Below are 57,671 nucleotides of genomic sequence, written 5' to 3'. Positions count from 1 at the left end.
TTTTGCACGGGAAGTTGTCATATAGCTTGTGTGGCTCGGAGAAGCAATCCCGATATGCCCGCCGTATCCGCAGCAGCGCGCCTTTTTCCCGTCATACGGCAGATTTTCCCACGTAATCCCTGCTGCATCCGCCAGATGCCGCACACTCTCCTGCAATTCCGGGTAATAGCGGCTGGCGCAGGGATCAAACAAGGCATACGGCTCTCCAGCCGTTCCAGCCGTCTCCACGCCCCACTCTTCCATCACTTCCGCCAGAAAGACAACCGGAAGCTCCGGCAGGTATTCTTCAAACATCTTCCGGCAGTTCGGGCATGCTAAAACCACTGTCGGTTCGCCAAGCTCTCTCCACTGCCGCCGCATTTCCTCCAGATGTGCCGCGTGGATGTCCACTTCGCCTGCCCACTCGGCAGGCGCACCGCAGCAGGTCATCCAGATCGCCGCATCCGGCTTTTTGGAACGCAACCACTCATACGTCCGCGTCACATAGCGCGGATCCGAACCGGCGAGCTGGCATCCCGGAAAGAATGCATAGGAACTCTTCTTAACATTCTCCGGTTTCCGCGTAAGTCCCGCTTTTCCGGAGGCATATGCCATGTCGCGCAGCCAGAAATCGTGGAATGGCCACGGCATCGCGCCTTTTTTTTGCATTGCCCGCATACTGTCAAGCAGAAACTGGCTGAAATCGATATGCTGCGGACAGACTTCCTTGCAAAGCCCGCAGTGGTCGCAGGTGCTGATCAGTCTGGTCGCCCACGTACCATCGCGCGATAACGTACCGGGATGGATTGTTATGTAAACCTCTTCATACAAACGGCGCGGTGTTTTCTCATGCAGGCGCATCAGATCACAGGCACGCATACAGGCATCACACGAACACTTCTGGCAGCGCGCGATCTCCTGCATCGCCTCTTCCTCCGTATACGATTCCCCGTTTGCCGGAACCACCCGATCGGCACGCTCGATCCCATTCGTTTGAAGATTTAAAAGTGTCCCTTCCTTTCGAAATGGCTCATTCATGCCGCCCGTTTTCAGATACCGTTCGATCGCAAGCGAAACCGCCAGCCCATCTGCCAGCGCCTTCATGCTGTCGCCGCCTGTCAGGGAACCTCCAATGAAAACGCCCGGTGTCCGGGTTGCAAATGCGCCGTTCGGGTCCATTTCCAGACCAAAGTCCGCGCCATCTGCCCCAGTTGCCACATACACAGCATCATAGTCCGCCCGGAGTGCCTCCAGATCCGTTACCGTTTCACCGAGATGGCGTGAAAATTCCTCAAATTGGAACTGCGCCTCGATCTCTGCATCAAATTCCGCCGGATCCATCTGGTTTCTCGCCTGACCGCCCAGAACCATTTCCCGCTCATAAACCGTTACCTCGTACTTTTTATTGCAGAGACGCAGTGCACAGCCAAGCCCCGAAAGACCGCCTCCGACGATCGCGATCTTTTTTCCTTTCGACGGCAGGTTATACGCATTCGGTGCCTTCCGCTTCGCGTACTCGACCGTCGCCCGCTCTAAAAGCCCGATCGCGATTCCCCCGTCCAGCTTCGCACGCAGACATGCCTTCTCGCACGGATGGCTGCACAGCTTCGACACAATATCCGGAAATCCCACCGTATTCTGATAGGTCCGGTACGCCGCGTTGAAACGTCCCTTTTTCCACTTTTCTTCCAGCCCCTTGATATCCAGCCGGAACGGACAGGCTGCCTGACAGAACGGCGGCTCGTTCTGATGGCATTTCTCCGCCAGCGTCTTCTCAAAATCTTCCAAATAGCTCACAGGGCGGACCTCCTTTCTTTTCTCCTGCATTTATCGTTACTGTTCACGCATACGTGCCCAGTAACGGAATTTGCCGTGGCTTCGCATTTAAATACGGCAAATTCCTGCTGCCACCACGTTTTCTTACGGCACTTTCGGTTCCAAAAGTGCCTACCCGTGAACAGTAACCATTTATCCTCTCCCAGAATCATTTATCCCGTCCTCAATCGATAAGTAAAAATTCCAGGAGCCCATTTTAATACTTTTTATTATACACCATAACCAAAGAATATGTCTTGGCACATTCTCGCGTCGAACGCGGTCGCTTGCGCATCATTGTTCCAAGGAATTTCCTATTATAAAAAAGAATGTGCCTTGGCACATTCTCGCGCCGAGCGCGGTCGCTTGCGACAACCTACATCTTCGCGCGAGTGCGCATCATTGGCACGTTAGTGCCTTTGTGCGTAATAGGGAATTCCAAGGAATTTCCTATTACACAAAAAAGCCGCTGCAAAACCTACCTCTCTAAACATAGATTCTGCAGGTTCGCAGCAGCTTTTATTTAATTCTTATTTACAATCACGCGATACGCCTTGCCGCAGCTGCCCGCTTCATGTGCAGCCACGCATTCCTCTTCCGATTCGGATTAGAACGGACGCTCTGCCGTCGGATCATCCAGGGATACGTAGAAGCTCTGGGTTCCTACCTGTACCGGATTCTCTTTGATGTTCTCCAGTTCCTCATACATATCGGAACCAAGGAAGTATTTCTTCGGCTCGTACGGTTTCTCGCCCTTTGCGATTGCATCCAGACCAGCTTTTACCTTCTCCGGAAGTGCCGGGATCTCGTGGATACGTACGCCGCAGGCATTGTAGATACCATTCAGAACTGCACAGTGGCCAGATGCCTGGAATGCCTCAGAAGCACCTGAAGAGCCGAACGGACCATCAGAGATAGCGCCATCGATATGAATCAGGTCGATATCATCCGGAACATCCTTGATGTAGGAAGTACCAGCGCCAAACATGTTCGCATGTTTCTTAACGTCTGCGTAGTCCTCTTTCAGGGCGAAGCCGATACCATGCATGATACCGCTGTATGCCTGACCGTTAACAGCATCGATATTACCGATACGTCCAACGAAGTCAACACAGGTGAATTTCAGAACGGTAGTCTTACCGGTCTTCGTATCAACCTCAACCTCTGCCAGGTTCAGGCAGTATGTGAATGCCGGAGTCGGGTCGCCGATACCGGTATTCGGATCCAGACGGCACAGACCCGGAGTTGTGTTGGTCTCGTAACGGCCAAGATACTTGGTCTCGATGCCTTCTGCCTTCATCTCATCATAGGTACGAAGTGTACCATCTTCTTTTCTCATAGCTGCCAGAAGCTTGTTAGCCGCGATGATGGTTGCATTACCATCCATGTACAGGGAACGGCTGGCACCAGCCATACCGGTATCCGGACAGGTCTTGGTATCATTCTGAATCAGCTGGATATCTTCTGGTGTCAGATGCATTTCTTTCAGAGCTTCCAGTGTTACTACCAGAGAACCGGTTGTAGCACCCTGGCCCATTGCATGCCATGTGTCGTATTTGCGGATCTTGTTGCCCGGCATAAGCTCAAGAGCAACCTCTGCGCTGTCGCCGCCGCCCTCAGTAACGTTGAAGCCGCCCCATGCGATACCAACGCCTCTTCTCTTCTCCGGTGTGTCAGCTGCTTTCGCATCAGCCACTGCCTTCTCATAGATTGGACGCATGGTATCCATGATCTTCTCCATCGGATACTGCGGATATACATAGCTGTTGATATTCTTATCGCCTTCACGGCAGATATTCTTATAACGGAACTCGAACGGATCCATGCCCAGTTCTTCTGCCATCATATCCATCAGCGGCTCGCTGAGTGTATATGCCTGCGGAGAACCGTAGCTTCTGTAAGCGGTACCAAATGCATGGTTAACGTTCGCTACACGAACCAGACCTGCTACGTTCGGTACATTGTACGGGAAGAAGGTGAAACGTGCCGGTTTGGTCATAACGTCGTCACCGCCCCAGGAGTAAGCACCGTGGTCCATACCGATATCAAATTCAGCAGCCAGGATCTTACCTTCGTTATCACATGCCAGACGGCCATTGGAGTATGCCGGGCAGCGTTTTCCGCTGAAGTGCTGATGCTCTTCATAGGACATGGACAGGGATACCGGCTCGCCGGTAACTACGGTACAAGCTGCACACAGTGCGATATCGCCTGCGTTAGTAGACCATCCAAAGCTTGCGCCGGTCGGGTTCATGATGATACGGTATTTATCCTTCGGTACACCAAGGCAGTTACCCAGACGTCCGATCGAGGAGTATACACACTGGGATTTACACTGAATGGTCAGCAGACCATCATCGCCCCAGTAAGACTGAAGTACACAACCCTCGATGGAAAGATGCGGCTCACGGGAGGAGGAGAAGCTTCCTTCTACTACATGCGGTGCTTTGTCAATTAAGTCTCTTACCTCTTCTGCATCTTCCAGACCTGCTCCCTTTAATACCGGCTGCTCGCAGAAGATGTTCGGAGTATCCTCATGAATACGGATAGCATCCGGCATAACTGCATCCAGATATGTCAGATACTCTGGCAGCTGCTCGTATTCCATCGTAACCTTAGCGGCTGCTGCACGAGCCTGACGATGTGTATGAGCTACTACCATAGCGATAACATCACCGTAACGATAGATCTTCTCATCCTGAAGAACTTTACGGGATGGTGTCATAACAGTACTTCTCTCATGGAACTGACCCTCAGCCATGATGTTGGTTCCGCCTGCTGCGATAAGGTCTTTTGCTGTGATAACCTTAACAACGCCCGGCATCTTCTCAGCTTCCTCAGTATGGATAGCCAGAATCTTTGCATGATGGGTAACCTTCGGCTGAACGATAGCTGCATATAAAACGCCCTGCGGCATCTTAAGAGCCTGATCATCGCCGTAGTCGGTCAGACCACAAACTTTACCAAGTGCATCCTGACGAACAACCGGTTTTCCGTAGTAGTTGCCATCTTCCGGATTGTGGAACTTGATATCTTCGATGCTGCACTCGCCACGCATAACCTTAGCTGCAGCCATAACTGCATCTACAATCTGTTTGTATCCGGTACAACGGCATACGTTTCTTGTCTTCTGGAACCAGTCACGAACCTCTTCACGGGTCGGATCCGGGTTCTGCTCTAACAGAGCATATGCGGAAACGATGAAGCCCGGTACACAGAAACCACACTGTACAGCACCGCAGTTCATCCATGCAACCTGTAACGGATGCAGATGCTGCGGAGTACCGATACCCTCGATGGTGGTAATCTTGGAATACTCTTCTACCTGGCTGATTTTCTTGGTACAGGAACGGATTACCTGTCCGTTCAGAATGATGGAACATGAACCGCAGACACCGGTTCCACATCCAACCTTAACACCGGTCAGACCGATCCGGCGCAGAACATCTGACAGTTTATCGTTTTCCGGATCGCACATAAACATACGATCAACACCGTTGATGTTCAACATCATTTTTCTTAATTTCATGCTGTTTCGTCCTCCTTCTTTAAAATAAATAGAGCCCTGATGCTTCCGACTATCCTTCCGCATCGTACCTAATGCTATTCCTTAGTCATCCGCGTTTTCCAGCATCTCTGCCAGATCCGCCAGATCCACGCCATAGTCTTCCAGAAGTTCTCTGGCCTTGCGGTAGGTATTCTCTACCACCTGGGGACACCGAAGTGCCTTGTTGGCCATGTTATCTCCTAAAATCGAACGGCAATCACTTCCTCCATAGATTTCACCATAGTTTTCCTGAAACCAGTCTGCCAGTTCCGGTATCATCTCGCTGTATGCCGCTTCCGGCTCAAAGAGCGCCATCATCATCGCCGCACCGGTCAAAGCTCCGCAGGTCAGCCCGCTTCTGACTCCCAGACAGAGTGCTGCAGATGCCTTCAAAAGGCTCGGGTTCTCCTCGCCCTTAAGGGTAAGTCCCAGTGATACAAGTGCCTGACTGCAGCAGCTTCCCGATAAAAGCAGCTGGTTCAGTTTTTTAATATCCGGCTCCATCCGCACCTCCTGTTCTTAGAAACACAAAAAGAAAAGCGGCACCGCCTCTGAAAAGACAGTACCGCCTAACGTATTCGAGTTTGTATATACATCTGCACCTATAGATATGGATACACCTATATCTATACCTATCTGCCAGCACATATATACCCTATCTATACAAGAAGCCTGACAGCTTCCCGTATCCATCGATGTAAAGCGAATCTCTCTTTCTTTTCAAATGCGGAAGGCACTTCCATTTCCAGATGTACCCATTGGCCTGACTGCATACGGTTTCCCGCTTAGCAATTTCGGCTCGAAAAACAGATTGTTTCTATTTTGGTTTTGATACCTCTATGGTACTCTGCTTTTCATCGAAAGTCAATCTCATTTTTCATAATTTTGAAATTTTTTACATCGACAGGACACTTGTTCGCCCCTTATTTTACCTCAATACGGGATTTTCAACATGCTATTTTACCCTTGTAATATCTGTTTACTTACAGAATTTCAGCATAACTTCCGTTCAAATGTTGTATTATTTAAAGATTTGTATTCTTCCTTCCCACTATTTGATCGAGTATTTTTTAAAAAAATAACGCTCCACACACTTTCGTGATTTTTCATTTTCGTTTGTTTGACCATGAATTTTGTTCACTTTAATTTCATTTATATGAAGTTTATATCTTTTTGATTCATAATCAAACATGAATATCTGTTATTCATCCGCTATAAATCCTCACATTTTTAAGTATCTTTTTTCATTTTCTTTTTCTGTTTTAAATTTTATTCTGCAGACCATTATTTTTTGTTTCAGATAACGCAAGCATATTTAAGAACAGAATTCATGCACATACAGCTTCCGCATCGAAGATGTGATTTGCATAAATTTTTTCTTATTTATAATCCGTACAAATTCTACTTTCTCCCCGCAAAATACGCTTGCAGGTTCTCCCCTACATGCTCCAGATGCCGCTCCATCTCCCGGCGCGCCAGTGCCCCGTCTCCGGCTTCAATCGCTGCCAGAAGGCTTTCGTGTTCATTTTTCCGGACTTCGTCAGAGCGGACTGCTGCCTGGTTGAAGCGCGCATAAGCGTCCTGGTCGGTCAGGATGAGCTTTAACATCCGCAGGATAGATGGGCTGCCTGAGAGATGCGCGATCTTCAGATGGAACGCCAGATCTTCCTCGCTTCCCGCCCTTCCATGGCGGATTGCATAGAGATAGTCTGCCTGCAGATCTTTTAATTTCTGAAGTTCCTTCGGCTCAATCCGCTCTGCACATGCCTCCGCCGCATATCCTTCCAGGAGTTTCCGCACCAAAAGAATATCCTCCAGCCCGCTTTCTGTCTCCATCGACGCCGCCTCAATAAGCTCATTCGCCGCCTTCATCTTCTCCCGGCGTGACCGTTCTTCTTCCAGAAAGCGTTCGCCCTGCGGCGTCAGGATCCGCCCCTTGTTCTGCACCTTGACAAGCAGCCCTGCTTTCTCCAGCTCCAGAAGCTCCCGCCCGATGCTGGCGGACGGAAGATGCAGGATCTGCGCCAGCTGGAGTGCTCCCGCCGGGGTGTTTAAGTCCTGCATGGCTGTCAGTATTTCAAAGCTGCTGTTTCGTTTTTTCCCTGCCATTTTTCCACCTCAATACTCTGTACTATTTCTATGATTGTATCATCATTTCCGATTCGTGTAAATCATCCCTTACTGTATCGTACGGAATTTTCAGTTCAGAAAATTCCTACCTGTGAACCGTTACAAGCAGGCTGCAGTTTGACAGCGAAAATACCATAAAATAACAAAAAAGTGAACCGCAGGGTACATTTTCTCACTCTGCGGTCCGCTTCGAATCTAAAATCATTTCAGATTTTGATCCATCTGTTTTTATTTATTACTTTTTATCTACATTGATGAACAGATAAGGAAGTCCTACGGAGTAGTACTGGATACCGCTTACATCCGGATTGGTCATAACGGCTACAGACTGTCCGTAAATCGGGAACAGAACACACTGATCTGCCAGCGTCTTCTCACAGCCAACTAAAGCTTCCCAACGAGCATCCTGGTCGAGTGCCAGATCGCCCTTCTTTGCGGACTGGATGGTTGCATCGTAGTCTGCATCGGAGAACTGGGAGTAGTTGGTGGAGCTGCCGGTTATCCACATATCCAGATCAGTCATCGGATCTGCGTAGTCCGGACCCCAGCGGGTAAGACCGATATCATATTCACCTTTCTGCATGTATTCCAGACGGGCTTTCTTCGGAAGTACCTGAAGTTCGATGGTCAGACCCGGCAGGTTGTTCTGCCACTCGCTCTGTAAGAACTGTGCAACAGCCTGTGCAGAATCAGTATCTTCGCACATTAAAGTGAAGGATAAGGAATCTTTGCCAAGCTCGCTAAGGCCTGTCTTCCACAGCTCTTTTGCTGCCTCTACATCGTAGGTCCAGCTGTCGTATGCGCTGCCTGCTGCCTCACGGAAATCTTCGCCCTTTTCGTTGGTTGCAAGACCCTGCGGTACGAAGTAATCCATCGGTGTGGAACCATCTTTCAGAACACGGGTTGTGATCGCTTCTTTGTCATACGATTTTGCCAGTGCCTTACGGATATTTACATTGTCAAGCCCCTCTTTCTTCATGTTCGGGGTCAGATACCAGTTGTAACCGTCACTTCTGGTGGAGAATCTCGGATCATCCTCATACTGCTCTACCAGGTTGCCGCTTAAGGTTACAACGTCCAGATCGCCATTCTCAAAGGAAAGGGCTGCTGTCTGGCTGTCGGTAATGATCGAGAACTCAACGCCGTCCAGTTTCACATCGGATGCACCGAAGAACTGATCATTCTTTACTAATTCTACCTTCATGGCAGACGGCTCATAGGAAGATACCTTAAACGGACCATCTGCTAACAGGGTATCTGCGGAAGTTGCAAAGTTACCGCCACAGCTCTCTACAAATTTCTGATTTAAAGGCAGGAAGCATGCGCCGGATGCCATCAGGTAATCAAAGATAGCACACGGGGAGCTTAAAGTTACGACTAATGTCTTATCGTCCGCTGCCTCTACACCCAGTTCCTCAACCGGTTTTTCACCTGTTGTTACCTCTTCTGCATTTGCGATGCAGGCGGTTGTGATAAAGAACTGGTAATCACTTGCTGTTGCCGGATCGGCTACTCGTCTCCATGCGTAAACGAAATCGTTTGCCGTTACCGGATCGCCGTTGGACCATTTTGCGTCGTCACGGATCTTGAAGGTCAGGGTCAGACCATCCTCGGACTTCTCCTCACTCTCCGCCACGCCGTAAACCGGAGCACCTGACTCATCCTTGGTCATCAGACCCATCATAAACTGGGAGATAACACCACTGGATGTGTAGTCGTTGGAAAGTGCCGGATCCAGGGAGTCTACCAGAGTGCTTGCCTGATAGCGAAGCACCTTGCCGCCCTCAGCCGAGCTGCCGCCCTCTTCGCTTCCAGATTCAGCCGCTGCTGTCTCTGTTGTCTGGGTCGAGCCGCCGCAGCCTGCCAAAAGTCCAGCAAACATGGCAGAAGCCAGCGTCCACGCCATTACTTTTCTTAGCTTCATAATACTTCCTCCTTTTTTGTTTTTTTTATAAAACCAAACCATTCCCGTTTCATGCTGCATTTCCTGGTCCCGGCTGTCTATCCTCAGTTGTCTGCTGGTTCGGCTCATCTATAAAATCACCCGCTAAACAGGTCATTTTATCACATTTATTATGGTTGATTTTGTGCCGGAATGCATCGGCTTTCTTTTAAATCTACACCCATTTTTCCAAATCTGCATCGGTTCCGCGCACAAAATGTGTGCCCTCAATCTGATGCATCGTACCTGCGCCGTAATCCAGACCGCTCGTCTTATAATCATAGTGCAGTGCAATTCGGCTGCGCTCTACCACCGGGTTCGGGTTCGGGATCGCCGAAATCAGGCTTCGGGTGTACGGATGTACCGGATGGGAGAAGATCTCCTCCGTCGTACCCGTCTCCAGAAGGTAGCCCAGATGAAGAACGCCGATGCGGTCGGAAATATATTTAACCATCGAGAGGTCGTGGGCGATGAAGAGATATGCAAGCCCCGTCTCGTCCTGGATGTCCTTCATCAGATTGACAACCTGCGCCTGAATGGACATATCGAGCGCCGAGATACACTCATCGGCAATGATCAGCTTCGGGTTCATGACAAGCGCCCGGGCGATGCCGACACGCTGCCGCTGACCACCGGAAAACTGATGCGGGTACCGGTTTGCATGTTCCGGCGCCAGACCTACCTTGTGGAGGATGTCTGCCACCATCTCGGTCCGCTCTTTCTGGGAATGGTACCGGTGATGGATATCCAGCCCCTGTGCAATGATATCCGCTACTTTCTGGCGCGGATTTAAACATGCCATCGGATCCTGGAAAATCATCTGCATATCACTTCTGAGTCTCGCCTCTGTCTGGCGGCTCATTTTTCCGGAAATATCCATCCCGTCAAAGGTAATTTGTCCTGCGGTCGGATCGTAGAGGCGGATCAGCGCCCGCCCGATCGTCGTCTTTCCCGATCCGGATTCCCCCACAAGACCATAGGTCTCGCCCGGATTGATATAAAAACTGACATCCTCAACCGCTTTTACGGTAAATTTCCGGCTGACCGGAAAGTACTGCTTGAGTCCTTTTACTTCCAGAAGGGGCTTTTTGTTTGTCTCTGTCACTGCACTCATGCGATTCCCCCCTCTTTCTTCATTCTCTCAATTCGATCCCGAAGCTCCGGCGGCATATCGACCTTCGGCGCCTTCGGATGCAGCAGCCATGTCGCGGCGCTGTGTGTCTCCGATATCTTGAACATCGGCGGCTCCAGACGACTGTCAATGTTTAACGCATATTTATTCCGCGGTGCAAACGCATCACCCGTTACCTTGTGAAGCAGGTTTGGCGGGCTGCCCGGGATTGTGTAAAGACGTTCGTCGTCCGTTCCCAGATCTGGCATCGCGGAGAGAAGTCCCCATGTGTACGGGTGGCGCGGATCGTAGAATACATCCTCGACCGTGCCGCTCTCGACGATCTTGCCTGCATACATGACGTTGACATAATCGGCAACCTTCGCAACGACGCCCAGATCGTGCGTGATATAGATAACCGACAGCTGCCGTTTTTTCTGAATCTCCTGAATCAGCTCCAGAATCTTCGACTGAATCGTAACGTCCAGCGCCGTCGTCGGCTCGTCGCAGATTAAAAGTTCCGGATCGCACGCCAGTGCGATCGCAATGACGATTCTCTGGCGCATACCACCAGAGAGCTGGTGCGGATAGTTTTTGATTCGCTTCTCCGCGTCGGTAATGCCGACCAGCTTCATCAGCTCCAGCGCCTTCTCATATGCCTCTTCCTTCGGTGTATGGTAATGCCAGATCATGCCTTCCATGATCTGTTTCCCAACCGGCATCAGCGGGTTTAAGGAGGTCATCGGATCCTGGAAGACCATCGCGATCCGTTTTCCGTTGATATGGCGGCGGATTTCCTCTTTTTTCATCTGCAGAATTTCTCTGGTGACCCGTTCCTCCGGGTTACGGTAATATGAAAATGTGATCTGTCCGCGGTCGATCGTTCCGTTCTTTGCCAGGATTCCCATGATCGCCTTCGCAGAAACCGATTTACCGGAACCGGACTCCCCAACGATTGCAACCGTCTCGCCCCGGTTTACCGTCAGGTTGACGCCCCGGACGGCATTGACCACTCCGGCTGTCGTCTCGAAGGAAATGTCCAGATTCCGCACTCGTAAAATTTCTTCTTTTTTCTCCATGCCATTTCCTCCTACATATCCTTCATCTTCGGATCCAATGCATCACGCAGACCATCCGCCAGCATGTTAAAGCACAGCATCAGAAGTCCCATGACAATTAACGGGAACACGATCATGTACGGATGGCTTGTAAAGTTCTGATATCCACTCGAAATCAGGGAACCCAGCGAAGCCATCGGCTCCGGCACACCCAGGCCAATAAAGGCTAAGAATGCCTCGGTAAAGATCGCATGCGGGATCGAGAACATCGTCTGTGTAATCAGAGGACCAAAAATATTTGGTAAAATCTCTTTGAAAATAATGCGGAAACTCTTTGCTCCCAGCGTCCGGGAAGCAAGCACATATTCCTGCTCTTTCAGCTTTAAGACCTCCGCGCGGGCGATTCGGCTCATGCCCAGCCACCCGGAAAACATCAGGGCGAACGTGATGGACATAAGCCCCGGTTTCATGACTAACAAAAGCAGGGTAACCGTGATCAGGTACGGAATACTGTTTAGTATCTCGACGATACGCTGCATGATCATATCGACTTTTCCGCCGAAATATCCGGATACAAGTCCATACGTCAGACCAAACGCAAGGTCGATGAATACCGCCAGAACCGCTACATAGAGGCTGATCCGCGTTCCGCTCCAGGTCCTGGTCCAGAGGTCGCGTCCCAGCGAATCGGAACCAAACCAGTAGTAGGTATCGGTCAGATCGTTGCTCTCATAATAGTTGATTTCTTTGCTTCCGGTGGATGTACGGATCGTCTCAGAACCATCTAAGATACCCATATTTTCCAGCCCCGGCACTCTCGGCGCCATGTTCTGGTTGGTAATAATCTGCTGATCGTAGGTAAACTGGTTCATGTGAGGTCCGACAAGCGCCATCACAATCAGAAACAGAATACAGACAAAGCTGAACATTGCGCCCTTATTTTTCTTAAACCGTGCAATTGCCTCTTTCCAGTAGCTCTGGCTTGCAAAGTTTGTATCGACATGTTCAAAGCCGTCTTTGTGCTGGAATTCAAAATCATCGTCCAGAAATTCGATCTGGCTTAAATATTCTTCGGGTGATAACACATGCTCCCGAACGGAAGCCGCATCCCCGCCTGTCATTTTCTCATCTGTCTTTTCGTCACTCCGTTTTTTCATGCCATCACCTCTCAATCCGATTTCTTCGCCAGACGGATTCTCGGGTCGATAATTCCGTACAGGACGTCAACCACCAGCATCAGGACAATGTACATGACACTGTAGATAAATGCCAGCGAAATCGTCACGTTGTAATCGTTGGACTGAATCGCTGCAATCATTAAACTTCCGATGCCCGGAATCGAGAAGATCTTCTCGATAACCAGGGAACCAATCATCAGATCGACAACCAGCGGCGCCAGTACCGTAATGATCGGGATCAGCGCGTTTCGAAGTGCATGGCGCACCAGAAGCGGGCGTCCCGTGATTCCCTTGCTCTCCGCAAGCAGCATGTAGTCGCTGTCCAGCACCTCCAGAAGGGAGGTTCTCGTAAATCGAGCCACCGTCGCTACCGTAAACATCGACAGCGCCAGCATCGGCATGATCGACGATGCGAAGAACCTCTTGCCGTCAAACAGAAGCGGCAGCCACTGTGCCTTGTAGCCGATGAAATATGCCATAACCAATGCAAAAACATAGGACGGAAGGCTGACGCCCAGAACTGAAATCACAGTACAGATGGTATCAAGCCAGCTATTTTTCTTGAGCGCTGCCAGAATACCTAAAATCAGTCCGACTACCGCACCGAAGGAAACTGCCTCCAGTCCGATTCCAAAGCTGACCGGCACACGGTTCTTTAACAGGACCGAGATGGAGGTATCCTTGGAGATAACATACGATACACCAAAATCGCCCTGCAGCAGGTTCTTCACATACGTGAAAAACTGTACGATCAACGGTTTGTCCAGTCCATATTTCTTCGACATCATCGCAATCTGATCCGCGGTCAGCTTTTCATCGTTGAACGGAGATCCCGGCATCAGCTGCAGCAGCATAAAAAGTACCAGGATGATGATCAGAAGCGTGACAAGAGAAATCATGATACGTTTTCCGATATATTTCTTCATGTCCGTACTCCCTTCTTTCTTATATAATACGTCTCTCTCCTTCTCTTATAGCCCGGATATTCTTTCAACTCCGAAGTATAAAATAAGACAAACGGTTTTATCTCTCTATTCCTGCATCCACACGCGCATATGCGTCATGCCGCGGTTGCACCATGCATAGTACGGAATTGCCTGCAGGGTTACCACCTCTTCCGGTGCCGCATCTTCTGCATAAAGCGCCAGATTAACCGCCGCTTTCTTCCGGCAGCCCGTCACGCGCAGCGCCACGATACCTTCCAGCAGATCCGCCTGATACGGAAGCACTTCAATCTTCGCCTCCCGCGGAATCCGCAGTGTCTGAAGATCCTCTCCGTTGTCCACGCCCTCAAAGGTGTAGATGATTGGTCCGCGTCTGAGTGCCACGCATCCGGCATCCGCCCGCACCATCGGGTGTGCATAGACCCGCTCCGGCTCCATCTCCATCTCGCAGGAAACAGTATCACCAGGCTGCCAGCTTCTCTGGATCATCCAGTAGCCCTTGTCTGTCTTGACTGCCCCGGAAACCGGTATGCCATTGACCTTCACCTGCATCTGATGGCACCAGCCCGGATAACGGACTGCCAAAGTAAATTCTGCTCCCGCCTGCTCCGGTTCTACCGTGTAGGTAACGGAGCCGTTCCACGGATATTTCGATGTAAGCGCTATCTTCACGCCGCCCGCTGTTTCAAAGGAAGCCGTTCCCCCGACAAACAGGTGGGAATAGATCGTATCTTCACTTGAAGACCATACATAGGAACCAAGTGAGGTCATCAGACGCGCCAGGTTCGGAGGACAGCATGCACAGTCATACCAGCCGATCCGCTCCGGTGTGTATTCTTCTTCGCCATATGCGTTGGTCGGCATGCCCGGATTGGCTTCAAGCTGATTGATATAAAAGAATTTCGTTCCGTCTAACTGCATGCCGCTGATGGTTCCGTTGTAAATCTCCCGCTCCAGAATATCTGCATACCGCGCGTCCGGATCCGTCTCCAGCATCTGTTTCGCGAAGAAGCAGACCCCCACCGCCGCACACGTTTCCGCGTAAGCGGTATCATTCGGCAAATCATAATCCACGGTAAATGCCTCGCCGTAATAGGTGGAACCGATTCCACCCGTTATGTACATCCGCCGGTCTACCATGTTGTCCCACATCTTCCGGCAGGCTGCCATCAGCGCCTCATCGTGATTCTGCGCTGCCAGGTTTGCCGCCGCCGTCAGAAGATACATACAACGGACCGCGTGTCCTTCCACCGTATCCTGCTCACGCACCGGCTTGTGGTTCTGCATGTAGGACGGCGGCTGCTTGTCCATGTAATCGGTGCGGCTCCAGCTTCTAGCCGCCGCTTCTTTATGGAAGAACTCCGGATCCCGCCCGCGCTCATCGATAAAATATGCCGCCAGCTTCCGGTATCTCTCTTCCCCGGTTGCCTGATAAAGCCGCATCAGCGCCAGCTCGATCTCCTCATGTCCCGGAATGCCGGTTACTTTGCCTGCTTCCCGTCCGAACCGCCGATCGATATGATCGCACAGCTTGCAGCAGATATCTAAAAGCTTCGTCTTTCCCGTCGCCTGATAGTACGCGACACCTGCCTCCGTCATATGTCCGGCACAGTACATCTCATGGCAGTCCGTCAGGTTCTGCCACCTATGTTCCGGCTCCGCCGCAATGAAATAAGTATCCAGGTAGCCGTCCGGCTGCTGCGCCCGCCCGATCAGGTCGATGATCGCATCGGCACGCGCCTCCAGCTCTGGATTTGCCTCGACGGTCAGTGAGTACGCCACCGCCTCCAGCCATTTCGCCAGATCGCTGTCCTGAAATACACGCCCGTAATACGTTCCTTTCTCATCTCCCGCTGCAATGCGGAAGTTTTTAATCACATGGCTCTTTCGGATTCCGGACACCTCATCGTGAAGCACCCGTTCCTGATACGGAAGCATCGTGTGAATTACCACATTCTGTACCCGCGAAAAGAACGGGTCGTCTATCTTTACCTGTTTCAAATCAATGAAACTTGTCTCCTTTTTTATCATTCACAGAAAACCTCCTGATTTATTATTCACTTATCCGTAAGCGCCTATTAATAATCTGAAAAAGACTTCTTTTTTTGTATGTTTTCTTATAAGTATACCATTCAAATAGTAGAAAAGCGATCTAACACATTTTGCATATTATAGAAAAGAATACGCGTATTTTTATAGAACAAAATCAGCCTGATTTCATTCTTTCTTTTTCTCTGATTTTTCTTTATTTTTCATTCATCCCCTCTTATTTTCCCAAGTAGAGTGTTTTATTTCTGCAAATACAAGGGATTTTCCAAACAGATTCTTGCTGTTTTTCTCTCTATTTGATATAATAAAATTGATATTTTAAATTTGTTTAACAACCTGACAAAGTTGTCCTGTTTTTCGTTTGCTTCTCTGCGGTTCAGACAGGATTCCTGTTACGTGGCTGTTTTTATTTAAACGGGAGTACATACATCATGAATTTTATTAATTTAAACTGTCCGCCCCTTCCTTATTTTATCGTCGGAGGCGGATGTGTTTACCGCCCCGGCGATATCCATGAGCGCCGGACGATCCGAAATGTCTTTGATCTTATCTATGTTCACAGCGGAACTTTATATCTCGAACAGGATCCGTTCCGCGTTGAACTGAATGCCGGGCAGTTTTTTATCATTACCCCCGATACCCCGCACCGCGGCAGCCGCGTCTGCCAGGAAAAGACCACGACGAGCTGGGTGCATTTCTATACCAACGGCAAATACAGCCTGTCCGATGAATTTTACCCGGACAACGTAACCCGGCGCGCCGCGCCGAAATTTTACTATTCGCCGCAGAATTTCATTCTCTCCCTGCCGCGCACCGGCACCGTGCCGGAAGCCAACCGGGAGAAGCTGGAAAAGTACCTGCAGCGGATGAACCTGGTTTCTTTCAGCAAATACACACAGAAAAAGAGCTTTCCGTCCTCCGTGCGGACGCCGTTTGAGCTCCAGAATGATTTCATTGAATTTCTCCAGGTTCTCTATGCGCCGTACTGCTACAGCCGCGAGAAGGAAAGCATCGCCCGGACGCTGCGCGACTATCTGGATGCCCACTACACGGAGGAGATCTCCTTAAACGATCTGGCGCGCCAGTATTCCTACAGCCCGTCCCACTTAATCCGCAGCTTCCACCAGGCATACGGTGCCAGCCCGATGCAGTACCTGAAAAAACTACGCATCGAACACGCCTCCCAGCTTCTCCTCCACTCCGACGCCACGATCCAGTCGGTCGGTGAGATGGTAGGACTGCGGATCCCATCCTATTTTATCCGCGTATTTAAGCAGGAGATCGGCATCACCCCGGCGCAGTACCGGATGTTTTACGCAGAAGAGAATGGGGGGAGTGAGGCGCCTTAGAGGCGATTCACAGCTGATGTTTTTTACTATCTATTTGTTTTCGTAAGAACTGTCATGAGCGTGGCAGTTCTTTTTTTTACACAAACCAGTGAACAGTTTTTTAATGTATCTATCAGTTTCTTTACATCAGCTATTGTTTAAGCCAGTTATCCGCACATTGAAAATCCTTTATATTTAATGTGACACTGTGTGTATACAAAGGAGGAAATTCCGAATTGAAAACTGTCACGATTAAACTTCGCATTCATAAACTTTTGGCTGAAAAGCGTCTGACGAAATACCGTTTTATCGCCATGACCGGGCTTGGCTATAAAAATGCCAGCCGAATTCTGGACAATGAAACTGAATCCATCCGCTTCAGCACCATCGCCCGCATCTGCTCCGCACTGGACTGTACGCCCGGCGATCTATTTGAAGTTCATGAGGAAGAAGATCCTTACGATGGAATGTATTAAACATTCGGAAACAAGTGATTTCATGTGCGGATCGCACGCCAAAAAAGAGCTGTCAACCGACGGTTTGCACCGGCTTTTGTGACAGCTCTTTTTGGTGATCCTATTTTTAAAAACAGAAGCGGTACCGCCTCTGAAAAGACAGTACCGCTTAACCTATCCGAATATTATATATAAGGTGTCCACCAGCAAGATACCTTACCAGTCATCCCGTCCATACTCTTCCCGCTCATCCAGGGCATCATCTACACCATCGGCATATTCTGAATCCCGGCGGTAGCGATCCCAGTCATAATCATCACCTTCCATAACATCATCATATCCTGCATCATACGCTGCATAGGGATTCTGGAGATTCTTTTGCACCGGTGGTATTCCCCTCTGCGCAGGTGTGTTTTTACGACTCCGTTGTTTCAGTTCCCACAAGGGATCCTCTTCTATCCGTTTAAGATATTCCTCATGGCTTCTGGATTCCTCTTCTTCTTTTTTCTTCTGTAATTCTATCAGCTCAGCCCGTTCTCTTTTTTTACGTTCCTCTTCTTCCCGTTTACTTTCTTCTATCTTCTCTGCCCTGTGCTGTTCACAGTATATGCCATCAAAGGCCAGATTGTAACATCCTTCCTCCCAGCACTTATACGGATATAGCAGAACCACGAGAAGTCCACAGCCCATCGCACAGATAAGCAGCGTACAGAGAGTCTGGCGATGCTTTCCAAACCAGTTTTTCATTCCTGCTGCCAGACGGTTTTCTTTTTTCTCTGTTTCCTTCTCAGATTCAGGACTCTCTTCTTTCTTTTTCTTCCGGGACTCCATCCACCAGGTCAGTTCGGCATCCAGCAAAAACAACGGTATCAGACATGTAAAGGTGCCAACAAACAGCATCAAAGCATTGCCCGAATCTCCATGCACGCTTCTCGCATACTGGTAATGGCACTCTTCGTCATACCAACTATACAGACTCCAGGCATATGCCCCCAGAATGCCGATCAGAACTATCCATTTTATCTGCTTTTCTTTCCGCAGGATTCTCATGACGAGAAGTGCTCCTGCCATCGCAAACAGGAAACCTATCTTTAGATACACCGGTGCCGCCACCAGAGAAATCCAGGCTGTATATACCGGATAAAAGACACCAATAACCACTATCACAATCATCAGAATTCCAGACTCCATAGCTATACCCCCTATTAAGTCCATCTTACCACAAATGCGGATGCTTAGGTGGGTTATTTATGCCCTTTGAAGAAAATATCCACTTATGATAGCCTGCCCCGGATTACAAAGGCACGTATATGCTTGCTGTATCTCCCTTGTAATGCAAAAAGCTGCCGCAGATCAGAAAGTTTTTTCCGATCTGCAGCAGCTTTTTATCTCATTCTTATTATTTTCTTCCTATTCTCTTAAGCTCCAGAATCCTCTGGTTCCGGCTTCCGCGAAACTGCAGGGTCAGATCCTTCTCCGCTTCCACGAACTCTCCGTCCACCAGCACATCCACATAGGACAGCATCTCGTCTGTCACCTCTGTATGGACCACGCCGCCGGCTGCCAGATCCCGATCCCACAGATAGCCGCTGTAGCACCAGATATCCTTCTCCGGATACGTCTCGCGCACCTTCCGGAGTAAATGTACCAGTTCCATCTGGTTTTCTGGCTCAAACGGTTCTCCGCCGAGCAGCGTAAAGCCCTGTATATATCCCGGCTCCAATGCCGCTAAAATCTCTTTCTCCGTCTCTTCTGTATATAACTGTCCATATCGGAAATCCCACGTCTCCGCATTGAAACAGCCCTTGCAGTGATGGCGGCAGCCCGACACAAACAAGCTGACGCGCACGCCAGGACCGTTGGCAATATCATGCTTTTTGATGGTTCCGTAATACATATCTTCCTCCCCTAGACCAATGTACTCTCGGAGGCTTTCACCACATCCTACAGATGCAGCACCCGATCGCGGATCTCCTGGGTACGTCCCTGGTTCCAGAACTGGGTTCCGATGTAGCCGCAGGTACGGCGTGCGACAAAGAGCTTGTTCTGGTCGCGGTTGCCGCAGTTCGGGCACTCCCACACCAGCTTGCCAGCCTCATCCTCAACAATCTTGATCTCGCCGTCATAGCCACACTTCTCACAGAAATCACTCTTGGTGTTCAGCTCCGCATACATAATATTATTGTAGATAAACTGCATCACAGAGAGAACTGCCGGAATATTAGTCTGCATATTCGGCACCTCGATGTAGCTGATCGCACCGCCCGGGGAGAGCTTCTGAAACTCTGCCTCAAATTTCAGCTTACTGAACGCGTCAATCTTCTCGGATACGTGTACATGGTAGCTGTTCGTGATATAGTTCTTATCCGTAACGCCCGGAATGATACCGAAGCGCTTCTGCAGGCATTTTGCAAATTTATAAGTCGTAGACTCCATCGGCGTGCCGTATACAGAATAGCTGATGTTCTCCGCCTCTCTCCACTCTTTGCATTTATCATTCAGACGCTGCATAACTTTCAGTGCAAATGGCTTCGCCTCCGGATCGGTGTGGGATTTTCCTAACATCCGCATACACATCTCATACAGACCTGCATATCCCAGAGAAATCGTAGAATAGCCGTTGTACAGGAGTTTGTCGATCGTCTCACCCTTTTTCAGGCGGGCAAGCGCACCATTCTGCCACAGAATCGGCGCCACATCGGAGATCGTGCCGAGCAGCCTCTCATGACGGCAGCGGAGCGCACGATGGCACAGTTCCAGTCTCTCATCGAGAATCTGCCAGAAACGGTCCATATCTCCCTCCGAAGAACAAGCCACATCGACCAGGTTAATCGTGACAACACCCTGGTTGAAACGTCCATAGAATTTATGCTTGCCGTTCGGCAGCATCTGGGAATCCTCTACCGTCAGGAAAGAACGGCAGCCCATGCACGGGTAAACCTCGCCCTTCTTTAATTCTTTCATAATCTTAGCAGAAATGTAGTCCGGAACCATCCGTTTCGCGGTACATTTCGCTGCCAGCTCAGTCAGGTGCCAATATTTCGAACCTTCCGTAATATTGTCCTCATCCAGCACATAGATAAGCTTCGGGAACGCCGGTGTGATCCAGACGCCCTTTTCATTCTTGACGCCCTGCATTCTCTGCAGCATCACTTCCTCGATGATCATCGCAAGGTCATCTCTGGTCCGTCCCTCCGGAACCTCGTCCAGATACATAAATACCGTGACAAACGGAGCCTGTCCGTTACAGGTCATCAGGGTGATAAGCTGGTACTGGATCGTCTGGATGCCGCTCTTAACCTCCTCGCGCAGACGGCGTTCGGTCACGCGGTTGATGATATCCTCATCCAGTGCCTCGCCGCACTCGGTGCGCTCTGCAATCACGTTCTTGCGCAGCTTCTGACGGCTGATGTCCACAAACGGTGCCAGATGCGCCAGAGTAAAGGACTGTCCGCCATACTGGTTGCTGGCTACCTGCGCCACGATCTGGGTAGTCACGTTGCAGGCCGTAAAGAAACTGTGCGGCTTCTCGATCATCGTCTCACTGATCACAGTGCCATTCTGCAGCATATCCTCCAGATTGATCAGGTCGCAGTTGTGCTCCTTCTGTGCAAAATAGTCGGTATCATGGAAATGGATGATGCCTTCCTCATGCGCGCGGACGATCTCCTCCGGCAGCAGCACACGCTTGGATAAGTCCTTGCTGACCTCGCCCGCCATGTAGTCACGCTGGGTCGAGTTGATGACCGGGTTCTTGTTGGAGTTTTCCTGATTCACTTCTTCATTAATATGGTCCAAAAGTGCCAGGATGCCGTTATCGGTCGTGTTGGACTTGCGTTTTAACTCCCTGCGGTAGCGGTAGCGCACATATTTCTGTGCAACCTCATAACCACGCATCTCCATAATGCTGGTCTCTACCATATCCTGGATATCTTCCACATTCACCGCGTGCGGCATCTCCTGCACCTGCTCGGCGATCGTATCTGCAATCGCTTCAATCTGGTACGGGTTCATCTGGTGAATACGCTCCACATTGCCGTTTGCTTTCGTGATCGCATTTACGATCTTCGCCCGGTCAAAATGTACTTCTTCTCCATTTCGTTTGATTACATTGGTTGTTACTGTGTCTTCCATCCCTGTTCCCTCTCCTTACCCTTAAGCCCGTTTTATGACTTGTCTTCTATAATCTATAAATTGACTCGCCGGTTCCCGTTTCTGTGATTTCTCTTTCTACTTTTATGGCATACATCGAACATCCATCTGTATCCATTTCCCGTCCCCCAGCTTACTCTCATTTCCTCATTCATGAGAGCAACGCCTTCTTCTGACAGGCTATTTTTCATGTCCGGATGCCTTCACTGACAGGATTCTTTTCCGTTCCGACTTGTCTTACGATTGGCTTTATTTTTGATTTGTATTTAGGTAATTTTTAGAATTACACACAAAATATTGAACTCGTTTTCTTTCATAACACAATATATAGTGTGTTCGTCGTGACGTATTTAAGCATACACCAATTAGATTAAAAATGGAAGAGGATTCCCCTATATTTTTTCGAATCAGAATTTTGCACAAAAATCATTTTCTCCCTTTACAAACACCCAAATCTGTGATCCCCTTTCCACGACGTTCTTTCCAGACTTATCCACCGTCCCATGTGCAAAACCCACCTCGTCATTTCTCCCATGGCTGCATCCCATATACCCTCTGAGTCTCCTTCGCCCATACCCTTATCTGTTTTAAAAATACCGAAAATAATGCTTTTTAAAATATTTTTAAAAATATTTAAAAAACTGTTGACATTTTATTCTGGATGGAGTAGAATAACACATGTCTTACGGATGAGGCATCCGCAAGAAAACAAAATAAGCGCCTTTAGCTCAGTTGGTAGAGCAGTAGACTCTTAATCTATTTGTCCAGGGTTCGAGTCCCTGAAGGCGCACTATCAAGTGCTTGTTTCGCAGACCGAGAGCTGTGGGGCAGGCACTTTGTGCGTTAGCAATGAGGCGTGCAAAGAAAAAAAGAGATGGCGGATGACGCGTTGTGCTTGCACATAAGCAGCATCCGTTATCTCTTTTTTTCTTTATAGGGCGAATGCCCGACAGCGAGGAAAAGCGCCAGCTTTTTCGAGCTGCGCACGCCGGGACTCAAAGACGCAACCTTTTTTACCCTGCCCCACGCCATACTCCAAAGACGCAGCTTTTACAGCGCCCGCCCAATTGCCTTCTCCACTTCCTTCTTTGAACTAGCGCCGACTTCCTTGCTGAACACTTCCCCATTCCGGAAAATAATCATCGTCGGGATCGACATAACCTTATACCGGACTGCAATATCCGGGTTCTCATCGACATTCAGCTTGCCAATCTTCACTCTTCCCTCATACTCGCCCGCCAGCTGCCCGATCACCGGCGCCATCATCTGGCACGGACCGCACCAATCTGCATAAAAATCAACCAGTACCGGGATCTCCGATTTCAGTACCTCTTCCTCAAAATTCGCAGTTGTAAACTTCATTTCCATCACTCATTTTCTCCTTTCGTTCTATCCATACAGGCAGTCAACAGAAGTGTCCTGTTTCTCTTTACGACGGCTTCTTTTTACCGCCTCCCAGTGCCTTTGCTGCCTCTTCCATCGATTTTTTCCATTTTAACGCCTGTTTATTCAGTTCCACCTTATCGCTGGTCGCCTGAACAAGTTTCCGTGTAAGCTGCTTTTTAATATCCATTCCTGACTTCTGGCAAACGCTCTGCGCGCCTCGTTACCATTCATGTGAGTCCAGTTTTCTCACAAAAAGCACCGCCGCGCATCCAGCCATCCTTCTTTATATTATAGTAAATATATGCAGCTTTTATTTTCTTTATTCCGGTTCTGCCAGCTCAGATAACCGTCAAATCCTGCCCGATTTGTTACTGTTCACGCATACGTGCCCAGTAACGATTTTCCTACCGCACTGCCACCAGCTTGCAGATCGGCTTCCCCTGCGCCGAGAACTTTGCCTCGTACTCGGTCATGACGTTGCCCTCTGCCATCTCGCTGTGGTGCAGGTCACGGGTATATTCTGTGATGTGCCAGCCCGCCTCCGGGATGGCTTCCAGGGAATAGGAAAATAAATCCTGGTTGTCCGTCTTGAACTCGACTCTTCCATCCTTCTGGAGAATCTGATCGTACACTGCCATAAATGGCGGCGAGGTCAGTCTCCGTCTCGCATGTCGGTCCTTCGGCCACGGATCCGAAAAATTTAAATAAATCCGCTCTACTTCCCCCGGTCCAAAAATCTCTGCCAGTTCTCTGGCATCCTCACATAAGAAATAGATATTGGACAGTTCCATCTGTTCTCTCTTGCGGATCGCCTTTAAAAGAACCGTCGAATATTTCTCAATACCCACAAAATTCACATCCGGGTTGCGGGACGCCTGCTCCAAAATAAACTGGCCTTTACCCATACCCACCTCGATGCGGATCGGATGGTCATTTCCAAAAATCTGCTGCCAGGTTCCCTTCTTCTCCTTCGCCCCATGAACCACATGCGGGTTTTCTTCTATCATCTGCTCTGCGCCCGGTATATGGCGTAATCTCATCTTCGTTCCTCCTGCTGTCTACAATCTGCGCCGCCCCGGATGGACTTTCTTCCGTACCGTATCATTCCGTTGAGACGCCCCGGCTTACCCGCCGGATCTATCCTTATCTTACCATTGAAGCCCCCATTTCGCAAGCAAAGGTGCTCTATTTTCACACCATTTTACGATCCCCGTGTTACTGTTCACGCATACATGCCCAGTAACGGAACTTGCCGTGGCTTCGCATTTAAATATGGCAAATTCCTGCTGCCACCACGTTTTCTTACGGCACTTTCGGTTCCAAAAATGCCTGCCCATAAACAGCCTCCACTCTCCTCCATGCCGTCCTTTCTAATCCGTCCGACTTTGTGTCCTTTTCTTACAAATTTCATAACTTTTCCAATTTTTATCATTTTATAGATGAATAATTCAAGCGATTATATTATAATAATTTTAGGGCAAAACCAAACATACGGTCACGAAATGACTGCCGTCTTTTCACCCGTTCGCCGGACATTCAAAAGTCAGTATCCGTCCAGGAACAGCCGCCGGCACGCCGATTTCGGACCTGCATCATATACACAGGAGGATATGCCTATGGGAACAACAGCTAACACAGGTCAGAGCACCTGGGAACAGATCCACGGCGGGGTCCGCGAGACCGAGCGCCTGATCGGACAGAAGAATTATAACCTGGCGATGGTGAAAGCCCGCCAGACCCTTGAATACATGGTCAAATGCCTCTGCGAGCGGTATGGCATTCTGGAAACCGGTCTTCTGGAGATGATCGACGCCCTCTACAGCGCCGGAAAAATCAGCAAGACCACCTGCGAACATTACCACAAGATCCGCACGATCGGCAACAAGGCGATCCATGAGGGAGACAACAGCGCCTACAACGCCAATCAGGCGCATCACCTTCTGTCGCAGGAGGTCTACACCTTCGCAAATGACTACAATGACACAAAAAAATCCACCCGGGCTTCCCGAAGTGCAGCTCCAACCCCTGCTTCTTCCCGCCTTCGCGGGAACAGCCGACATTCCTCTGCCAGCTCTGGAAACGGAAAACCTGCCGGCACACGTTCCGGCAGCTCCGAGGGTCGCCGTCCGCGCGCCTATGCAGGCGGTCCGTCTTTTGAATTTCGAAGCATTATTAAACCAGTGCTTCTGATTATTATTATCATCCTGCTGCTTTTGATCATCAAGATGATACGCCCTGCGACGGATGCCAAACCGGATTCTACTGCAGCCGTCAGCACCGAATCGCTGGCTCCAGAAACCGAGGCAGAGACCGTTGCCGCAGAATCGACCGTTTACCGGACCACCGACACAGTCAATGTCCGTCCGGAACCATCCACCGACACCGACAGGATTGGTGTTCTAGCACCAGATACCGATGTGGAATATCTCCGTGATTACGACGAAAAATGGGCGGTAATCAGCTACAACGGACAGGAAGCCTACGTTTCCAGAGACTTTATCCGGCAGGTTTCACAGTAATCAGCCAAAAAAGGAACCATACATGCAGTGATTCTTCTCCCTGACATACATGGTTCCTTTTCATTTTCTTTGTACAATGGTTCATCACTTTCGCAATTATACTTTCCGCAATGAATCCCTGAATTTACTCAACTCAAATTTTACTTCAAATCCCGAATTTTCTCCGCCAGCGGCACAATCTCCTCCAGCGAATTTAACTCATAGTCCGCCAGACTCCGGTCAAAGGAAAAACGGTTATCGATGAGCGCCGCCACTGTCATTCCCGCGCAGTGCCCCGCCGTGATGCCGACCGTCGAATCCTCAATCACAAGGCACTCCTCCGGCTGCAGGCCCATCTGCTCCGCCGTATAGAGGTAAACCGCCGGATCCGGCTTGCTGCGCTTGAACGTACTCGCACTAATCATCCGCTCCAGACGGGACGCCACACCATTTTCCTTTAAAATGCGCTCCACCTGCTCAATATTCGTCGCGGATGCGACCGCCAGCCGGAAGCCCTCTGCTTTCAGGCGATCCATCACATCCAGAATCTCCGGGCGGAAGATCGAGAGATAATCAATCGAATTAAAAATGTCCGTCCAGCGCCCCAGATACTCGTCATGCAGCTCCTGCCAGGTCTGACCATTGTGGATCGCCTTCTCCACAACCATCCAGCAGTCCTGCTTCGTCGTCCCCACCGTCCCGTGCAGACTCTCCAGAGTCACCTCCGGATTTTTCGTTTTTGCATATTCATACAGATAATTCAGATAAATTCCTTCACTGTCAATGATGACCCCATCCATATCAAAGATGACTGCCTTTATCATATTCGTATCCTCCCTCTTTCTGCTCCAGATTATAACATCTTCCCCCAGTATACAGGAATCCTCCGCCAGCTGGCAAGCCCCTATTCCACCCTCCCGCCATTCTTTCGAAAAATTTATTACTGTTCACGCATTGTGCCCAGTAACGGAATTTGCCGTGGCTTCGCATTTAAATACGGCAAATTCCTGCTGCCACCATGTTTTCTTACGGCACTTTCGGTTCCAAAAGTGCCTACCCGTAAACAGTAACAAAAATTTCACATATTTTTCCATTTCGCGCCTTTTCATGCTTCCCCGAAACTGTTATACTGGATAACGAAACGGAAACTTTAACATACAGAGCCGTTTCAAGGAAAATAGAACAAACGACCTCTTTACAAATTTATCACATAAAATGAAAGGCTGCAGCTGTACCACAATCTGACAGCCGCGAAAGGTTTTATATGACACGGAAAAAAACATATTTAAGCTGGCTTCTGGGGCTTATCTGTGCTTTCAGTCTGATGATCGTGTTTCTGATCACCTCGGTGGAAGCCGTCGCCTACTGGACGCCGCATTATTATGAAAATGAATATACCCGCTACCAGGTTGCCGATGATGTCCATATGGAGATGGACGACCTGCTTTACGTGACGGACGAGATGATGGCGTATCTGCGCGGCAGCCGCGACGATCTGAACATTGACACCGTCGTAGACGGGACGCCGCGCGAATTTTTCAACGCCAGGGAGAAGGCGCACATGGCGGATGTCCGCAACCTCTTTCTCGGAGGACTGGCGTTGCGCCGCCTCTGCCTGTTTCTGGCAGCGGCATCGGTTGCACTGCTGGCACTTTTCAAGGTTCCGTTAAAACACCTGCTGCCACGGATGCTCTGCGCCGGGACGGTTTTATTTCTGGGCGTGACCGCCCTGCTTGCCGGGATCATTTCCACTGATTTTACGAAATATTTTATTATTTTCCACAAAATCTTCTTTACCAACGATCTCTGGCAGCTCGATCCGCGGACCGATCTTCTGATCAACATCGTGCCGGAACCATTTTTCATGGACACAGCCGCCCGGATCGGCATCACCTTCTGCCTGATGACCGGCGCCCTGTTTCTTCTCTGCCTTGCATGTATCCTGCGGGAACACCGCAGAGGCAAATCAGGGGCAGAAAATTCCGGAAATTCCGGAGTCGGCAGCTCTCCAGGTAGTTCCAGCCACCCGGCTGCTCCGGATTTGAAGACGAAAATAGCTGGCAGCACAGGCAGCAAGTTGTCCTTGTTTTTAATTGGTACACTTTTGCTGTCCCTGCTCGCCGCCCCGATGCAGGCGCTTGCCTCCACTGAATGGCCGTCGGACATTTCGATTAACTCCGATGCCGGGATCGTCATGGACGCCAACACCGGAGTCGTTTTATATGGAAAAAACATCCACGAAACCTACTCTCCCGCCAGTATCACGAAGGTTCTGACCTCCCTCATCGTTCTGGATCACTGTTCCCTCGATGAGACGGTCACCTTTTCCGAGAACGCGGTCTACAACGTGGAGTCCAACAGCAGCAGCGCCGGATACGATACAGGCGATACTGCCAGCGTCAAGGACTGCCTCTACGCCCTGCTTTTAAAATCAGCCAATGAGGCTGCCAACGCACTCGCCGAGCACGTTGCTGGCTCCGCTGATGCATTTGCTGTTTTGATGAATGAAAAAGCCGCCGAGCTTGGGTGCCAGGATTCGCATTTTGCAAATCCGAGCGGTCTGAATAACGAGGAACACTATGTCAGCGCCTACGACATGGCGCTCATCACGCGGGCGGCATTTGAAAATCCTACGTTTGCCAAGATCGTCGAAACAACCTACTATAAACTGCCGCCGAACCAGAAAAATCCCGAGGGACAGGGCATCTCCCCGGGCAATAAGCTGATCAAAAAGAACTGGCCGCAGTACTACCGTCCAGACGTCCTCGGCGGCAAAACCGGTTATACCTCCATCGCCCTCAACACACTGGTCAATGGTGCCAGACAGGGCGATACAACACTGATTACCGTCATCCTGCACAGCAACAACACGCAGTATGAGGATACCAGCCGGCTGCTCGACTTTGGATTTAACAATTTCCAGTCGGTCAAAATTGCAGATTATGATCGAACTTTTTCAAATATCGGAAAAGATTTGAAAATTGCAGATGTGTCTACCGCCGGGGGCGAATCCCTGTCCCTCGACCCAGATAGCCGCGTGGTACTTCCAAAAACAGCGGATTTCTCGGAGACAACGACCTCCTTCGACTATGAGATCCCGGCTGGCGCACCAGACGGCACGATCGCCTGTGTCACTTATTCGCTCGGCGATCACAAGGTTGGCCAGGCATATCTGACCCTCACCGACAGCAGCCAGACAGCGGCAGATATTCCTGAAAAGCTTGTATCCCAGGTGGCAACAGCTGCCGCGCAGGACAGCTCCGACACTGCCCTCTCAAACGGCTCCTCGGAGGCCTTGCCGCTCTCCAATCCGCCCGAATCGGCTGCTAATCAGGAAAATAGTTCCACCGGTAAATCCTTTGGACAGCTATTTCATATTTCCGTCCGCGTTCCACCGACATTCATCGCCGCTCTGACCGCCATTCTTGTCGTGATCGGCGCGATCACCGCCGGCATCCGTTTTCTCCAGATGCAGCGCCGCCAGGAGGAGGACGCCCTCGCAGAACGCCGCAGACGGCGCGCGGAACGCCTGCGCGACAGCGGAATGTCCGAAGCAGATTTCGACCTGATGATGCAGGACCGCCGAAAGGCGCTGGCGAAAAAAAGGAAGAAACGATCGCATAAAATCCCATAACTGACACAAAAAGAGTTACCAGATGTGGAAATTCTCTTCTTTTACCTTACTCTAAACAGGCAGGAGAAACATTTCCATATCCAGTAACTCTTTTCTATGAATTTTTTCTTTTCTCTAATTCCTATTTCATACGCTCCATCCGCTCGGCTGCCTCTGCCGCCTTTCCAGACTTCTTCGCCTTGTTGCGTTCCGCGCGCTTCTTCTTCGTTTCCTCCTTCTTCTGCTCCACGTAGGCCGCTCCCTCTTCACCGACCAGCTTCGTCGTCTTAACAGCAAAGAACGAGCCGTCCTCCGACTTCTTCATCCGGATCTTTCCCTTCATATAACCGTGCTCCGGGCAGACCGCCAGACAGAAGTAAAATTTCTGGTTTGAGGAAAACCAGCGGATCTTTTTTCGCAAGGTCCGGCGGCATTTGTAACAAACCATCTCCGCCACACGCCGTTCCTCCAAAATCTCTTCCTTCGTCTCATGCTCACGCGACACAAATTTCGCATATTCTGGAAATTCCAGGTAGATCTCTTCCTCCTCCGTCAGCGGCGGCTGGTAATAATCCACTGAAACATACTCCATCATGCTGTAAAAGTCCATCTCACTCATGACACGCCCCGTGTAGTACGCATCATCCAGCGCCCGGTGGAACGGGCGGTCTTCCGTGAGGTGCAATTCCTCTACCACGGTATCTAACGACTCCTTTTGCTTGGTGCCGTGGATCAGGGCATAGATTTTCTGCAAATCATAATAGAGAAGCGGCGATGGAAACTGCAGCTCCATCCCGTGATATACCATATTCCGCTGCAATTCGGTCAGATCCATCGAGCCCCACGTACAGAACCGGTAATCATCCCCGCACCATTCTAAAAATTCGGTCATCACACGCACAAAATCCTCGCCTTCTGTGTCAAGCTGCTCGATCGACATATGCGTCACTTCTGATATCTTATAATGCATCTGCCGGTACACCCGCGGGCGGATCAGACGGCGAAATTCCGAAATGATTTGAAGATTTTTATTTAATTTTACCGCGCCTATCTCAATAATCTCAAATGGAAGCCGGTTCATCGAGCCTTCCTTGCCCGCCGGACTCTGGTTCCATTCCAGATCCAATACTATAAACTGTCCCATAATTCTCGTCTCTTTGTAACGGTTCCGTTTTCTCCGCGTTACCTCTTACTTTTCTTTCTTCACGTTGTCACTGTCCATAACTTTACCACAAATCTGTGTATAAGTCTATATTAGGTTACCGGGCACACATGTGGGGACAGTAATATTTTTGTTACTATACACGGGTAGGCACTTTTGGAACCGAAAGTGCCGTAAGAAAACGTGGTGGCAGCAGGAATTTGCCGTATTTAAATGCGAAGCCACGGCAAATTCCGTTACTGGACACGTATGCGTGTACAGTAACATATTTTTTACATAGAACCACTGGCAGAGTGCTTCCATCTTTGCTATACTTCATGATAGAACGAAGAAGCATTTCTTTTATAAGAATGCTTTCTTCTAAGCTTTATTATGCACCTTGGGAGGGGCTGCTTATGGATTTAATACAACAATTTATCGATACATACAAGATGAAATGGACGTTCTACGACGCAGCCGGGCGGCTCGCGGCAGAGAAGCTCCAGCTCGCCCTGCAAAATGCCGGTATCCGGGCGATCGTGACCTCTCGCGCCAAGAATCCCGCCAGACTCCGCACAAAAGTGCAGCGGCGCAATTCCAGACGTGAAGAACCATACCAGACAATCGAGGAAATCTACGACGACATTGCCGATCTGTCCGGTGTACGCGTCTCCCTGTATTTCCCCGGTGACCGCGGCAAGGTAGATGCGATCATCTCGGAGCTTTTCAACATCCTGGAATTTAAACAGTTCCCGGAACAGTCGAAACCCCCGACTTACCACAAACGGTTTTCCGGCTATTGGGCGAACCATTACCGCGCGCGGATGCGCGATGAAATTTTGAATGAATCACAGAAAAAATACGGATCGGCGCGCATCGAGATCCAGGTGGCGTCCCTGATCATGCACGCCTGGTCCGAGGTTGAACATGATCTGATTTACAAGCCAATGCAGGGAACTTTATCCGAGGAAGAGCTGTCGATCTTAGATGAGTTAAATGGTCTGGTCCTTGCCGGCGAGATCGCGCTGGAACGCCTACAGGCAGCCGGAAATGAGCGGCTCCGCAGCCGCAATGCCGCGTTTGGAAGCCAGTACGAGCTGGCGTCCTATCTCTATAATTTCCTGAGCAGCCATCTCAAAACCGAGGACATCGAGCTTCGAATGGGAAATATCGCCCTGCTCTACCGGCTTTTGCAGCGTTTACAGCTCACCGGTCTCAAAGATATTACCCCGATTCTGCGGTCTGTCAAATTTGAAAAGGATCGGCGCACCATTTCCCAGCAGATCATCGATCAGATTATCTCCGGCAATGAAAAGCGCTACCAGTGCTACCAGGAGCTGCGGACGGAACCGGAGACCGCCTCACCGGAAACCCTGCAGGCAGTCAACCAGTTCCTCGAGGAGTGGGTACCATTAGAGCGCCTGCTCAACAAGACTGCACGGCGCACCTCGACGCGTTCCCGCGGTGCCTTCAATATCAATACGCTCAAGCGGATGGATCTCTTTGACAAAGAAATGATCAACCAGATTGTCCAGCTCCGCAAGCTGCGGAATGTCCTGATCCACGACATCGAGCTGCCGGACCAGGCACAGATTCTCCGCTGTACGGAGGAAGCGAAAGCACTTCTGGCACAGCTGACCAGACAGCATGACGCAATGGCAGACGGAGAAAACGGCGAGAAAAACAGCCACGCAGAAAACACATAGGACACAAACGCGCCAATCACCAAAAATGCAAAACACCAGCTATCAAAAAAACACAACGATAAAAGCCATCCAGTTTTTAGCCGGATGGCTTCTTTATTTTACATATTTGATTCTTTTCAGAACCGCTTCCAACATCGAAACACGATGTTTTACATTCTAATTTTGCATTCTAAATTCAGAAGCTTCTTAAATTAGAAATCAACCTCTGTATCATAGAAGCAGCAGGTCAGAAGTTTCGCCATCTGCTCCGGATTGATCGAACGCGGGTTGGAACCGGTACATGCATCGCCAACTGCCAGCTCTGCCACGGTTGCCAGTTTGTCATTGAATTCTTTCTCGTCAATGATTCCGCCCTCATAGAGCTTAATGCTCGGAGCGATATTTAACTGCTTGTTCATCTCTTTGATCTCGGCGATCAGAGCGTCAACCAGAGCCTCGTCGCTGTCTCCCTGTAAACCGATGAACTTCGCGATATCTGCATAACGGGAAGCTGCCTCTGGTTCCTTGGAGTTAAATTTAATAACCTTCGGAAGATACATCGCATTCGCTGCACCGTGAACGATATGTCCGCCGGAGTAAGCTGCACCTGTCTTGTGTGCCATGGAATGGACGATACCAAGCAGTGCATTGGAGAATGCCATACCTGCCAGGCATTGTGCGTTGTGCATACGTGCTCTCGCTTCTTTGTCGCCATTGTAAGATTTAACCAGATAGGTATGAATCATCTTGATTGCGTGAAGTGCCAGCGGGTCGGTGTAATCACAATGAAGTGTGGATACATACGCCTCGATCGCATGGGTCATCGCATCCATACCGGTGTTTGCGGTCAGCTTCTGCGGCATGGTCTCAGCCAGCTCTGGATCCACGATCGCTACATCTGGTGTGATATTGAAATCTGCTAACGGATATTTGATACCCTTATGATAATCGGTAATAACGCTGAATGCCGTAACCTCAGTTGCTGTACCAGAAGTAGACGGAATCGCGCAGAATTTTGCTTTTGTACGCAGTGTCGGGAAATTGAACGGAGTGATCAGATCCTCAAACTTGGTATCTGGATACTCGTAGAATGCCCACATCGCTTTCGCTGCATCAATTGGAGAACCACCGCCGATCGCTACGATCCAGTCCGGACCAAATTCCTGCATAAGCTTTGCGCCCTTCATAACGGTCTCAACGCTCGGATCTGGCTCTACTCCCTCAAACAGAGCCACTTCCATGCCAGCTTCTTTCAGATAATCCTCTACTTTCTGAAGGAAACCGAAGCGTTTCATGGAACCACCGCCAACGACAACGACTGCCTTTTTGCCTTTCAGATTTTTCAGTTCCGCTAAAGATCCTTCTCCATGATAGAGATCCCTCGGTAATGTAAATCTAGCCATATTGATACTACCTCCTGTTAATTTTTTAACCACCCTATGCCCAGATTATAGCACGCGTTCTGGTAGATTTCAACTGTTTTAACTATTCATTTTTGATATATTTATATATCTTTCAAAAATTTTACATTTTATTACTTTGATTTCCATAGAAACTGCGTTCTTCGCTTGTCAATTATCCAACAAACTGCTTCCTTTCTCCATTTTGAACCGTTCCTTTTCTGTCTGCATAATCCCCCTGTGCCTTTGCCTCTATCATAAAGAATTCCTGCTTCCACCACGTTTTCTTACGGCACCTTCGGTTCCAAAAGTGCCTACCCGTAAACGGTAACGGAATTTCTCCACGCCTATTTCCATGCAAAATCTTATCTTGACATCCCTGTTTTTCCGTACTATAACAAGGGCAAGCATAAGCCGCCTGTGCGCTTATGCACGTTTCATAGCAACCTTACAGATTATATCTGTACAAGACTGACACGGAGGACATTATAATATGAAACAGAACTCACGAGTCCAACTGGAAAACACCTTGATCGGCGCACTTGGCGTTCTTTCCCTTGTACTTTTTATTCTCAGCTTCCTGCCAGGGCTGGGACTGGCAAACCGCGTCGGTATCCTTCTGGAAATGGGGCACATGGTACAGCGTGCCTTTTCTGTCGTGCTCTTCATCCTGACCTTCCAGCTTTGGAAACGGAAGCGCGCCGCCTGGAACATTGCTGTTCTCCTGCTGTTTTTAAGCTTTTTACGCGGACTGACAGCACTTTCTTCGCCTTTGTATCTTCCGTTTCACCTGGCAGAAGCCGTATTATTTCTGCTTCTCCTGTGTTTTCGGAAGGACTTCTGCTGCCCGTCTGACCGGCGCAGCCTCGGACGCTCTCTCCTGTTTCTGCTGCTGGCACTGGCAGGCATCATCGTCAATGCCGGTATCAGCTATCATTTTTCGGTAAAACCGCTGGGAGAAACCTCTCTTGACTCGCTGATGGATAGTCTCATTCAGGGAACTGCCATGATTTTCGGCATGGGAAATCCGAGCAATGTTTCACGTGAAACACATGTAGTCGAACTGGTTACATTCTGGTTCAGCTGGGGCTGCATCCTCGCCTCCATTCTGTATGCGGTCCGCCCATGGCTGCTTCGTCCAGTCATCCATGCTTCGGATTTGATGCATGCCCGCACCCTCGTCAACCTGTACAGCCAGAATCCCAGCGCCTACCTGACGCTGGAGGATGACAAGCTCCTATATTTCGGTCAGAAGGTGGACGGCGTCATCCCCTACGGAGTCGTCGGCAGCACCATCGTTATCAACGGCGATCCCATCTGCGCGGACAGCGATTTTCCGGTTCTCCTGGCAGAATTTAAAGAATTTTGCCAGCGCAGCGCTCACAACCTGTTTTTTATCAGCGTCACTGACCATTTTCTGGAAGAATATAAGAAGCAGGGCTTTGGATGGGTCAAAAACGGGGAGGAAGCCCGTTTCCACCTTGCGGACTATGAAATCTCTGGCAAGAAAGGCGCCAAGATGCGGATGAACATCAACCACGCCCGGAAAGCCGGGGTCGTCGTCCATGAATACTGCCCGCTGAAGCAGCGGGATGCACAAATTGAGGCAGATCTGAACCGCATCACGAACGAATGGCTGCAACAGAAAAAGAGTTCGATGCTGACTTTCGTTATGGGAACTGTCGGGCTGGAAAATCCGATGGACAAGCGATATTTCTACGCCACCGACGCCGACGGAAAAATCGTGGCATTCATCGTGTTTGTCCCATTTCTCGGCAAAAGAGGCTACATGGCGGACGTCACCCGCCACGGAACCGGCGCACCGAGCGGCGTGATGGAGACGATTCTTTACGACGCATTTCAGGTTTTCAAAAACGAGGGCATTGAGTATGGCAGCCTCGGTGTTGCCCCGCTCGCTGGCTTGGAAAATGACAGCCCTAATCCGGTCGAAAAGCTGCTCTGCTTCGCTTACGACCACCTGAATGACTGTTATGGATTCCGCGACCTCTACCGTGCCAAGGAAAAATACAGCCCGACCGAATGGGTTCCTTCCTATTATATTTACCTGCCGAAGATTCCAACACCAGACATGTTTTATGCCCTTGTGACGATTCAGAATCCGCATCAGATCCGCGAGGCAGCGGAGGATCTGGTAAAAGGATGCGCGCAGCGACTGAGAAACAAGAGGACTTCCCCGACACATCAGAGTAAACCATCTCGCCAGGTAAGTTGGACTGCTTCTTCCAGCACGAAGCAGCCCGACACAAGAAAGCAGACAGATGCAGATAAAAAGGCAGACTAAACTCAGCTTTTATCATGCTGGATACAGCCTGATAAATTTCATTTTTTTACCAGAAAAGAGGCGCTCTTACGATGAAACATTCCGGCTATCTCACCACCTCCGGCGCAGAAATCTACTATGAACAGTACGGCAGCGGCACACCGCTCCTTATCCTGCATGGAAACAGCCAGTCCCTTGCCGTCTTTTACCCATTTCTGCGCACGTTTCTGCCCGATTTTCAGGTAATTCTGATGGACAGCCGGGGACATGGACGTTCCCGGCTGTCTGTCCACACAGCGCTCCACGGGTTCTCTACAGAGGATATGGCAGACGACGTTATCGCCCTGCTTAACCACTTACATCTTTCCTCCGTCCACCTGCTGGGATTCAGCGATGGTGCCAATATCGGGCTGGAGATCGCATGCAAATACCCGGAGCGGCTGAAAAAGCTCATCTGTATCAGCGCCAACGCCTCACCGGACGGGCTGCTCACGCCGCTGCACCTTGCCGCCCAAATGCTGCACAGCATTTTAAATCTCCTGGGGAATCTCCTGCTGCCTGTTTTAAAATGCAGCTTCTCTTCTGCCTCTGCATCCTCCGGGTCCTCTGTGGTCTCTGCACTGTCCACCCCGAAAGTTTCCCTGCCATTTCAGAAGAATTTCTCTGTTTCCGCCACATCCGCAGTTTGTGCCGACAAAGAAAGGCAATGCCATTTCGGGTCAATTTTCCCCCGGATTCCGGCAGAACAAAAAAAGAAGCCTGACTTTCTTACCCGGCTGACGCACCGCGTCCTCCGCCGCCGAAATCTGACTTCTCTTTTACTTCACTCGCCCCGTTTAAGTGCCCGAAAATTGCAAACCATCTCCGTTCCTGTGCTGCTGATCGCCGGAACCCGGGATCTCATTAAGCCCTCACACTCCCGCTGGTTAGCAAGGCAGATTCCAACCAGTCGGCTTCTTTTAATGACCGGGGGACGGCATACTTCCATATTCCGTACACCGGCACCTTATCTGCGCGCAATTCTGTCATTTCTGTGCCGCAGCTAAAGTCTCCTCACTCTTCCTGCTGCTCCGCTTTCCTTGCTCCATTCACTTTTAGGTTCTATACTTTTCCTCTTCAAACATCTCTACCGGACAGCATCCGCAGCTACCGTGTTTCGAGCACTCAACTCAAAGCACCTCTCAGCACAACTTCCGCCCATTATCCACTTCTTCCTTCTGGCAGATCTCATCCAGCACCCAGTTTCCATCTTCCAGAACAAACCTCCAATATTCGAAGAAATCTTCCATTTTCCGGGATCCCTTCAAAAGTTCTCCGGTTTCTTCGTGATACACATAGTCGATCATCTTTCCATGGATCAAATACCAGATATAGTCGCGGTCGTCGCCGTCCTCATTCTCCGCTTCCACCAAAATCGCATCCAGAAGCTGGATCCCTTCCATGACAAACACCTCATGGCGCATCCTGCTCCACTCAAATTTCGTCTGAAACTCCTGCTGCATCTTCTGGCTCAGGTAAGGATGCCCTTTTTCCAGATCTCGATCCCGCCAGCATTCCTGAATCCGGTAATATGATTCCCGCACCCGCTCCTGTATCTCACTCCGATCCCAATGATCTTCTCCGATGGAAAATTCTTTCAATTTTTCACGGGCTGCCGCCTGTTTCTTTTTTGCCCGGTGCAGGTATGTAATAGTTCCGGCACTTCCCAGAATCACAAAGGTTCCCGTAAGCAAAAGCGCCTGAAACGCACCCGCCCGTCCGCCTTGTCCCCGGCTGCTGCTTGTATGATGATGGGAAGAACCACCTCCACCACCTCCGCCGCCTCCGCCGCCGGAAGCACCTCCCGCTCTGGCAAAGGCGGTAAAAGATCCAAGAACCATCATGGCTGCTGTCAGGCAAAGCAGGCGGACGAACGTTTTCCGGCACAGGCGACCTTTCTTTCCCAATCTGGAACCCACCCTGATTCCGCCGTTTTCATTTTCTCCCCTGCTTTTCCCCGTTGCTTTCACATCTCTCATATGAATTCTCCTAAAATCTCCCACATCTACTCGTGCTGCTGATCCTCCGGCACCCTGCAGACATCCACCCAGCCTTTCGCTCCGGACACTTCTTCCAACTCCGGGATCGTGAGACGTACCGCACTGTGGTCGTCTCCCGCTGCCGGATAAACCGTCTCAAAACGCTTCAGGCTCTCATCCAGATACACTTCAATTCCATCCTTGATACCAAACGGGCAGACCCCACCCGGCGCATGACCGGTAACCTCCTCCACCTGCTCAAACGGGATCATCTTTGCTTTCACGTGAAACGTATCTTTATATTTCCGGTTATCCACTTTCGCAGTACCTTCTGTCAAAATCAATACCGGCTGTTCTCCCTGCAAAAAGGACATCGTTTTCGCAATCATCCCCGGCTCCACGCCTAATGCCTCCGCTGCCAGCGCAACCGTCGCTGTGGACTCTTTTAACTCAATAACATGATCCAAAAATCCGGCTTCCTTTAAGTAACTTTCTGCTTTTTCCAGTGACATGGCTGTTTTCCTCCCGCATCCTCTATCGATTGATCTGCCGTATCAATTTCTTTTATATTTTAGAACTCATTCATCTTTCCCATCATATCACACTTTCATTTTCCATATCAATATTTCTATAGACGAAAAAAGACGGTTCCCTGCATTTGCCAGAGAACCGCCCCCTATTTCATTAATTCCTATTTTCAAGATCGTTCCGACCGCTTTTTGTAAAACCAACACAGATTTTTTGCAAATCTATCTCCAGATTTCAGATCCAAATCCCGGCTTTGTTCGATTCCCTCTTATCCAGTTCCGTCCTGTATTTATCACTTCTCCCCGAAAAATAATTCCACATCGCTCTCCACGCTGTCAATCCCCGCGATTCCAAACTTTTCCACCAATACATTTACCACGTTCGGACTTAAAAATGCTGGAAGCGTCGGTCCAAGATGGATATTCTTGATACCGAGTGAGAGAAGCGCCAGAAGAACAATGACCGCCTTCTGCTCATACCATGCAATGTTGTAAATAATCGGCAGGTCGTTGATGTCATCCAGCCCAAAAATCTCCTGCAGCTTCATCGCAATGACCGCCAGGGAATATGAATCATTGCACTGCCCCGCATCCAGGACACGCGGAATTCCTTCAATATCGCCCAGATTCAGCTTATTGTAGCGGTATTTCGCACAGCCAGCCGTCAGAATTACCGTGTCCTCCGGCAGCGCCTTTGCAAAATCGGTGTAGTAAATGCGGCTCTTAGCACGCCCATCACACCCCGCCATGACGACAAACTTTCGGATTTTTCCCGATTTGACCGCATCCACTACCTTATCTGCCAGCGCCAGCACCTGTGCATGGGCGAAGCCTCCGACAATCTGCCCCTGCTCAATCCCGGTCGGCGGCTCACAGCGCTTCGCATGCTGGATGATCACTGAAAAATCCTTCTTTCCTCCGATTCCACCGTTGATATACGTGCAGCCCGGATATCCCGCCGCACCGGTTGTGTAGAGACGATCCTTGTAGCTATCCTTCGGCGGCACGATGCAGTTCGTCGTCATCAGGATCGGTCCGTTGAACGTCTCAAATTCCTCCTTCTGACGCCACCATGCATTGCCGTAATTACCCTTAAAATTCGGATATTTCTTAAATGCCGGATAATACTGCGCCGGAAGCATCTCTGAGTGTGTATATACATCGACGCCGGTTCCCTGCGTTTGCTCCAGAAGCATTTCCATATCGCGCAGATCATGTCCTGAAACAAGAATGCCCGGATTACTTCCGACACCGATATCAACCGTAGTAATCTCCGGATTTCCATAAGTCTCGGTGTTTGCTCGATCCAAAAGCGCCATTCCCCGGACACCATATTCGCCGGTTTCCAGCGTCAGGTGAATCAAATCATCCACACTCAGACCGTCATCCAGCGTCGCCGCAAGCGCCCGCTGTAAAAATGCATCCGCCTCCCGGTCCTCCTGCAGCAGGACGTTCGCATGCCGGGTATAGGCAGACAAACCTTTCAAGCCATACGTAATCAAGCTGCGAAGGGAAATAATATCCTCGTTCTGCCCGATCAGAACGCCCGCTTCCGACGCTTTTTTTATAAATTCAGACGGCTCACCTGTCCAGCCAGCCGCCTCCGGCAGATTGTCCCGACGTTCCAGCTGCTCCCACAGTGCCGTCTTCATTTCCAGCGTCTTTTCAATTCTTTTTTCAATCGCCGCCTTATCAAAATTGGCATTCGTGATCGTCGTAAACAGATTTTCGGTAACCAGATGGTTGACCTCATCTGCCACCGCACGTCCCTCCTCTCGAAGCCGTGTCGTCACCGCGCAGATACCCTTCGTCACCCACACAAGCAAATCCTGCATTGCCGCCACATCCTGCTGCTTACCGCAGACACCGACCACCGTACAGCCCTTGCATCCGGCCGTTTCCTGACATTGATAACAAAACATTTTCTGGTCCATTGTTCACTCCTCCTATCGCATCTATCATGTCTTATATAATCTGCATTTCTCGTGATTTATATTCTTGATAGGGATAGATAACGAAGCTGCCTTCCATATTATCAGCGCCATGATTAGCGCCATCAGCGTCAAGAATAGCGTCATCCGTGGTGCTATTTGTCATCTGATTTAAAAGTTCCGGAGGGATTTTTGCAGCCTGATACAATTTTCTGTAATCTCCGCCATAATAAAAATATCTCCATCATTTCAAAAGAGAATGACGGAGATATTTCGCCCTGCTTATTCTTGTAGCAACCAATCGGCTATATCATGGATTTCGATTCCTTCATAACTATATTTTGGATGTTTGGTTCTGGCAATAATCATTTTCGGATAAGCATCTCGGATCTGAAGCAGAGAAGAGCATTCTCTCTCAAATGTTTCCTGCCCGGAAATGTTGTCACTGACCTGAATATAAATCTTCTCGCTGCCTCTCTGAGCAACAAAGTCGATCTCCTTTTGATAGAGCTTGCCGACATAGACATCGTATCCACGGCGAAGAAGTTCGATGCAAACGATGTTTTCATATACTCTGCCATAATCCATATTTCTGCTTCCCAGTATTGCATATCGAATACCGCTGTCACACAAATAGAACTTTTCAGAGCTTTCAAGGTATTTCTTGCCTCGGATGTCGTATCTCTTAATATCATAAAATACAAAAGCATTGCACAAATACTTAATGTACTTGCCGACGGTTACATGATTGGTCGGAGTCTCATTTGCTGTCAGTAGCTGACTGACCTTATTAGGAGAAGTCAGGTTGCTGATATTATCCATAAGGAACTCGCTCAGACGCTGTAAAACCAAAGTGTCCGGGAGCGCATATTTCTGCACCAAATCCCTTGTTACAATCGTTTCGTAGACCTCTTTGATATAGTTTGTTCTGTCTTTTTCGGTTCTGTAAGCGTAAGAACCTGCTAAACCGCCCTTGATAGCGTAATCATCAAAGAGCTTATCTTTATCACTAACATCATCATAATACTGACAATATTCTTGGAAGCTGAAAGGAAACACATGAATTTCAATATAGCGTCCGGTAAACAGAGTTGCCAGATCCGCACTCAACAGGAAAGCATTGGAGCCGGTTACATAGATGTCGTATTTTCCCTTAGAGTACAGGCTGTTGATTGCCAACTCAAACTTGGGACACATCTGAACCTCGTCTACAAACAGGTAGTTCGTTTTACCTTCCTGATAATGTTCTTCCACATAGGCGTGTAAGGCATGGTATTCCTTGATTTCCTCATACGCCAAATCCATGAAGTCAATGAATATGATATTGATGTTTTCAAAATGGCTTTTCAGATACTCAATATACGCCTGCATCAGCTTGGACTTACCGGATCGACGAATGCCCGTGATGATCTTGATGTCAGGAGTGTCATTCAGTTCAATGATTCTATTGAGATATTTTGCTCTCGTAATTGTTTTCATATCGTCACCCGCTTTCAAAAATTGAAATTTTTTCATTTCTCGAAACCGCTTCACTGTACTTATTATACTGTCTGCTAATAGTATATGCAAGATGTCGCTTTCAAAAACATAAAATTTTTTATTTTTTGAAAGCGGAAATTATGTAAAGGCAACCCGAAGGCTGCCCCAGGCATCAAGCCTATCCTGTTTACACAGGTTCATTATCATCTTCATCGACAGAGCTATCTGCATCATCGTTCTCAAACTCCGGATCGTACCCATAGTCCTCGTCATCGTCCACATAATCAGCATCCGGATCAGGCTTTGCCGCTTCCTGTTCCTTCTTCTTTTCCTGGACTTTCTTAAATACGAAGAATACCTTTGTGTTAAAATGAAGGAAGATAGGCAGGTATAAAAAAAGATCTGTCACCCTTAGGATTCTTCCCAAAGCCAACAGATCTTAAATTTTCCCTTACATCTTCATACTCTTCGCCAGACTCGTCAGCAAAGCTGCCATTTCCGGATTAACCCTTTTTCTTTCCATCCCACGTTATTCTGCATCTACGGTTACCACGTTTCCTTTTTTTGACATAAGCCAATAAAACACAGCACAAAATATTAATGCAAATACAACGCCAAAAACATTCTGAATCACTCTAAGACCAACTGCTCCTTTTAGTCCATAACTCTCTGTAGCAATGGCCAAAGCACCAAATGTGTTAAATACTGCCTGCCAGCCATATTTTGCAGAAAGTCCTACACCAATTCCGCCAAGGATTCCTATGTATGTATAGATGGATGACGGAAGCAGAAAATATAGTACTATAAAGCATATTACACCTGCAATATTTCCGACAATCCTTTTGCGGACTCTGTATTGCATGTCCTCCATAAATGGTAAGATTGCTGACATTGCCGCAATTCCAGCCCACATTGCCCGTGGCATATTGCAGAGTTCCGCAATGCAGAGTACTGCCGGTACGCATATGATCTGACATAACTGCCACTTTGTTCTGGAAGAAGATATATCAAATTCCTGTACCAAATCATTCAAATTTCTTTTATACGTTCTGTTTTTATGATTTCGATAAAATACGAAGCAGGTAAGTGCTGCACCTAATGCCATTCCGGTTAATCGCATCTGATAACTTTTTCCTGTTACATCATATCCATACAATAACAGATAACCAAGAACCAATGTGGATTGGTTAAACATGAATGGGTTATGACATCCGAACAGAATCAGCACTGCCAGTGCAGCAATGTTTAACAGCATTCCAAGTACCGGTGAAAGCTGGTTTGCTAAATGCGGACATACGGTCATAATTACAAAGAACAAAGCCAAAAGCATCGTAGATTGTCCGGTGTGGATCCCCAGATCCGCATTCCGAAATACCATAAGGCATAATAAAACTACTACACCCACAATACTATTCTCATTTCCAAATAAGATACTGAAAATAGTAACAAATAAAAAACAAAATGCCATTGTAACAGCTATCTTTACCAAATATACCAGTATATGATAGGATTTTTCTTTCACTGTTTCACTCTTTTTCAACAGATTTTTAGAACCTGCCTGATTTAACTGCAATTCCTGATAAAATGTCATGTAATTCCTCCTCTATCTGTTTTTCTTAAACTTATATGGCCTCATCTTTCTGTATTGGAAGCTCTACAACAAATCTGCATCCACCATATTCCCGGGTTTCTGCTTTGATTGTTCCTCCGGCACTATCTATAATCCGTTTTACAAGTGCAAGACCTAGGCCATTTCCTTCTGCTTTGTGAGAACCGTCTGCCTGATAAAATTTATCAAATATTCTGGATTTTACATCATCCTCTATTCCCGGTCCTTCATCTTCCAGAATAAACATTACAGAATCCTTTTCCTGCTTCAGAAACATCATAATTGTCCCCTTTGCAGGACTGAACTTAATCGCATTATCTAAAAGATTCATCCATATATGCATAAAAAGTCCTTCATTCCCAGTATATTTAACTTCCTCCAGCTCTACCTGGAAACCAATTTCTTTTTCTGTCCATTTTGTCTCCAGGGAAAGAAATGCCTGACGGATCTGTTCGTCCAAACGATATTCTGTTTTTTTCATTGGTATGTTCTGATTCTCTAACTTGGATAACAGCAAAATATTTCCAACCAATCCGGAAAGCCTTTGGGTATTAAACAGGATTTTTTCTACATATTCCTCTTGCTCCTGAGACAGTTCTTCTCCCTGAAGAAGCATTGTATACCCTTCAATGGCATTGATCGGGGTCTTAAACTCATGAGAAACATTGGAGACAAAATCCATCTGCAGTACTTCTGTTGCACGAAGCTCTTTTGTCATCACATTAAAACTCTGGTAAGATTCTCCAACTTCTGCGATACGGCTGTTCGTTTCCAAGTGCTGTTCAAAATCTCCCTGCGAAACTTCCTTCATTGCTTTACTGAGTCTGGTAATTGGTTCCAGTAACTTTGCATTGATAAAGGAAGTAATCAGCCCTGCAATCAATGTATTAAAAATCAAAAGCCAGCCAAGCACAGGTATGCTACCAGGCAGATTAAAAAAATGATTCAAAAAAGCAAATAATAACGCAGATATGACTGTTGAAAATACAAGTGCCAGCCAGATTGCACCAGTCAGACAGGATCGGATCTGCAATCCTTTTTCTTTCTTTTGTTCCATTATTTTTTCACCACCTTGTATCCAATTCCACGCATTGTTACGATTTCAAAATCAGGGTTATCTTTCAAACGCTCCCTGATTCTTCCTATATGTACCTCTATCGTATGTGGGTCTGCCTCCGTCTCGTATCCCCATACTTCATCCATCAACTGTTGTTTTGTAAATGTTCTACCTGGCGAAGCTGCAAGCTTATATAAAAGCAGGAATTCTTTTTTAGGCAAAACAAGACTTTCCTTATCAGTTGTAACCGTCATTGCATCATAATCAAACTCTGTTGAACCGATCACAATTTTGTGTTCATTCAGTATCTGTGCACGGCGAAGCAGTGCTCCGACTCTTAAAACCATTTCATTCACATTTACCGGTTTTACCATATAATCGTCACTTCCCGAAAGAAATCCCTGGCGCATATCATCAAAGGAACCTTTCGCAGTGATCATAAGTACCGGTATCTGATATCCTGCTGAACGGAGTTTCGACACCAGTTCATAACCATCCATAACCGGCATCATAATATCGGAAATGATCAGATCAATATACTCTTTATCCAATATTTCTAATGCCAGTGCTCCATCCGATGCACTTTTGACCTGATATCCATTCTTCTCAAGCACTTTTTGGAATAGCTGGCTTAATTCTTTATCATCTTCTACAATTAATATTTGAAACACGATCTTCTTCCTCCTTTATCAGAACAGATATCTTGCCCATCCAAGCAGATGCTGTACCAAAAGTACGTTTCTCTGACGCTTCTTTGTCAATTCAATTGGCTCTACATGATACGGATCACGATAGGTTCCATCTTCCAATACCTGTCGGGACACTCTCTCATATTCCATCATGCCTTCTTCCAACTGTTTATTAATCTCTTTGCTACGTATTACAAGCATCAGTTCCGTATCCAGATACGTGCTTCTCATATCCATGTTAAAGGAACCGATTACGGATAGATCATCATCGATCAGGATACTTTTTCCGTGGTAAGAATAGCCGCCTTCATACTCCCAGATATCAATTCCTGTATTTAAAATTCTGTTTCTGTTTCTCGCATAATCAGCAGAACCAAACGGATTTCCATTGTTGGCAACCGAATTGGTCATGATAGAAAAATCCGGAACTCTCTCCGCAATCTCTTCCCATGTATTATACATCATATCATTGCAGATAATATATGGTGTATGAATTTTCACGCGCTCTTTTGCATTTTTCATTAGTTCTCCCAGTTGATACCAGACTACGGGTTCCTTGGAACCTGTGTGGATAGGATTTGACACTAATGCAATCTTTTCTGTCTCAAAAGTTTCGTCCGTGTAATCGGTATCGCAGATTCTTTCCTTATTCTCTTCAAAATATTTCTGATAGCCGTTCTGCAGCTCTAAAACTGCGTTCTTTACAGACTTTCTATTTGCCAGTTTTTTATTGTCATGAAAATAACCACTGTCTTCTTGTTCCCATATCGTTTCAAAATACTCTAACAACTGGTTAACTGAATTTTCTTTCTCAGGTTCATCGCAAACCACTAACACATCTCTGTCATAGTTCTTATGTCCCGGAAAATCACCCAGGAAATAATTGTATGTATTTCTTCCCCCAAGAATATATCTCTTTCCATCTGCAATCAAATATTTATCATGCATTCTCCCCATCATCTTCCATGGTTTCAACGGATTGGCCTTATTATACAGTTTAATTTCAACATTCTCATGGGAAGATAATCCATAGAAATACGGATTGCCTTCCATATCAACCCAGCTCTCCATTCCATCTACTAACAGACGAACATGCACACCTCTGTCTGCCGCATCATGCAGTGCTCCTAAGATCAATTTTCCACTTTCATCTGATTGAAATGCAAAAGTAGAAAGAATAATATCTTCTTTTGCATTTCGGATCAAACGCACTCTTTGTAAAAGTGCTTCTGGATTCTTTTCTATGATTACTGCCCGTTCTGTATTTTCACTGCATTCGTTCCATGACCCATTTTTTGTTTCTTTTTTGGTTGTATTGGACACTTCCGGCTGCTTTTTATATGCAACGCAGATTCCGAGCAATTCATAAAAAGCCACACATAAAAAAATTGCCAGTATAACAAGAAGGATTTTACATATTTTATGCTTTTTCATTGTACAGCACCTGATTCCTTTTTATTTCATACTTATACAATACAAAGTCAATCTCAATTTAACCTCAACAAAATTTATTTTTCATAAAAAAATATGACCGGCTTCTTTTTAAAGAAAGCCAGATAATTGAGTTCATCCAGACTTTCGTATTCTCCCAGCATTTCATACAGCCCATCGACATAACAGTCATAATCACTTATGAACCATTCTTCATAAGGATTACCAAAGTCATCTTTTGAACCGATTCCAATTCGTTCAAATACTTTTTTCAGATCTTCTGATGTGGTAGGAAACTTTACCCATTCGCCTACCAACTCCCCTTCGTTATATTTTCCGAGATTCGTGATGTAAGCTTCAAATGGGCAATCGTGGCCATATTCATATGCCATGCTATTTCCTCCTGTTTCATTTTTCAGGTCATCACCCGGTTTTCGGCATCAAAAAAAGCGCCATACTCATCACCATTCCGGCAATGAGCAGACGCTTTATATTTTGTCCGTATTCTTTTGCAAAAGAGAAACAAATGAAATGTAAGTTTGTAGCTCATGTCTCATTTGTCTATGATAATATTAGCACAGGTCAATTCTGAAAAAAAGAGGTAGAATGGTAGCAAAAGGATAGCAATTGGTAACAACATGGGAGTAATACGGAAACATAACTCAAAAGCAAATATTCTGTGGTGTATGATTACACAGATGAAAACGGAAAACGCAGACAGCGTTGGGAAACCTTCAGCACAAATGCAGAAGCAAAAAAACGAAAAAAGCAAATTGAGTATGAGCAGGACTCTGGAACCTTCTTTATTCCTACGGCAAAGACCCTGAACGATCTGCTCGATGAATATATGTCCATCTATGGTGTAAATACCTGGGCAATGTCAACATATGAAAGCCGCCGTGGTCTGGCGAGAAACTACATAACTCCTATTATCGGAGATATGTTACTATCCGACATCACTCCAAGGATGATGGATAAGTATTACCGTGATCTGCTCTCTGTGAAAACGGTAAGCGTCAACAACCGCAAACCCACAAGCGAATATCTGACCCCGCATACAGTAAGAGAAATTCACAAGCTACTTCGCAGTGCCTTTAATCAGGCGGTGCGTTGGGAACTAATCAGCCGTAACCCTGTCCTGAATGCGACACTTCCCAAAGAAGAACATAAAGAACGGGATATATGGACTGCCGAAACGCTGAGCAAGGCTATGGAAGTCTGTGATGATCCTATCCTCTCCCTTGCCTTAAATCTGGCGTTCTCCTGCTCTTTACGCATTGGTGAAATGCTGGGCCTTACCTGGGACTGCATTGATATTGCACCACAGAGCATAGAAAATGGTTCAGCTTATATATTCGTCAACAAAGAGCTGCAACGGGTTACACGAGGTGCATTGGACGATTTGAGCGACAAAGGTGTTATTAAGAAGTTTCCACCTTGCATAGCCAGTACCCATACTGCTCTGGTCCTGAAAGAGCCTAAAACCAAAACCAGTATTCGCCGCGTGTACCTGCCGAAAACAGTTGCCTATATGCTGGTAGAGAGAAAAAAAGAAATTGATGAGCTGATGGATCTGTTTGGAGATGAATACATCGACAATAACCTGGTCTTTTGCTCCAGCAATGGCCGTCCGATGGAAAGCCAGGTGATTAACCGTGCTTTCAATAAACTTATCAAAGAAAACGGACTGCCTCATGTTGTATTCCATTCTCTCCGTCACTCCAGTATCACCTACAAGCTGAAACTCAATGGTGGCGATATGAAATCCGTCCAGGGCGACTCTGGTCATGCTCAGGTAAAAATGGTTGCAGATGTCTACTCTCACATCATCGACGAGGATCGCTGCATAAACGCTCAGCGATTGGAGGAAGCATTTTACTCATCCAAGACTCCTGACCCTGTTGAAGATACAGAGCCTAAAACTGCGGATACTGCCGTCACTGAAAGTGATGAAAGTGATGCAGCGAAGATACTGGAACTGCTTAAAAATCCCGAAACTGCCGCACTGCTCAAGCAGCTGGCAAAAGCTTTATAAAGTCCCTCCCTCAGAAGAACGCCTCTCACTTTGTGAGAGGTTTTCTTCGTTTGAACCACTTTGCACAGTGACCAAAGGGGCGGTGTTGGTTGCGGTATTGTTCATTCAAAATCCTCCTGTAAATGAAAAATGCCCGGTGACTGTTCATCATCGGGCGATGTCGGTATGAGGGAACAAGGCAAGGCGGCAACATTAAGGTATCTATAAAAACCTTGCCGTCTTTGCCACGCTTGCCGTGTTCCTGTTGTCAGTCTCGGAGATAGCAGACCCATACTGTGCCGTCTTTCTCGGTCACAAGCCTGTCCCCGATACGGCTCTTTGCCGTTCTCATGGTGCGTGAGGAAATCCCACGCTCATTGACCGTCTTTTCCAGCTCTGCACTTGGCATACGCTTTCCATCTGCCAGCAGTTCCAGAATGAGCATTTGCGCTTGTGCGGTCTTGCTCTCGGTCTTGGCGGTGTCTGTCCCAGCAAGAAGCTCGTCAGCGGTAATGTCATAAGCTCCTATCCATTCAAAGCCTTTCTCGTCTCCCAGAGAAAAGGCAAGGGACTGTCCGGGCGGCGCAAGGGAGCTTTTCTCATGGATAAGCACCCTCGTTGTGGGGCTGTCCTTCAGCTTGCCGATAAAAAGCAGACTGCGGACTGCCGCCGTAATGTCGATAGACCCTAATCCCCGATAGGTGCTTTGCGTTCCTGCGGCTTTGTTCAGGTGTCCGATCAGCACGATAGCGCATCCGGTAGCCTGTGCAATGTCTCCCAGACTACGGAAGATGGGACGGACTTCATTTGCCCGGTTCATGTCCACATCTGCGCCCAGAAACGCCTGCATCGGGTCAATGATAACCAGCCTTGCGTTGTTCTCTCGGATTGCTCTTGCGATGCGCTCATCAGCAAGGGTCAGCGGCGTGTCTCTATCGTCAATAACAAGCACTCGTTCAAGGTCTGCGTCAGCTTCCATCAGCCGGGGCTTAACGGTATCGCCCAGACCGTCCTCGGCGGTCTGATAGATGATATTGAAAGGCTCAAGTGTCTCCATACCGGGTAAGGGCTTTCGGTTGGTGCAAGCCGCCGCAAGACGCATGGCAAAGTAGGTCTTGCCCTCGCCGGGGTTGCCCTGTATGATGGTCAGCTTTCCAAAGGGGATATAGGGAAACCATAGCCATTCCACGCTCGTCAGCTCCACATCTGCCATGCGGAGCATGGGAACAGGCTGGGCGGTGGGCAGCTCTCGCAGCGTGATTGTTTCGGCTATGAATTTGTGGCTCGGAATGTCCTTTTGCCGACGGAGAACATCGTTCCAGTCTTTCCTTGCCGGGACAAGGCGAATGACGGCGATCTCGCTGGGAATGGACTGTGCCAGTCGGGTACAGGCTTCGCTTCCTGCGGTGTCGCTGTCAAGGCAGAGGAACACTTTTTGGGTGTCCTTGCGTTCAGAAAGAAAACGGTCAAGAGCCTTGCCCGAAACGCCGCCCAGGGCAAGATAATTTCTTTTCTGCCAGTCCTGCGGATAAAGGCAGATGAATGATAACAGGTCAATCGGTGCTTCAAAGACAAAGAGCTGATTGCCGTTTCCCTCATAGCGGAACGGATAGGACTTGTCAGCCCCGGCAATGTCCTGTCTGAATGGGTCTGCCGTTCCTCGCACATGGGCGTATCTCGGCGTACCGCTTCGGTCTCTGCCGACAAACACAACATTGTGCCGCTTTGCGTCCTCGTAAATATCCCCGGAAAGAAGAAAAGTCTCAACAAGCGTTTTGTTGAGACCTCGGCTTTCGCAAAGATATTGAATTGCTCTGTCGGCTGTTCTGTTGTGCAAGGGCAAGTGGAACGCTGTGGGCGGTGCTGTGGTGGCTTCGGTCTGTCCCTCGCCGTTTTCGCCTGTCAACATCTGGACAGCTTCGGGAAAGGACTTGCCGTAAAACTCCATGACGAAATCAATGGGATAGCCGCCCTTGCTCTGGCTGTGGCGAAACCACTTGTTTCCCCGGACGGTCAGGCTGTCATGTTCTTTCCAGCGGTATTCCCGTCCGCTTTTGATAAGCGTCTCTCCCTGTGTGCGGAGAAAATCTTCCAGACTGACGGCGTTTGCCCGGTCAATCTGCGCTTGGGTGTACTGCATGGGCGTCCTCCTTACTTCTTGAAAACAGCGCATCGTCTGCAAATGCCATGCTCACGCTCGTCCAGCGTGTAGGGGCAGTTCGCACATTCCTCGCCGTACTGTCTCATGATAACAGGCAGATAGCCCAGCTCCTGCAACATATCAATCTGGCGGTCGGTGAGGGTGGCTTCAAAGGCAAGGCATTTCCGGGTGTGTTCGTCCAGCTCGATCAGGTCGGAAAGCGGTCTGCCATCGGTCAAAGCTTCTCCGCTCAAAAGGCGTTTTGCCGTTCTGCGGATGGGGTTGTACTCGTTCTTCCAGTCGTATTTTTTCATCGTGTCATATCCTCCTTTTTCTGTCGTGTTTGGGGTCGATTTTGGAGCTTTTGTTCCTCTGTACGCTCGTTAAATCGGGCGGCAGTATCTACGCATGACTTGACCTTCCAAAGGCGGTGTAAATCGTCTCTGACAGCCTTAAACTCGCCATAGGTGCTTTCGTGCGCCTGTTCCAGCTCGTCATACTCGTCGGACAGCTTTTTCATATCCACCTTGCCGTCCGGGAACTCCCCGGTCAGCTTTCGTCTGGCGGCGTAGAACTGTTTGAGTTCCGCTTCATGCTCTGCCTTGTACTTGGCTCTGGGCTTCTCAAACTTGATTTTCTGCAAGCCGTCATAGACAGGCTTCAAGCTCTGGAAAGCAGCAGAGCTGTCATAGAGCTGCTTAATTGCTTTCATTCGGGCGGTCTGTTCGTCCAGCGTTTTCTTCAAGCTCTCTGTGGCAGCACTGTGTTCGCTGACACGGCTTTCCAAATCTTCAAGAGTGTAAATGCCGTTTGCCCGGAGATAATTGAAAGTCTCGTTCATCTCCTTTAGGTTGCTGACCTTGCCTTTCTGCGAATATGCCCCGGCTCTGCGCTTGGTGTAATAGGCGTTCAGCAGAGAAACAAGGTCGGGTGCCTGCGGCTTGGCAAGCTCCGCTTTTGCTTCGGCAATCCAATCAAACAGGAGAGCGATTTTCTTCTTGATGTCCCGGATAACGGCATTGGTTGCTCTGATCCAGCGGTTGAACTCGCCTTTCTCGGTGCGTATGCCTTTCTTCTCCATTGCCCGGACGGTTGCGCCCTCATGGACAGTGGGAAGAAGCTCCACGCCCTGACGCTCATAGCTTCGGTGGTCGATACGAACATCAAGCCCCTTTTCCGCAAACTTGCCATTGCATAGCTCCGCCCATGTCTGCCGCCAGTATTCCAGCGTTTCGGGACTGCCCCAGTCGGTAGTGGGAACGGCGTTGAACACAAACTTTCCGTCTGCGTCTCGGATACGGTTGCCGTCCTCGTCCAGCTCATACACCCGGCGTTGCTTTAGTCCCCATTTGCCGTTCTGCTCGATGGGGCGGATGGGGCAAAGCACATGAAAATGCGGGTTTGGTATGCCGCCGTCCTCCCGGTCTGGCTGGTGTACGGCGAAGTCAACCACCATGCCACGGCTCACAAAGTTCTCCAACAAAAATTGCCTTGCAAGAGCGATGTTTTCCTCAAGGGAAAATTCATTCTGCAAGGCAATGTCAAAGCTGTATGCAAGCTGGGCGTTCTTTCCACGCTCGGCTTTTTCCACGGCGTTCCATAGGGTCTGGCGGTCTGCGTATTCGGGCGGTGCATGGGACGGCAAGAGAATGTCAGAGCAGATCACGCCGCCCTTGCGGGTGTAGTCGCTGTATTCGCCGTAATACTCGCTATACAATCGCTCCCCGGCTCGGTAGGCAGCAGAAGCGATAGCGGACTGTCCTGCGCTTCGCTTAGTCTGCGTGACACTCAGATGAAATAGTGCCATCGGCTTTCAACTCCTTTCCTCCGTTCGCTTTGTTGATGTGGGTAATCGCCATGTGACGGACGGCTCGCTGGACTTCGGACAGAGAAAAGATGTGTTCCATCAGCTCTGTCATTTCGGTGCGTGTGAGATCTTTGAACTCCGGGGCAAGGCTCTCAATCGTGCCGCCCAGATTGCAAAGACGGTGGGTGCGCTTTTGTCTCTCGCCTTTCTCCAGATACTTCTTTCTGTTCTCCAGACGCTCCAGCTTGTGCTGTTCCTGTGCAAGCTGTGTCTCGACCTGTTCCTTTTCGGCTCGGAGCTGTTCAAGGTTTTTCGGTTTTGCCATTTTTCGTGACCTCCTTTTTTGAAAATGGGGATAAAAAAAGACCGTCAACTTTTCGCAGATTGCGACCAGTCAACGGTCAGTTTTTCGGTATTCAGTTGTTGTGTTCAGTTCGGTAAATTGAAGTTGGTCAAAGTTGTTGGCGAAGATATTCCACAACATTTCCATTCGTATCATAGAAACAGATGTTTCCTACATTGAGGGGCAGGACAATGGCGAAAGGCTTGCCACTATCAATATCAATCACCTGAATGCCGTTGCCATCATCTACTTCAAGTCGAACAATATTTTGGGTATTCATTGAGATAAATGCCCTTTCGTTATTTCCCTCAACAACAAACTCTGCAATGTAATCATCAACCTCAACTATATCTCCACCACCACGGAAGAAATATCCAAAAGACAAGCCAGGGCGATTTACATAGACAGAAAAAGTGTGGTCTGTCTTGTCCTGTGGGTAAGAAATAAATGCAGCCATTGTGTCGGAAATGCTTCCATCAACAATCCAATCATCCAAAATTTTTTGAGATTGGCGAATGTCTGCTTCTAAACTGTTTGCGGTTTTACCAATGTCATTGTTTGCATAAAGGAAAGCGAAAACCAACACACAAGCCAAAATAACACCCAAGAGGATTATGGGTAATTTCTTTTTCATAGAATCACACTCCTTTATCAAATTAAGATTCTTGATTTTCAAACTTGCTGGCGGCGAACGGTTTGTCAAAACCGTTTGCGGACGGCAAGTCCACAGGGGATAGCCGCTTTAGCGGCGCAAGGGGGTGTAGCCACCTTGACGGAACGAAGTGACGCAACATTCTCGGTCATGCAGTTTTCTTCTGCTGACGGAGAATGAAGCTCCGCAGGACGCACTACTCTCGACAGAGAGTATAGAAGTGCGCCCTTAGAGTTCTAAGGGTATTTTTAGATAATTGGGAATGTTTCTTTGTCAAACTGCGTAACATTGAACACGATACGCCACTCGACATCATCACCAACCGGTTCAAAGTGCAGAGCAGAACAAGCAGCATGAAGTTTTTCTTGTGAATTTGTTCCATATATAACTGCTGTCGGACCATCTGCACCACCAATAACACCAACAACAAAACAGGAACTACTGCCAACTGGACGGAACGAATGATCGTCTGGTGTAACTTCTATCGGTCTATCGCCTTCATCACAATCAAAAACCGAAATGTTCTCCATCGGTTCAGGGGTAAGTGTATAACTCATGGCAATATAATGTGTCGGATAAATCCAGCGATCAGAACCAAAACTATTTTGAGGAACTGTCTGCTGTTCTATTTCCTGCACGGTCAGTGTATGGGTTATTCCGCTAACAGGATGGGAAAACATAAATGAATCTCCGGGTGCGTGAACTTTGAAATGTGAGCCTGGAACTTGTCCTGGTTGCTGCTCCATTGTAAGAAAAAGTTTATTGATTTCAGGGTGATGCTTGGTTCCCCAAGGAAATACGTCTCTGCATATGACCCAGCCATAAGTACTATCCAGCCCATAATGGTCGATTGCCCATTTTGCTTCCAACTCATTGATAACGCCATCTGGCAGACAAGGATTAAAGCTCACAGCGCAGCCATGGGTTGTCTGTAATATTTTCTCGTTTAACTTCAAGCAAGGTTTGAAGTTAAAACAAAGTGGGTTTTCCCATTCCATCTGCATCTGTTGCTCACGGGTAAAATTTTCACATGAGTCATTTTCCCAGTCCAGATTCCATTTTTTCATGAAGTCACGGATGCTTTCTGAATCAACTCGCATACAAAAATCAACGACAAGTCCTTTGCTACATGAATAAGCTGCCGGAATTACCCAATGATATCCGGCCCAATCGAATTGTTTATCCAGCTTGATCTCTTTTCCGGCACGGTCTTTACCTCGATGTCCCCAGAAATCTCCATCAAAGTAGACCTTCCATTCAGGGGCAACCAATTCTGCTTCTGAAGTCATATCATTATCGTAATAATCTTCTGTGTATTTAATCTGACTGTAATCAAAGGAAGATTGCAGGTTTTTGATATATGTCCACGGTTGTTCCATAGGCAACAAATTCATCTTCTCTGAAATTTCCGATAAAGTTTGCTGTTGTTCCTGGGTTGTAGGGTTTTCATTGAGAAAGGCTTCAAACTGTGCTTCGTTCCACATCCACGCTTGTTCCACTGCCGCCACATCACCACAAGCCAGTATAAGCCGCAGAAAGTCGGTAAAATTTTCAGCTACTGGATGAACATAATCAGGAGAAGTATTCATGGGGCTGACAGAGAAAACCATCTCTCCAAATCCACGAATGAAACAGAAGTGGATACCATCTATCCCTGCCCATCCAAAAACCGATGCCCCTTTTGGGGTACAAAAATAATTTGTATTATCCTCACGGAGTTCAACTCCCACAGGACTTAAATCGACACCCCGCTGTAAAAATTTTTTCAAAATTGTATTCATTAAGCATCCCCCCATAAAATTAGTGCTATCACGCTCTTGATTGTAGTAAATTTTATCACAAGAGTGTGAATAAATCTACTGGCGAATGCTGAAACCGCCCGAACAGTTTCTTTCTGCTCAGGCGGCTTTCTTCATCCATTTTTCTTTCTTCTGCTGCACTTGTTCATGGGCTTCCTGCTAAACATCAGCCCAGCGGAAAAGCCATACTTGAAGTGACTTTCACTTTCTTCACATTGGGCGATTGCTGTCTGCGCCCGGAGTTCCTGCACCAGCTCATAGTCCTCTTTGCTGAGCCGCTGGGACAACTGCTCCATGAGCTTTTCACAGGCTATGACTGCCTTTCGGTATTCCGGTGATGTAGGTACAACTGTCTCGCAGGGATAAAACTCCCCATTATACATGGCTTCCAAAATCATAGCTTTACCTCTCTCAACAGTAGATTAGTTCCGTCTTGATGATTTCCTCTGCCCGGCAGCGGATGGAGTTCATTGACTGCACCCATAACATCTGATTTTCCGCTTTCATGGCTTCGGTCACGCCCTCGGCTTTCATCATCTGCCGGATAATCAAGTCCAGCCTGTCTGCCGCCTGCTCGTTCAGATCGGCAACGACGGTGTGGAGGCTGCCGGACAAAATTAGCTCGTTGTAAAGCATGGGACGGTGCAATTTCAGATAGGACTGGTGCAAGCGTCCCCAATGCCCAATAGGTCGGCGTTCCTCCGGCAGCTTCAAGTCCGGCACATAGTAGTCGCCCACCAACACATAGTCCATACCGTTCTCATGGATTCTCGGTTTCAACTCTTTCATAAAATCACGCTCCCTTTCTCGGTCCCAGCTGCGGCAAACTGCTCACCGGGATAAATACCCCTCTGGCAATATCCTCGGTGCGGATTGCCTGTTTTCTGGCTTCAATCTCCGCTTTTTTCTTGGCTTTCGTGCGCTCCTCATACTCTTTCTGTTTACCATTGGCTTTCCGCTTCAAGTAGTTCTGGTGGAGCCTGTCCTTGCGTTCCTCACGCTTGCGGATTTCCTCTAATTCCTCCGGGGTAAGCTCCACTTCGCCAAACGCAGGGGGAACGAAACGACCCACGAAATTGAAGTAAATCTCGACCTCCTGTGTGGTCTGAATACTGCCCTTGCGGTCACGCTCATGCACAAGGATTTTCTCAATAAACTCATTGAGCATGGCAATGGTCAGCTTGTCGAAGTTCTCATACTTGTCAATCAGAGCGATAAAACGGTCAGCGTCCTTTTCGTGCTTCTCGTAGCTCTTGATAGCCTTTTCCAGATCGGAGATTTCAACGGTAAGCTCGGACTGTTCCTTTTCGTATTGAGCGTCCAGAGTGGCGTATCTGCTGTCGGACAGCTTGCCTAAAATGTTGTCCTCATAGATTTTGCAGAGCAGGACTTCCAGCTCGGAAACTCTCTGCTTTGCGGTGGCAAGGCGTGTCCGCTGTTTCTTGACCTCTGCCGTCTGCTGGCTGGACTGCGCTTCCTGCACCACACGGACAAACTCGGCTCGGTCATGCTTCGCATACTCGGCAATGGCTTTCAGCCTTTCAGAGACAAGGGACAGTACCACATCTTCATTGATACGGTGCTGTGTCGTGCAGAGCTTTCCACCTGGGACTTTGCTGTATTGGGAACAGGTATATTGAGAAATACGCTTGCCGTTGTTGGTGCGGTGGACATACATCTTGCCACCGCAATCGGCGCAATAGAGCAAGCCCGTGAGGGGAGCCGCTTCGCCCCAGCCGTCTGGGTAGCGTCTGACATTCCCACGGATTTTCTGCACAAGGTCAAAGGTCTGCTGGTCAATGATAGGCTCATGGGTATTCTCGAAAATTGTCCATTCGTCCTCCGGGACATAATGGCTTTTCTTGTCCTTGAAGTGCTTTCGGGTCTTGAAGTTGATGGTGTGTCCCAGATATTCACGCTTTTCAAGAATGTTGCAGATGGTGGAAGAACCCCAGCCGTACACATCTTTGAAGGTCTTATTTTTGTTCACGCCCTCGCCGTGCCGGGCAAGGTAAGCGGACGGAATGAGGACTTTTTCTTCTTTCAGCTTGCTGGCGATCTGATACGGACCGTAGCCGTCAATCGTCATGGCAAAGATGCGCTTGACCACCTCGGCGGCTTCGGGGTCAACCAACCATTGGTCTCTGGCTTCGTTCCAAAGATAGCCGTAAATGACCGTGCCTGTGAGGTGCTTGCCGGACTTGCCTTTGGACTGGAAAGTGGAACGGATTTTACGGCTGGTGTCTCTGGCGTAGTATTCGTTCATAATGTTGCGGAAAGGGGTAAAATCATCGTCCCCTCTGGCACTGTCCACGCCGTCATTGATGGCGATAAGGCGAACGCCACGCTGACGCAGGATTTCCATAATCTGACCGACTTTCAGATAGTCACGACCCATGCGGCTCATGTCCTTGATGCACAAATACTCCACATTCCCGGCTTCCACTTCTTTCATCATTGCTAAAAATCCGGGACGGTCAAAG

At 48.5% G+C, this 57,671-nt stretch carries 47 protein-coding genes, 1 tRNA gene, 1 pseudogene and 1 riboswitch (1 of these 50 running past the window's edge); of the genes and pseudogenes, 9 read left to right on the top strand and 40 right to left on the bottom strand.

Annotated elements, in window-relative coordinates; genetic code table 11:
- The 10 genes from DWY89_RS11440 to DWY89_RS11395 all read right to left on the bottom strand — a co-directional run.
- Positions 1 to 1,776: the 5' portion of a pyridine nucleotide-disulfide oxidoreductase/dicluster-binding protein gene (locus tag DWY89_RS11440; protein WP_182434572.1), read on the bottom strand. Its footprint begins 468 nt before the window's first position; 1,776 of the gene's 2,244 nt are visible here — the first part of the coding sequence; it begins with the start codon at positions 1,774 to 1,776; the stop codon falls past the left edge of the window.
- Between the two features lie 625 nt (positions 1,777 to 2,401).
- Positions 2,402 to 5,323 carry a molybdopterin cofactor-binding domain-containing protein gene (locus DWY89_RS11435; RefSeq protein WP_118524696.1) on the bottom strand — a complete coding sequence of 974 codons (2,922 nt, stop codon included), beginning with the start codon at positions 5,321 to 5,323 and terminating at the stop codon, positions 2,402 to 2,404.
- Between the two features lie 81 nt (positions 5,324 to 5,404).
- Positions 5,405 to 5,845, bottom strand: coding sequence for a DVU_1555 family C-GCAxxG-C-C protein (locus DWY89_RS11430; RefSeq protein WP_118523835.1), 441 nt, complete (start codon positions 5,843 to 5,845; stop codon positions 5,405 to 5,407).
- A gap of 193 nt (positions 5,846 to 6,038) precedes the next feature.
- A riboswitch (molybdenum cofactor riboswitch) is annotated at positions 6,039 to 6,158 on the bottom strand.
- 584 nt (positions 6,159 to 6,742) lie between these two features.
- Entirely contained in the window at positions 6,743 to 7,450 is a 708-nt protein-coding gene (locus DWY89_RS11425; protein WP_118524695.1) for an FCD domain-containing protein, read from the bottom strand.
- A 256-nt stretch (positions 7,451 to 7,706) separates the two neighbouring features.
- Entirely contained in the window at positions 7,707 to 9,395 is a 1,689-nt protein-coding gene (locus tag DWY89_RS11420) for a peptide ABC transporter substrate-binding protein (RefSeq protein ID WP_243022819.1), read from the bottom strand.
- 193 nt (positions 9,396 to 9,588) lie between these two features.
- Positions 9,589 to 10,527, bottom strand: coding sequence for an ATP-binding cassette domain-containing protein (locus tag DWY89_RS11415; protein ID WP_107000910.1), 939 nt, complete (start codon positions 10,525 to 10,527; stop codon positions 9,589 to 9,591).
- Complete coding sequence (locus DWY89_RS11410; RefSeq protein WP_118522274.1) at positions 10,524 to 11,603, bottom strand: ABC transporter ATP-binding protein; 1,080 nt, start codon at positions 11,601 to 11,603, stop codon at positions 10,524 to 10,526. The genes DWY89_RS11415 and DWY89_RS11410 overlap by 4 nt, the downstream gene beginning before the upstream one ends.
- An 11-nt stretch (positions 11,604 to 11,614) precedes the next feature.
- Complete coding sequence (gene opp3C, locus DWY89_RS11405; RefSeq protein ID WP_227589457.1) at positions 11,615 to 12,739, bottom strand: oligopeptide ABC transporter permease; 1,125 nt, start codon at positions 12,737 to 12,739, stop codon at positions 11,615 to 11,617.
- Positions 12,740 to 12,750: 11 nt separating this feature from the next.
- Positions 12,751 to 13,686, bottom strand: a complete 936-nt coding sequence (locus tag DWY89_RS11400; protein ID WP_118524694.1) for an ABC transporter permease — start codon at positions 13,684 to 13,686, stop codon at positions 12,751 to 12,753.
- A gap of 105 nt (positions 13,687 to 13,791) precedes the next feature.
- Positions 13,792 to 15,735 carry a beta-L-arabinofuranosidase domain-containing protein gene (locus DWY89_RS11395; RefSeq protein WP_118523832.1) on the bottom strand — a complete coding sequence of 648 codons (1,944 nt, stop codon included), beginning with the start codon at positions 15,733 to 15,735 and terminating at the stop codon, positions 13,792 to 13,794.
- Between the two features lie 449 nt (positions 15,736 to 16,184).
- On the opposite strand from DWY89_RS11395, the gene DWY89_RS11390 reads away from it, so the two are divergent.
- The gene (locus DWY89_RS11390) at positions 16,185 to 17,102 is read left to right on the top strand and encodes an AraC family transcriptional regulator (RefSeq protein ID WP_117796802.1); all 918 of its coding nucleotides are present in this window, start codon (positions 16,185 to 16,187) and stop codon (positions 17,100 to 17,102) included.
- Between the two features lie 215 nt (positions 17,103 to 17,317).
- On the top strand, positions 17,318 to 17,557 hold the full coding sequence (locus DWY89_RS11385; RefSeq protein WP_022359127.1) for a helix-turn-helix transcriptional regulator: 240 nt from the start codon (positions 17,318 to 17,320) through the stop codon (positions 17,555 to 17,557).
- 195 nt (positions 17,558 to 17,752) lie between these two features.
- On the opposite strand, the gene DWY89_RS11380 is transcribed toward DWY89_RS11385, so the two are convergent.
- The 3 genes from DWY89_RS11380 to nrdD all read right to left on the bottom strand — a co-directional run bounded on the left by DWY89_RS11380 (position 17,753) and on the right by nrdD (position 21,670).
- Positions 17,753 to 18,727, bottom strand: coding sequence for a hypothetical protein (locus tag DWY89_RS11380; RefSeq protein ID WP_118524693.1), 975 nt, complete (start codon positions 18,725 to 18,727; stop codon positions 17,753 to 17,755).
- 208 nt (positions 18,728 to 18,935) lie between these two features.
- Positions 18,936 to 19,433, bottom strand: coding sequence for an anaerobic ribonucleoside-triphosphate reductase activating protein (gene nrdG / locus DWY89_RS11375; RefSeq protein WP_118522276.1), 498 nt, complete (start codon positions 19,431 to 19,433; stop codon positions 18,936 to 18,938).
- A 47-nt stretch (positions 19,434 to 19,480) separates the two neighbouring features.
- Positions 19,481 to 21,670 (bottom strand): anaerobic ribonucleoside-triphosphate reductase, encoded by a 2,190-nt coding sequence (gene nrdD / locus DWY89_RS11370; protein WP_117796798.1) that lies wholly within the window; start codon positions 21,668 to 21,670, stop codon positions 19,481 to 19,483.
- 735 nt (positions 21,671 to 22,405) lie between these two features.
- Between nrdD and DWY89_RS11365 the strand changes: the two genes are divergently transcribed.
- Positions 22,406 to 22,478 (top strand) — tRNA-Lys (locus DWY89_RS11365).
- A 260-nt stretch (positions 22,479 to 22,738) separates the two neighbouring features.
- On the opposite strand, the gene trxA is transcribed toward DWY89_RS11365, so the two are convergent.
- The 3 genes from trxA to trmB form a co-directional block, all read right to left on the bottom strand.
- On the bottom strand, positions 22,739 to 23,056 hold the full coding sequence (trxA, locus tag DWY89_RS11360) for a thioredoxin (protein ID WP_118468980.1): 318 nt from the start codon (positions 23,054 to 23,056) through the stop codon (positions 22,739 to 22,741).
- 61 nt (positions 23,057 to 23,117) lie between these two features.
- Complete coding sequence (locus DWY89_RS14410) at positions 23,118 to 23,261, bottom strand: hypothetical protein (protein WP_182426662.1); 144 nt, start codon at positions 23,259 to 23,261, stop codon at positions 23,118 to 23,120.
- Positions 23,262 to 23,478: 217 nt separating this feature from the next.
- Positions 23,479 to 24,114, bottom strand: a complete 636-nt coding sequence (gene trmB, locus DWY89_RS11355; RefSeq protein WP_118468982.1) for a tRNA (guanosine(46)-N7)-methyltransferase TrmB — start codon at positions 24,112 to 24,114, stop codon at positions 23,479 to 23,481.
- A 576-nt stretch (positions 24,115 to 24,690) separates the two neighbouring features.
- Between trmB and DWY89_RS11345 the strand changes: the two genes are divergently transcribed.
- Positions 24,691 to 25,593 carry an SH3 domain-containing protein gene (locus tag DWY89_RS11345; RefSeq protein ID WP_107000921.1) on the top strand — a complete coding sequence of 301 codons (903 nt, stop codon included), beginning with the start codon at positions 24,691 to 24,693 and terminating at the stop codon, positions 25,591 to 25,593.
- A gap of 140 nt (positions 25,594 to 25,733) precedes the next feature.
- On the opposite strand, the gene DWY89_RS11340 is transcribed toward DWY89_RS11345, so the two are convergent.
- Positions 25,734 to 26,396 carry an HAD family phosphatase gene (locus DWY89_RS11340; RefSeq protein WP_107000922.1) on the bottom strand — a complete coding sequence of 221 codons (663 nt, stop codon included), beginning with the start codon at positions 26,394 to 26,396 and terminating at the stop codon, positions 25,734 to 25,736.
- 440 nt (positions 26,397 to 26,836) lie between these two features.
- Between DWY89_RS11340 and DWY89_RS14830 the strand changes: the two genes are divergently transcribed.
- Positions 26,837 to 29,206: a TIGR01906 family membrane protein gene (locus DWY89_RS14830; protein ID WP_337496727.1), complete on the top strand. Its 2,370-nt coding sequence runs from the start codon at positions 26,837 to 26,839 to the stop codon at positions 29,204 to 29,206.
- A 121-nt stretch (positions 29,207 to 29,327) separates the two neighbouring features.
- Here the strand turns inward: DWY89_RS14830 and DWY89_RS11325 are convergent, their stop codons facing one another.
- Positions 29,328 to 30,329, bottom strand: a complete 1,002-nt coding sequence (locus DWY89_RS11325; protein ID WP_118523830.1) for a 3'-5' exonuclease — start codon at positions 30,327 to 30,329, stop codon at positions 29,328 to 29,330.
- A 413-nt stretch (positions 30,330 to 30,742) separates the two neighbouring features.
- Between DWY89_RS11325 and DWY89_RS11320 the strand changes: the two genes are divergently transcribed.
- The gene (locus tag DWY89_RS11320; RefSeq protein WP_118523829.1) at positions 30,743 to 32,032 is read left to right on the top strand and encodes a RelA/SpoT domain-containing protein; all 1,290 of its coding nucleotides are present in this window, start codon (positions 30,743 to 30,745) and stop codon (positions 32,030 to 32,032) included.
- 191 nt (positions 32,033 to 32,223) lie between these two features.
- Here the strand turns inward: DWY89_RS11320 and DWY89_RS11315 are convergent, their stop codons facing one another.
- Positions 32,224 to 33,414: an iron-containing alcohol dehydrogenase gene (locus DWY89_RS11315; RefSeq protein WP_022359140.1), complete on the bottom strand. Its 1,191-nt coding sequence runs from the start codon at positions 33,412 to 33,414 to the stop codon at positions 32,224 to 32,226.
- Positions 33,415 to 33,904: 490 nt separating this feature from the next.
- Between DWY89_RS11315 and DWY89_RS11310 the strand changes: the two genes are divergently transcribed.
- Positions 33,905 to 35,713: a phosphatidylglycerol lysyltransferase domain-containing protein gene (locus DWY89_RS11310; protein ID WP_118523828.1), complete on the top strand. Its 1,809-nt coding sequence runs from the start codon at positions 33,905 to 33,907 to the stop codon at positions 35,711 to 35,713.
- Between the two features lie 38 nt (positions 35,714 to 35,751).
- Here the strand turns inward: DWY89_RS11310 and DWY89_RS14670 are convergent, their stop codons facing one another.
- Complete coding sequence (locus DWY89_RS14670) at positions 35,752 to 35,985, bottom strand: hypothetical protein (protein WP_243022822.1); 234 nt, start codon at positions 35,983 to 35,985, stop codon at positions 35,752 to 35,754.
- Here DWY89_RS14670 and DWY89_RS11305 point away from each other — a divergent pair.
- Entirely contained in the window at positions 35,908 to 36,738 is an 831-nt protein-coding gene (locus DWY89_RS11305; RefSeq protein WP_243022820.1) for an alpha/beta hydrolase, read from the top strand. The genes DWY89_RS14670 and DWY89_RS11305 overlap by 78 nt on opposite strands.
- A gap of 135 nt (positions 36,739 to 36,873) precedes the next feature.
- Here DWY89_RS11305 and DWY89_RS11300 read toward each other — a convergent pair whose 3' ends face one another.
- The 11 genes and pseudogenes from DWY89_RS11300 to DWY89_RS11255 form a co-directional block, all read right to left on the bottom strand.
- Positions 36,874 to 37,710 (bottom strand): Tim44-like domain-containing protein, encoded by an 837-nt coding sequence (locus DWY89_RS11300; protein ID WP_118468996.1) that lies wholly within the window; start codon positions 37,708 to 37,710, stop codon positions 36,874 to 36,876.
- 26 nt (positions 37,711 to 37,736) lie between these two features.
- Positions 37,737 to 38,222 (bottom strand): YbaK/EbsC family protein, encoded by a 486-nt coding sequence (locus DWY89_RS11295; protein ID WP_118468998.1) that lies wholly within the window; start codon positions 38,220 to 38,222, stop codon positions 37,737 to 37,739.
- Positions 38,223 to 38,530: 308 nt separating this feature from the next.
- Positions 38,531 to 40,171 (bottom strand): hydroxylamine reductase, encoded by a 1,641-nt coding sequence (gene hcp / locus DWY89_RS11290; RefSeq protein WP_118469000.1) that lies wholly within the window; start codon positions 40,169 to 40,171, stop codon positions 38,531 to 38,533.
- 31 nt (positions 40,172 to 40,202) lie between these two features.
- Positions 40,203 to 40,376, bottom strand: coding sequence for a hypothetical protein (locus tag DWY89_RS14405; RefSeq protein WP_182426663.1), 174 nt, complete (start codon positions 40,374 to 40,376; stop codon positions 40,203 to 40,205).
- Positions 40,377 to 40,450: 74 nt separating this feature from the next.
- Positions 40,451 to 41,683: an ATP-binding protein gene (locus DWY89_RS11285; RefSeq protein ID WP_117796787.1), complete on the bottom strand. Its 1,233-nt coding sequence runs from the start codon at positions 41,681 to 41,683 to the stop codon at positions 40,451 to 40,453.
- A gap of 151 nt (positions 41,684 to 41,834) precedes the next feature.
- Entirely contained in the window at positions 41,835 to 42,056 is a 222-nt protein-coding gene (locus DWY89_RS11280) for a calreticulin (protein WP_227589456.1), read from the bottom strand.
- Positions 42,057 to 42,176: 120 nt separating this feature from the next.
- The gene (locus tag DWY89_RS11275; protein ID WP_118523827.1) at positions 42,177 to 43,238 is read right to left on the bottom strand and encodes an FUSC family protein; all 1,062 of its coding nucleotides are present in this window, start codon (positions 43,236 to 43,238) and stop codon (positions 42,177 to 42,179) included.
- 31 nt (positions 43,239 to 43,269) lie between these two features.
- A complete protein-coding gene (locus DWY89_RS11270; RefSeq protein WP_118524692.1) occupies positions 43,270 to 44,313 on the bottom strand; it encodes a HAMP domain-containing sensor histidine kinase in 1,044 nt (347 codons plus the stop codon).
- On the bottom strand, positions 44,313 to 44,984 hold the full coding sequence (locus tag DWY89_RS11265) for a response regulator transcription factor (RefSeq protein ID WP_107000933.1): 672 nt from the start codon (positions 44,982 to 44,984) through the stop codon (positions 44,313 to 44,315). Before DWY89_RS11265 ends, DWY89_RS11270 begins: the two co-directional genes overlap by 1 nt.
- A gap of 18 nt (positions 44,985 to 45,002) precedes the next feature.
- The gene (locus DWY89_RS11260; RefSeq protein ID WP_118523826.1) at positions 45,003 to 46,436 is read right to left on the bottom strand and encodes a phospholipase D family protein; all 1,434 of its coding nucleotides are present in this window, start codon (positions 46,434 to 46,436) and stop codon (positions 45,003 to 45,005) included.
- 116 nt (positions 46,437 to 46,552) lie between these two features.
- Positions 46,553 to 46,825 (bottom strand): annotated as a pseudogene (locus DWY89_RS11255) (antirestriction protein ArdA); the annotation flags it as partial.
- Positions 46,826 to 47,112: 287 nt separating this feature from the next.
- Between DWY89_RS11255 and DWY89_RS11250 the strand changes: the two are divergent.
- Positions 47,113 to 48,468, top strand: coding sequence for a site-specific integrase (locus DWY89_RS11250; protein WP_118524691.1), 1,356 nt, complete (start codon positions 47,113 to 47,115; stop codon positions 48,466 to 48,468).
- Between the two features lie 247 nt (positions 48,469 to 48,715).
- Here DWY89_RS11250 and DWY89_RS11245 read toward each other — a convergent pair whose 3' ends face one another.
- The 9 genes from DWY89_RS11245 to DWY89_RS11205 form a co-directional block, all read right to left on the bottom strand.
- Positions 48,716 to 50,587 carry an AAA family ATPase gene (locus tag DWY89_RS11245; protein WP_024729652.1) on the bottom strand — a complete coding sequence of 624 codons (1,872 nt, stop codon included), beginning with the start codon at positions 50,585 to 50,587 and terminating at the stop codon, positions 48,716 to 48,718.
- An 11-nt stretch (positions 50,588 to 50,598) separates the two neighbouring features.
- Positions 50,599 to 50,901: a hypothetical protein gene (locus tag DWY89_RS11240; RefSeq protein WP_024729653.1), complete on the bottom strand. Its 303-nt coding sequence runs from the start codon at positions 50,899 to 50,901 to the stop codon at positions 50,599 to 50,601.
- Entirely contained in the window at positions 50,898 to 52,394 is a 1,497-nt protein-coding gene (gene mobQ, locus DWY89_RS11235) for a MobQ family relaxase (protein ID WP_118524690.1), read from the bottom strand. Before mobQ ends, DWY89_RS11240 begins: the two co-directional genes overlap by 4 nt.
- On the bottom strand, positions 52,360 to 52,719 hold the full coding sequence (locus DWY89_RS11230; protein WP_054323468.1) for a DUF3847 domain-containing protein: 360 nt from the start codon (positions 52,717 to 52,719) through the stop codon (positions 52,360 to 52,362). Before DWY89_RS11230 ends, mobQ begins: the two co-directional genes overlap by 35 nt.
- Positions 52,720 to 52,846: 127 nt before the next feature.
- On the bottom strand, positions 52,847 to 53,371 hold the full coding sequence (locus DWY89_RS11225; RefSeq protein ID WP_118524689.1) for a hypothetical protein: 525 nt from the start codon (positions 53,369 to 53,371) through the stop codon (positions 52,847 to 52,849).
- Between the two features lie 266 nt (positions 53,372 to 53,637).
- Positions 53,638 to 55,170 carry a hypothetical protein gene (locus DWY89_RS11220; protein ID WP_118524688.1) on the bottom strand — a complete coding sequence of 511 codons (1,533 nt, stop codon included), beginning with the start codon at positions 55,168 to 55,170 and terminating at the stop codon, positions 53,638 to 53,640.
- Between the two features lie 131 nt (positions 55,171 to 55,301).
- A complete protein-coding gene (locus DWY89_RS11215; protein ID WP_021630766.1) occupies positions 55,302 to 55,586 on the bottom strand; it encodes a DUF6809 family protein in 285 nt (94 codons plus the stop codon).
- Between the two features lie 13 nt (positions 55,587 to 55,599).
- Positions 55,600 to 55,977 (bottom strand): TnpV protein, encoded by a 378-nt coding sequence (locus DWY89_RS11210; protein WP_021630767.1) that lies wholly within the window; start codon positions 55,975 to 55,977, stop codon positions 55,600 to 55,602.
- Between the two features lie 4 nt (positions 55,978 to 55,981).
- On the bottom strand, positions 55,982 to 57,671 hold a 1,690-nt coding region (locus DWY89_RS11205), incomplete at its 5' end, for a recombinase family protein (RefSeq protein ID WP_118524700.1).

It is taken from the genome of Clostridium sp. AF27-5AA (assembly GCF_003478415.1).
Lineage (GTDB): Bacteria > Bacillota > Clostridia > Lachnospirales > Lachnospiraceae > Otoolea > Otoolea fessa.
This window is presented reverse-complemented; position numbering and strand designations above follow the sequence as displayed.

What these genes read in the sequence shown, in the direction of transcription:
- DWY89_RS11435 (WP_118524696.1), bottom strand. Translation starts at nt 5,323, where the DNA reads ATGAAATTAAGAAAAATGATGTTGAACATCAACGGTGTTGATCGTATG.
- DWY89_RS11430 (WP_118523835.1), bottom strand. Translation starts at nt 5,845, where the DNA reads ATGGAGCCGGATATTAAAAAACTGAACCAGCTGCTTTTATCGGGAAGC.
- DWY89_RS11425 (WP_118524695.1), bottom strand. Translation starts at nt 7,450, where the DNA reads ATGGCAGGGAAAAAACGAAACAGCAGCTTTGAAATACTGACAGCCATG.
- DWY89_RS11420 (WP_243022819.1), bottom strand. Translation starts at nt 9,395, where the DNA reads ATGAAGCTAAGAAAAGTAATGGCGTGGACGCTGGCTTCTGCCATGTTT.
- DWY89_RS11415 (WP_107000910.1), bottom strand. Translation starts at nt 10,527, where the DNA reads ATGAGTGCAGTGACAGAGACAAACAAAAAGCCCCTTCTGGAAGTAAAA.
- DWY89_RS11410 (WP_118522274.1), bottom strand. Translation starts at nt 11,603, where the DNA reads ATGGAGAAAAAAGAAGAAATTTTACGAGTGCGGAATCTGGACATTTCC.
- opp3C (WP_227589457.1), bottom strand. Translation starts at nt 12,739, where the DNA reads ATGAAAAAACGGAGTGACGAAAAGACAGATGAGAAAATGACAGGCGGG.
- DWY89_RS11400 (WP_118524694.1), bottom strand. Translation starts at nt 13,686, where the DNA reads ATGAAGAAATATATCGGAAAACGTATCATGATTTCTCTTGTCACGCTT.
- DWY89_RS11395 (WP_118523832.1), bottom strand. Translation starts at nt 15,735, where the DNA reads ATGATAAAAAAGGAGACAAGTTTCATTGATTTGAAACAGGTAAAGATA.
- DWY89_RS11390 (WP_117796802.1), top strand. Translation starts at nt 16,185, where the DNA reads ATGAATTTTATTAATTTAAACTGTCCGCCCCTTCCTTATTTTATCGTC.
- DWY89_RS11380 (WP_118524693.1), bottom strand. Translation starts at nt 18,727, where the DNA reads ATGGAGTCTGGAATTCTGATGATTGTGATAGTGGTTATTGGTGTCTTT.
- nrdG (WP_118522276.1), bottom strand. Translation starts at nt 19,433, where the DNA reads ATGTATTACGGAACCATCAAAAAGCATGATATTGCCAACGGTCCTGGC.
- nrdD (WP_117796798.1), bottom strand. Translation starts at nt 21,670, where the DNA reads ATGGAAGACACAGTAACAACCAATGTAATCAAACGAAATGGAGAAGAA.
- trxA (WP_118468980.1), bottom strand. Translation starts at nt 23,056, where the DNA reads ATGGAAATGAAGTTTACAACTGCGAATTTTGAGGAAGAGGTACTGAAA.
- DWY89_RS14410 (WP_182426662.1), bottom strand. Translation starts at nt 23,261, where the DNA reads ATGGATATTAAAAAGCAGCTTACACGGAAACTTGTTCAGGCGACCAGC.
- trmB (WP_118468982.1), bottom strand. Translation starts at nt 24,114, where the DNA reads ATGAGATTACGCCATATACCGGGCGCAGAGCAGATGATAGAAGAAAAC.
- DWY89_RS11345 (WP_107000921.1), top strand. Translation starts at nt 24,691, where the DNA reads ATGGGAACAACAGCTAACACAGGTCAGAGCACCTGGGAACAGATCCAC.
- DWY89_RS11340 (WP_107000922.1), bottom strand. Translation starts at nt 26,396, where the DNA reads ATGATAAAGGCAGTCATCTTTGATATGGATGGGGTCATCATTGACAGT.
- DWY89_RS14830 (WP_337496727.1), top strand. Translation starts at nt 26,837, where the DNA reads ATGACACGGAAAAAAACATATTTAAGCTGGCTTCTGGGGCTTATCTGT.
- DWY89_RS11325 (WP_118523830.1), bottom strand. Translation starts at nt 30,329, where the DNA reads ATGGGACAGTTTATAGTATTGGATCTGGAATGGAACCAGAGTCCGGCG.
- DWY89_RS11320 (WP_118523829.1), top strand. Translation starts at nt 30,743, where the DNA reads ATGGATTTAATACAACAATTTATCGATACATACAAGATGAAATGGACG.
- DWY89_RS11315 (WP_022359140.1), bottom strand. Translation starts at nt 33,414, where the DNA reads ATGGCTAGATTTACATTACCGAGGGATCTCTATCATGGAGAAGGATCT.
- DWY89_RS11310 (WP_118523828.1), top strand. Translation starts at nt 33,905, where the DNA reads ATGAAACAGAACTCACGAGTCCAACTGGAAAACACCTTGATCGGCGCA.
- DWY89_RS11300 (WP_118468996.1), bottom strand. Translation starts at nt 37,710, where the DNA reads ATGAGAGATGTGAAAGCAACGGGGAAAAGCAGGGGAGAAAATGAAAAC.
- DWY89_RS11295 (WP_118468998.1), bottom strand. Translation starts at nt 38,222, where the DNA reads ATGTCACTGGAAAAAGCAGAAAGTTACTTAAAGGAAGCCGGATTTTTG.
- hcp (WP_118469000.1), bottom strand. Translation starts at nt 40,171, where the DNA reads ATGGACCAGAAAATGTTTTGTTATCAATGTCAGGAAACGGCCGGATGC.
- DWY89_RS11285 (WP_117796787.1), bottom strand. Translation starts at nt 41,683, where the DNA reads ATGAAAAAATTTCAATTTTTGAAAGCGGGTGACGATATGAAAACAATT.
- DWY89_RS11275 (WP_118523827.1), bottom strand. Translation starts at nt 43,238, where the DNA reads ATGACATTTTATCAGGAATTGCAGTTAAATCAGGCAGGTTCTAAAAAT.
- DWY89_RS11270 (WP_118524692.1), bottom strand. Translation starts at nt 44,313, where the DNA reads ATGGAACAAAAGAAAGAAAAAGGATTGCAGATCCGATCCTGTCTGACT.
- DWY89_RS11260 (WP_118523826.1), bottom strand. Translation starts at nt 46,436, where the DNA reads ATGAAAAAGCATAAAATATGTAAAATCCTTCTTGTTATACTGGCAATT.
- DWY89_RS11245 (WP_024729652.1), bottom strand. Translation starts at nt 50,587, where the DNA reads ATGCAGTACACCCAAGCGCAGATTGACCGGGCAAACGCCGTCAGTCTG.
- DWY89_RS11240 (WP_024729653.1), bottom strand. Translation starts at nt 50,901, where the DNA reads ATGAAAAAATACGACTGGAAGAACGAGTACAACCCCATCCGCAGAACG.
- mobQ (WP_118524690.1), bottom strand. Translation starts at nt 52,394, where the DNA reads ATGGCACTATTTCATCTGAGTGTCACGCAGACTAAGCGAAGCGCAGGA.
- DWY89_RS11230 (WP_054323468.1), bottom strand. Translation starts at nt 52,719, where the DNA reads ATGGCAAAACCGAAAAACCTTGAACAGCTCCGAGCCGAAAAGGAACAG.
- DWY89_RS11225 (WP_118524689.1), bottom strand. Translation starts at nt 53,371, where the DNA reads ATGAAAAAGAAATTACCCATAATCCTCTTGGGTGTTATTTTGGCTTGT.
- DWY89_RS11220 (WP_118524688.1), bottom strand. Translation starts at nt 55,170, where the DNA reads ATGAATACAATTTTGAAAAAATTTTTACAGCGGGGTGTCGATTTAAGT.
- DWY89_RS11215 (WP_021630766.1), bottom strand. Translation starts at nt 55,586, where the DNA reads ATGATTTTGGAAGCCATGTATAATGGGGAGTTTTATCCCTGCGAGACA.
- DWY89_RS11210 (WP_021630767.1), bottom strand. Translation starts at nt 55,977, where the DNA reads ATGAAAGAGTTGAAACCGAGAATCCATGAGAACGGTATGGACTATGTG.